Origin of the sequence: Pseudomonas sp. MWU13-2517 (assembly GCF_023242545.1) — a bacterium.
Classification (GTDB): domain Bacteria; phylum Pseudomonadota; class Gammaproteobacteria; order Pseudomonadales; family Pseudomonadaceae; genus Aquipseudomonas.
This window is the reverse complement of record NZ_JALMFA010000014.1, coordinates 1-57,671: the sequence shown is the minus strand read 5'-3', so window position 1 is coordinate 57,671 and position 57,671 is coordinate 1. Positions and strand designations below refer to the sequence as shown.

At 59.9% G+C, this 57,671-nt stretch carries 48 protein-coding genes (1 of these 48 running past the window's edge); 26 read left to right on the top strand and 22 right to left on the bottom strand.

What is annotated here, in order from left to right; translation table 11 throughout:
* Positions 1 to 889: the 5' portion of a zinc-dependent alcohol dehydrogenase gene (locus M5B97_RS20345; protein WP_248732479.1), read on the bottom strand. The gene continues 335 nt to the left of window position 1, outside the view; the window shows 889 of its 1,224 coding nt (coding positions 1-889); the start codon lies at positions 887 to 889; its stop codon lies off the left edge, out of view.
* A gap of 387 nt (positions 890 to 1,276) precedes the next feature.
* On the opposite strand from M5B97_RS20345, the gene M5B97_RS20340 reads away from it, so the two are divergent.
* Positions 1,277 to 2,158: a manganese catalase family protein gene (locus M5B97_RS20340; protein WP_123718233.1), complete on the top strand. Its 882-nt coding sequence runs from the start codon at positions 1,277 to 1,279 to the stop codon at positions 2,156 to 2,158.
* Positions 2,159 to 2,484: 326 nt separating this feature from the next.
* Complete coding sequence (locus M5B97_RS20335; RefSeq protein ID WP_248732478.1) at positions 2,485 to 3,801, top strand: APC family permease; 1,317 nt, start codon at positions 2,485 to 2,487, stop codon at positions 3,799 to 3,801.
* On the opposite strand, the gene M5B97_RS20330 is transcribed toward M5B97_RS20335, so the two are convergent.
* Positions 3,798 to 4,472 carry an HAD family hydrolase gene (locus tag M5B97_RS20330; RefSeq protein WP_248732477.1) on the bottom strand — a complete coding sequence of 225 codons (675 nt, stop codon included), beginning with the start codon at positions 4,470 to 4,472 and terminating at the stop codon, positions 3,798 to 3,800. The genes M5B97_RS20335 and M5B97_RS20330 overlap by 4 nt on opposite strands.
* 22 nt (positions 4,473 to 4,494) lie before the next feature.
* Positions 4,495 to 5,253, bottom strand: a complete 759-nt coding sequence (locus M5B97_RS20325; RefSeq protein WP_248732476.1) for an OBAP family protein — start codon at positions 5,251 to 5,253, stop codon at positions 4,495 to 4,497.
* Positions 5,254 to 5,648: 395 nt separating this feature from the next.
* Between M5B97_RS20325 and M5B97_RS20320 the strand changes: the two genes are divergently transcribed.
* Positions 5,649 to 6,572, top strand: a complete 924-nt coding sequence (locus M5B97_RS20320; protein ID WP_248732475.1) for a ZIP family metal transporter — start codon at positions 5,649 to 5,651, stop codon at positions 6,570 to 6,572.
* Positions 6,573 to 6,662: 90 nt separating this feature from the next.
* On the opposite strand, the gene cyoD is transcribed toward M5B97_RS20320, so the two are convergent.
* From cyoD to M5B97_RS20295, 5 genes are all read right to left on the bottom strand, one after another.
* Complete coding sequence (gene cyoD / locus M5B97_RS20315) at positions 6,663 to 7,001, bottom strand: cytochrome o ubiquinol oxidase subunit IV (protein ID WP_248732474.1); 339 nt, start codon at positions 6,999 to 7,001, stop codon at positions 6,663 to 6,665.
* Between the two features lies 1 nt (position 7,002).
* Entirely contained in the window at positions 7,003 to 7,617 is a 615-nt protein-coding gene (gene cyoC, locus M5B97_RS20310; protein ID WP_123718238.1) for a cytochrome o ubiquinol oxidase subunit III, read from the bottom strand.
* 2 nt (positions 7,618 to 7,619) lie between these two features.
* Complete coding sequence (gene cyoB, locus M5B97_RS20305) at positions 7,620 to 9,593, bottom strand: cytochrome o ubiquinol oxidase subunit I (RefSeq protein ID WP_248732473.1); 1,974 nt, start codon at positions 9,591 to 9,593, stop codon at positions 7,620 to 7,622.
* A gap of 1 nt (position 9,594) precedes the next feature.
* Positions 9,595 to 10,497 (bottom strand): ubiquinol oxidase subunit II, encoded by a 903-nt coding sequence (cyoA, locus tag M5B97_RS20300; protein ID WP_248732472.1) that lies wholly within the window; start codon positions 10,495 to 10,497, stop codon positions 9,595 to 9,597.
* A gap of 103 nt (positions 10,498 to 10,600) precedes the next feature.
* Complete coding sequence (locus M5B97_RS20295; protein WP_248732471.1) at positions 10,601 to 10,855, bottom strand: metallothionein; 255 nt, start codon at positions 10,853 to 10,855, stop codon at positions 10,601 to 10,603.
* Positions 10,856 to 11,153: 298 nt separating this feature from the next.
* Here M5B97_RS20295 and M5B97_RS20290 point away from each other — a divergent pair, with 298 nt between their 5' ends.
* Positions 11,154 to 11,459 carry a general stress protein gene (locus M5B97_RS20290; RefSeq protein ID WP_134657171.1) on the top strand — a complete coding sequence of 102 codons (306 nt, stop codon included), beginning with the start codon at positions 11,154 to 11,156 and terminating at the stop codon, positions 11,457 to 11,459.
* 136 nt (positions 11,460 to 11,595) lie between these two features.
* Here the strand turns inward: M5B97_RS20290 and M5B97_RS20285 are convergent, their stop codons facing one another.
* From M5B97_RS20285 to M5B97_RS20255, 7 genes are all read right to left on the bottom strand, one after another.
* Positions 11,596 to 12,105, bottom strand: a complete 510-nt coding sequence (locus M5B97_RS20285) for a ferritin-like domain-containing protein (RefSeq protein ID WP_248732470.1) — start codon at positions 12,103 to 12,105, stop codon at positions 11,596 to 11,598.
* 161 nt (positions 12,106 to 12,266) lie between these two features.
* Positions 12,267 to 12,944 carry a DUF5710 domain-containing protein gene (locus tag M5B97_RS20280; RefSeq protein WP_248732469.1) on the bottom strand — a complete coding sequence of 226 codons (678 nt, stop codon included), beginning with the start codon at positions 12,942 to 12,944 and terminating at the stop codon, positions 12,267 to 12,269.
* 46 nt (positions 12,945 to 12,990) lie between these two features.
* Positions 12,991 to 13,587: a His-Xaa-Ser repeat protein HxsA gene (hxsA, locus tag M5B97_RS20275; protein WP_248732468.1), complete on the bottom strand. Its 597-nt coding sequence runs from the start codon at positions 13,585 to 13,587 to the stop codon at positions 12,991 to 12,993.
* Positions 13,584 to 14,819 (bottom strand): His-Xaa-Ser system radical SAM maturase HxsC, encoded by a 1,236-nt coding sequence (gene hxsC, locus M5B97_RS20270; protein ID WP_248732467.1) that lies wholly within the window; start codon positions 14,817 to 14,819, stop codon positions 13,584 to 13,586. The genes hxsA and hxsC overlap by 4 nt, the downstream gene beginning before the upstream one ends.
* Complete coding sequence (gene hxsB, locus M5B97_RS20265) at positions 14,819 to 16,306, bottom strand: His-Xaa-Ser system radical SAM maturase HxsB (RefSeq protein ID WP_248732466.1); 1,488 nt, start codon at positions 16,304 to 16,306, stop codon at positions 14,819 to 14,821. The genes hxsC and hxsB overlap by 1 nt, the downstream gene beginning before the upstream one ends.
* Positions 16,303 to 16,602: a His-Xaa-Ser system protein HxsD gene (gene hxsD, locus M5B97_RS20260; protein WP_248732465.1), complete on the bottom strand. Its 300-nt coding sequence runs from the start codon at positions 16,600 to 16,602 to the stop codon at positions 16,303 to 16,305. Before hxsD ends, hxsB begins: the two co-directional genes overlap by 4 nt.
* A 349-nt stretch (positions 16,603 to 16,951) precedes the next feature.
* A complete protein-coding gene (locus M5B97_RS20255; RefSeq protein WP_123718247.1) occupies positions 16,952 to 17,866 on the bottom strand; it encodes a LysR substrate-binding domain-containing protein in 915 nt (304 codons plus the stop codon).
* A 266-nt stretch (positions 17,867 to 18,132) separates the two neighbouring features.
* On the opposite strand from M5B97_RS20255, the gene M5B97_RS20250 reads away from it, so the two are divergent.
* From M5B97_RS20250 to pgm, 4 genes are all read left to right on the top strand, one after another.
* A complete protein-coding gene (locus M5B97_RS20250; RefSeq protein WP_123718248.1) occupies positions 18,133 to 19,155 on the top strand; it encodes a zinc-dependent alcohol dehydrogenase family protein in 1,023 nt (340 codons plus the stop codon).
* A gap of 704 nt (positions 19,156 to 19,859) precedes the next feature.
* Positions 19,860 to 21,278, top strand: coding sequence for a hypothetical protein (locus tag M5B97_RS20245; protein WP_248732464.1), 1,419 nt, complete (start codon positions 19,860 to 19,862; stop codon positions 21,276 to 21,278).
* 36 nt (positions 21,279 to 21,314) lie between these two features.
* Positions 21,315 to 22,721: a PLP-dependent aminotransferase family protein gene (locus M5B97_RS20240; protein ID WP_248732463.1), complete on the top strand. Its 1,407-nt coding sequence runs from the start codon at positions 21,315 to 21,317 to the stop codon at positions 22,719 to 22,721.
* A 104-nt stretch (positions 22,722 to 22,825) separates the two neighbouring features.
* Positions 22,826 to 24,469 carry a phosphoglucomutase (alpha-D-glucose-1,6-bisphosphate-dependent) gene (gene pgm, locus M5B97_RS20235; RefSeq protein WP_248732462.1) on the top strand — a complete coding sequence of 548 codons (1,644 nt, stop codon included), beginning with the start codon at positions 22,826 to 22,828 and terminating at the stop codon, positions 24,467 to 24,469.
* Positions 24,470 to 24,535: 66 nt separating this feature from the next.
* Here pgm and M5B97_RS20230 read toward each other — a convergent pair whose 3' ends face one another.
* Positions 24,536 to 25,231 carry a pirin family protein gene (locus tag M5B97_RS20230; protein ID WP_134657177.1) on the bottom strand — a complete coding sequence of 232 codons (696 nt, stop codon included), beginning with the start codon at positions 25,229 to 25,231 and terminating at the stop codon, positions 24,536 to 24,538.
* 218 nt (positions 25,232 to 25,449) lie between these two features.
* On the opposite strand from M5B97_RS20230, the gene M5B97_RS20225 reads away from it, so the two are divergent.
* A complete protein-coding gene (locus tag M5B97_RS20225; RefSeq protein ID WP_248732461.1) occupies positions 25,450 to 27,897 on the top strand; it encodes a UvrD-helicase domain-containing protein in 2,448 nt (815 codons plus the stop codon).
* 37 nt (positions 27,898 to 27,934) lie between these two features.
* Here the strand turns inward: M5B97_RS20225 and M5B97_RS20220 are convergent, their stop codons facing one another.
* Entirely contained in the window at positions 27,935 to 28,207 is a 273-nt protein-coding gene (locus M5B97_RS20220) for a DUF1652 domain-containing protein (RefSeq protein WP_248732460.1), read from the bottom strand.
* A gap of 253 nt (positions 28,208 to 28,460) precedes the next feature.
* Between M5B97_RS20220 and M5B97_RS20215 the strand changes: the two genes are divergently transcribed.
* From M5B97_RS20215 to M5B97_RS20200, 4 genes are read left to right on the top strand one after another with little or no spacing between them, the layout of a single operon-like run.
* Complete coding sequence (locus tag M5B97_RS20215; RefSeq protein WP_248732459.1) at positions 28,461 to 29,270, top strand: helix-turn-helix domain-containing protein; 810 nt, start codon at positions 28,461 to 28,463, stop codon at positions 29,268 to 29,270.
* Between the two features lie 48 nt (positions 29,271 to 29,318).
* Positions 29,319 to 30,725, top strand: coding sequence for an FAD-dependent oxidoreductase (locus tag M5B97_RS20210; protein WP_248732458.1), 1,407 nt, complete (start codon positions 29,319 to 29,321; stop codon positions 30,723 to 30,725).
* Positions 30,726 to 30,750: 25 nt separating this feature from the next.
* Positions 30,751 to 31,092 (top strand): cupin domain-containing protein, encoded by a 342-nt coding sequence (locus M5B97_RS20205; protein ID WP_123718256.1) that lies wholly within the window; start codon positions 30,751 to 30,753, stop codon positions 31,090 to 31,092.
* 60 nt (positions 31,093 to 31,152) lie between these two features.
* Positions 31,153 to 32,232, top strand: coding sequence for a polyamine ABC transporter substrate-binding protein (locus tag M5B97_RS20200; protein WP_123718257.1), 1,080 nt, complete (start codon positions 31,153 to 31,155; stop codon positions 32,230 to 32,232).
* Positions 32,233 to 32,247: 15 nt separating this feature from the next.
* On the opposite strand, the gene M5B97_RS20195 is transcribed toward M5B97_RS20200, so the two are convergent.
* On the bottom strand, positions 32,248 to 33,033 hold the full coding sequence (locus tag M5B97_RS20195; RefSeq protein WP_123718259.1) for a helix-turn-helix transcriptional regulator: 786 nt from the start codon (positions 33,031 to 33,033) through the stop codon (positions 32,248 to 32,250).
* A 200-nt stretch (positions 33,034 to 33,233) separates the two neighbouring features.
* Here M5B97_RS20195 and M5B97_RS20190 point away from each other — a divergent pair, with 200 nt between their 5' ends.
* From M5B97_RS20190 to M5B97_RS20145, 10 genes are all read left to right on the top strand, one after another.
* Entirely contained in the window at positions 33,234 to 34,598 is a 1,365-nt protein-coding gene (locus tag M5B97_RS20190) for an APC family permease (protein ID WP_123718260.1), read from the top strand.
* 9 nt (positions 34,599 to 34,607) lie between these two features.
* A complete protein-coding gene (locus M5B97_RS20185) occupies positions 34,608 to 35,711 on the top strand; it encodes a P1 family peptidase (RefSeq protein WP_123718261.1) in 1,104 nt (367 codons plus the stop codon).
* A gap of 368 nt (positions 35,712 to 36,079) precedes the next feature.
* Positions 36,080 to 37,513, top strand: a complete 1,434-nt coding sequence (locus M5B97_RS20180) for a serralysin family metalloprotease (protein WP_134657183.1) — start codon at positions 36,080 to 36,082, stop codon at positions 37,511 to 37,513.
* 48 nt (positions 37,514 to 37,561) lie between these two features.
* Positions 37,562 to 37,930: an AprI/Inh family metalloprotease inhibitor gene (locus tag M5B97_RS20175; protein WP_248732457.1), complete on the top strand. Its 369-nt coding sequence runs from the start codon at positions 37,562 to 37,564 to the stop codon at positions 37,928 to 37,930.
* A gap of 102 nt (positions 37,931 to 38,032) precedes the next feature.
* On the top strand, positions 38,033 to 39,784 hold the full coding sequence (locus tag M5B97_RS20170; protein WP_248732456.1) for a type I secretion system permease/ATPase: 1,752 nt from the start codon (positions 38,033 to 38,035) through the stop codon (positions 39,782 to 39,784).
* The gene (locus M5B97_RS20165) at positions 39,781 to 41,094 is read left to right on the top strand and encodes an HlyD family type I secretion periplasmic adaptor subunit (RefSeq protein ID WP_248732455.1); all 1,314 of its coding nucleotides are present in this window, start codon (positions 39,781 to 39,783) and stop codon (positions 41,092 to 41,094) included. The genes M5B97_RS20170 and M5B97_RS20165 overlap by 4 nt, the downstream gene beginning before the upstream one ends.
* A 2-nt stretch (positions 41,095 to 41,096) precedes the next feature.
* The gene (locus M5B97_RS20160) at positions 41,097 to 42,431 is read left to right on the top strand and encodes a TolC family outer membrane protein (RefSeq protein ID WP_134657185.1); all 1,335 of its coding nucleotides are present in this window, start codon (positions 41,097 to 41,099) and stop codon (positions 42,429 to 42,431) included.
* Positions 42,432 to 42,461: 30 nt separating this feature from the next.
* Entirely contained in the window at positions 42,462 to 45,419 is a 2,958-nt protein-coding gene (locus M5B97_RS20155) for an autotransporter serine protease (protein WP_248732454.1), read from the top strand.
* Between the two features lie 150 nt (positions 45,420 to 45,569).
* Positions 45,570 to 48,602 (top strand): autotransporter serine protease, encoded by a 3,033-nt coding sequence (locus M5B97_RS20150; protein WP_248732557.1) that lies wholly within the window; start codon positions 45,570 to 45,572, stop codon positions 48,600 to 48,602.
* Positions 48,603 to 48,713: 111 nt separating this feature from the next.
* Positions 48,714 to 50,144: a lipase gene (locus M5B97_RS20145; RefSeq protein WP_248732453.1), complete on the top strand. Its 1,431-nt coding sequence runs from the start codon at positions 48,714 to 48,716 to the stop codon at positions 50,142 to 50,144.
* Here the strand turns inward: M5B97_RS20145 and M5B97_RS20140 are convergent, their stop codons facing one another.
* Positions 50,145 to 50,411, bottom strand: a complete 267-nt coding sequence (locus M5B97_RS20140) for a hypothetical protein (protein ID WP_248732452.1) — start codon at positions 50,409 to 50,411, stop codon at positions 50,145 to 50,147. It lies immediately after the preceding gene.
* Positions 50,412 to 50,591: 180 nt separating this feature from the next.
* Between M5B97_RS20140 and M5B97_RS20135 the strand changes: the two genes are divergently transcribed.
* Entirely contained in the window at positions 50,592 to 50,756 is a 165-nt protein-coding gene (locus M5B97_RS20135) for a hypothetical protein (RefSeq protein WP_167659694.1), read from the top strand.
* A gap of 205 nt (positions 50,757 to 50,961) precedes the next feature.
* Here M5B97_RS20135 and M5B97_RS20130 read toward each other — a convergent pair whose 3' ends face one another.
* Positions 50,962 to 51,186: a YgdI/YgdR family lipoprotein gene (locus tag M5B97_RS20130; protein WP_123718269.1), complete on the bottom strand. Its 225-nt coding sequence runs from the start codon at positions 51,184 to 51,186 to the stop codon at positions 50,962 to 50,964.
* Positions 51,187 to 51,374: 188 nt separating this feature from the next.
* Here M5B97_RS20130 and M5B97_RS20125 point away from each other — a divergent pair, with 188 nt between their 5' ends.
* Positions 51,375 to 53,021, top strand: a complete 1,647-nt coding sequence (locus M5B97_RS20125; protein ID WP_248732451.1) for a VRR-NUC domain-containing protein — start codon at positions 51,375 to 51,377, stop codon at positions 53,019 to 53,021.
* Positions 53,018 to 55,273 carry an ATP-dependent DNA helicase gene (locus M5B97_RS20120; protein ID WP_248732450.1) on the top strand — a complete coding sequence of 752 codons (2,256 nt, stop codon included), beginning with the start codon at positions 53,018 to 53,020 and terminating at the stop codon, positions 55,271 to 55,273. Before M5B97_RS20125 ends, M5B97_RS20120 begins: the two co-directional genes overlap by 4 nt.
* A gap of 26 nt (positions 55,274 to 55,299) precedes the next feature.
* On the opposite strand, the gene M5B97_RS20115 is transcribed toward M5B97_RS20120, so the two are convergent.
* Together M5B97_RS20115 and M5B97_RS20110 are read right to left on the bottom strand one after the other, a co-directional pair.
* The gene (locus M5B97_RS20115; protein ID WP_248732449.1) at positions 55,300 to 56,766 is read right to left on the bottom strand and encodes a HAMP domain-containing sensor histidine kinase; all 1,467 of its coding nucleotides are present in this window, start codon (positions 56,764 to 56,766) and stop codon (positions 55,300 to 55,302) included.
* Positions 56,763 to 57,473: a response regulator transcription factor gene (locus tag M5B97_RS20110; RefSeq protein ID WP_248732448.1), complete on the bottom strand. Its 711-nt coding sequence runs from the start codon at positions 57,471 to 57,473 to the stop codon at positions 56,763 to 56,765. The genes M5B97_RS20115 and M5B97_RS20110 overlap by 4 nt, the downstream gene beginning before the upstream one ends.
* Positions 57,474 to 57,671 lie beyond the last annotated feature (198 nt).

Sequence of the window (57,671 nt, the reverse complement as noted above, 5' to 3'; positions counted from 1 at the left end):
CGGCGATGCACTGACGTAACGCCTTACCGCTGCTGCCTTCCAGTTTGAGCGTCGCGAGGATGGTTTCGGTGGTGCTCCCTTTGGCCTCAAAGCCTACCGCGTCTACGACGCCGTCAACACCACGCATGCCCTTGGTCTGACGAATGATAGTGTCCGCCGGGTCGTCGTCCTCATCAAAATTGATTGGGATCACACCGTAGGTTTTTTGCGCGTAAGCCAGTCGATAGGGGTGGTGGTCGACCATAAAGATCTGCTCGGCACCGAGCATTCGGGCGCAGGCGGCACTCAATAAGCCGACAGGGCCGGCGCCGTAGATGGCAATGCTCGAGCCGTTGCCGATACCCGCGTTCGTCACCGCTTGAAAAGCGGTGGGCAATATGTCCGAAAGAAATAACACCTTGTCATCCGAGAGTGCCCCCGGCACTTTGAAAGGGCCCGTATTCGCTTTTGGCACGCGCACATACTCTGCCTGGCCTCCTGGGATACCGCCATATAAATGGCTGAAACCAAACAGCGCCGCGCCGGGTGGGATGGCCTTTTTATTCATTATCGCACCGCGGCCGGTGTTCGTCGTTTCACAGGCGGCGAACAAATCCATATCACAAAAGAAGCAGTGGCCACAGGCAATGACAAAAGGGATGACGACGCGGTCGCCGGGCCGAACTGCAGTGACATCTGACCCTGCTTCTTCGACGATACCCATAAATTCATAGCCAAAAATATCACCATGCTCCACTGCGGGAATTTTACCGCGGTACAAATGCAGATCAGATCCGCAAATCGCCGTCGCGGTAACTCGGAGAATGATGTCATCACTCTCTTCAATTATTGGATCGGGCACAGTGTCGACTTTAACGCTATGCGCGCCGTGATAAGTGAGCGCTCTCATATTTTTTTCCTCTGATTAATTGCTGGTAAGCGGGAGAGCAGCAGCGCAAGGCGGAAGTTCATAGTTATACGGCGTCATGTGACTGACGGTCGCTATCACATGGAGAAAGAATTCAGTTATCGGGTGGGGCAATAACCGCTGCCAAGGTTCAATTTAAATCTAAATTATCGAAATGGTTTTTGTGATTAAAGTGATTTCTGCATAAATTCAACTGCTTAGGGCTAAAAGCGCATGAATGCTAAATATAATTGAACTACCTCAATGCAACCGTCGGTCACGTCGCGGGTGAATAAAAGAAATTAATAGCCGCGACACGTTTCACAATTCATACGTGCGGCAACAGACATTTACGGTTGGCGTATTCGAGCCTGTTTAGAGGAAGCTATTATGTTTTTACATAACAAACGACTGCAGTACACAGTGCGCGTTGCTCAACCCAATCCTGGGCTGGCGAATTTATTGCTGGAGCAATTTGGTGGTGCGAACGGCGAGTTGGCGGCTGCAGCGCGATATTTCACCCAGGCATTAGCGGAAGAGGACCCAGGGCGCAAAGATCTGCTTATGGACATTGCCACTGAAGAGTTGAGCCACCTTGAAATCGTGGGGTCCATCATCGTAATGCTCAACCGCGGTGCGAAAGGTCAGTTGGCGGAAGGCGTCCAGGAAGAAGGCGAGCTTTACCGCGCTATAAATGGCGCCGGCAATGACTCGCATATTACCAGCTTGTTGTATGGCGCCGGCGCTCCGCTGGTGAACTCTGCTGGTGTACCTTGGACCGCAGCCTATGTTGACTCGATCACCGAGCCCACAGCGGACTTCCGTTCAAATATCGCAGCGGAAGCACGTGCAAAGATCCTTTACGAGCGCTTAATCAACGTCACTGACGACCCTGGCGTCAAGGAAGCCCTCGGGTTTTTAATGACGCGTGAGATTGCGCACCAAAAGTCATTTGAAAAAGCCCTGCATGCCATTCAGCCGAATTTCCCCCAAGGCAAACTTCCCGGCATGCCGGAGTTCACCAGTAAGTATTTCAACATGTCAGGCGAGCCAAATGTTCGTGGCCCGTGGAACGAGGGCGGGGACTGGGAGTATGTTGAAAGTCCGGCACCGGCCGTCGACGGTGGGGATGGGTCGGCCACTGTCGATTTGTCGCCTGAAGATGCGAGCGTATTGGAAGACATGAAAATCAGGACTGCTTCTGATCCGCTCAGCGAGCCTTTAACAGGCGCTGAATTGGGCTCAGGTTTGGTACAGGGTAAAAATGCATAGTCGTTCAGGCGGCCCTTGGCGGGGCCGCCTTTTTGATCTCGAATATAAGCAGTACGGATTGAGCTGCATTGAACATTCATTAATACCACTTATGCCTATAAATATTTTATAGCCAAACGCTTTGTGATGATGGGAACTTATGCCAATCTTTTGGAGCTGCTACCAGTTCGCCTGATTCAATCTCGTGCGTTTGTAAAGTCCGCGCTCCTCCTTAGTCCGCAGACTTTTTCTGAACTTCACTGTTTTGTCCTTCTCATACATTTAAGCAGCCGGCGGTTGTTCGCACGTCTGGGCTATTTGTATTACAGATAAAACGAGTACTGACCATGTCAACTGCCAAACCCAAGACCGCGTTACGCCGAGCCGTGACGGCGCCTATGCTTTATTTGTTTATCCTCGGCGATGTATTGGGGGCGGGCGTATACGCATTGGTCGGGTCTATCGCAGGCGAGGTCGGCGGCGCGATCTGGCTCCCACTGCTGGTTGCGCTATTTTTCGCCATGCTCACTGCGGGCTCTTACGCAGAACTGGTGACCAAATACCCTCACGCGGGCGCTGCGTCTGTATTCGCGGAGAAAGCCTTCCATTCACCGGTGATCTCTTTTTTAGTCGGGTTCTGCATGTTGGCCGCTGCCATTACCAGCGCGGCTGGGCTGGCACTCGCGTTCGCCGGCGACTATCTCGCAGCGTTCGTTGATGTGCCTGCGCACATCGCTGCGCTGGTTTTTCTGGTAGCCGTCGCGCTGCTCAACGCTCGCGGCATCAAGGAATCCCTCAGCGCGAATTTGGTTATGACGGTCATCGAGCTCTCAGGGCTCATTCTCGTGATCGTAGCGGCTGCTTGGTACTTCAGGACAGGGCAGGGTGATCTTGCCCGGACGATTGAGTTCAAGTCTGGAGTCAGTCCCATGCTTGCGGTTCTTGGGGCCGCATTACTCGCATTTTATTCATTTGTAGGGTTTGAGACCTCAGCCAACCTTGCTGAAGAGATTCGAGACGTGCGCACCGTTTACCCGCGTGCCTTGTTTGCCGCCTTAATCACAGCCGGGGTTGCCTATATGGCTGTAGGGGTCGCCGCCGCTTCGGTGCTGCCTATCGAAAGGTTGGTGGCAACTTCGGCACCACTTCTGGAAGTAGTGCGAGCCTCTGGATTGAGCATACCACCGCACGTGTTTGCCTTTATCGCACTGGTGGCGGTAGCCAATGGGGCACTTCTAACAATGATAATGGCTAGCCGTCTGACCTACGGCATGGCCAACCTGGGCTTGCTGCCCGGCGTATTCGGCAGCGTGCTGTCCGAAAGGCGTACGCCATGGGTCGCGATTGTTGCGACCACGGCAGTAGCCATTGCATTAACACTGACGGGAACCCTTACGACCCTGGCCGAAACCGTCGTGCTACTGCTGTTGTTCGTCTTCCTCAGCACCAACGTAGCAGTACTGGTACTGCGTCCCGACCCTGTTGCAGAAGCACACTTTCGCGTGCCCACCTGGGTGCCCGTGCTGGCGGTGGTTTCTTGCCTGATCCTGCTCAGCCAGCAAGGCCTGGGCACTTGGCTCCGCGCCGGTGCCCTGGTACTGGTGGGCGTGTTGCTGTACGGCTGTACGCGCTTGGCCACGCGGCAAACCGTAGCCTCCGTCTAGGGGCGCGACGCGATCTCGTCCAAGTGATGCAATAAGTCCGACGGGTCTTCGTAAACTCTGAGTGCGCCGGCCCGTTCGAGCTCGCCGATGTCGTAGCCTCCCGACAGCAGACCCACCCCGGTTGCCTTGCAACGCCTGGCGGCGAGCATGTCCCAGATGGCATCGCCGACCACCAGGCAGTCTTCGATGGGGACCTCGAGTTTCTGCGCGGCGGCCAGGAACAGATCCGGGTCGGGCTTGCCGTACGTTACGTCATCACGGGTGATGAGGTTGATGTCCTCGGCCGCCAGGCCCAAAGCCTTGAGGTTGATCCGTGCAGTATCAACCCCGCCGCTGGTGGCTATGCACCACTTGATGCCGTCGCGGTCCAGCGTCTGCAGCAACTCCACCGCGCCAGGCAGCGCGAGGATCTGACCCCGCAGGGCTTCATAGGCTGAGGCGTGTTTGCCGCTCAACCGTTTGGCCTGCTCTTCGCTGATCGACACGCCGGTTTCGCGCGAGAGTGTCTTGAGCATCAGCCCGCCGCTCATGCCTATCTTTCGGTGGATCCGCCACATGGCCAGTGGGATACCTTCCGAATCCAGGGCGGATTTCCAGGCGGCTACGTTCTGGTAGACGCTGTCGGTGAGCGTGCCGTCCAGATCGAAGATGAAAGCTGTTTGAGGTCGCATGTCTGCTCCAAAGGTTGGGTGTTCAAGGATGATGTGAGGTGGCCGTCGGATCGGTGATCTGGATGATGTTGCCGTGTTTCCACGCATCCGCGCCCTGCGCTACGGGCGGCGCGACGATGTCGGCGCGCGCCTGTTTTTTCTTGGCGCTGTCGATGCCGAATCGGTGGTCTCGCTCGGCGACCATGTTCTGGTCGACTTGCCCATCGGCGGTGAACCCCATCATCAATTGAGGCACCCCCAGCGGCAGGTCTTTGTTGAGGTCGGTATGCCAGGTGTGCCAGGTCTTGCCATAGGTGTGCACGAGTTTTTGCATCAGCGCGTGCTCGGCCACCTGTGGAATGCCAGGGGCGATGAGCTGACCCGATTTCACCTCATGCACGTGGCTGTGCCACAGCGCCTTTTCGGGCTCGGGCAAGCGGGCGAACAGTGGCTCACTGATGATGTATTCCACACCCATCAGCTTGGCGTCCTTGCGGTTGCCGTCGTAGATCACGCACTGGATGACGTCCTCATTGAGGATTGAACAATAGTGGTGGGCTTCCATTTGTACGTCGGGGTGGCCGTTGTAAAAGTGGAAACCGTCGAGGTAGGCATTCAAGGCCTCCACCGGAGGGCGTGACTGCAGGAGCGCAGCGCCTGCGTCGAGCGAGCGGGTGGCAGGCGTTTTATCGCCGCCGGGCGCGACCACATTCGACGCTGAATTGTTGCCCGCGCACGCCGTGGTCAGGGTGATGAACGCCAGGAGGGAGATTGATCGGGTGGTATTGAACGTGCTGTTCATTTCCGCTTCCTTTTTGATGAACTGCTTCCAAGCCTCGTTGAAGCTGACTACTGGTAGAAGTCACCAAGCGCTACGCGTTCACTTATTTTCAGCCCGGGCCGGTGCGAGCCTCGCGTTGAACCGTCGGTCGCGTGTCGGCCTTTTTTATTAAATCTTTTGCCCGGCACGCGCTTCAGATGGCTATGCGCGCCGCTTCGGTTGTGCCTCATAACCATCAACCCTATGAGAGGTGAAAACATGGCTACCCCTGCATCCAGGTCACGTCCCCGTCCGCGACGCAGCCAGTTCGACAACAGCATCCAGTCGTTCGAACGTGAGGCCGCTGCGCTTGAACGGCAGTTGTTCAACGCAAGCACCAAAACCATTGAGCAGGCTTCACGGCAGCGGAAGGCCTGATGTCCGAGTCGAAAGTCAGCGCCCCATTACGTAGCTGGATGAAACACGCGTCGAACCATGGATGGACAGGCACATTCTTCTGGTCGGTGTTGCTGGCCGTGACGGTTCTGCTGTTTGCCAGCGGCTACAGCGCTATCGTCGGTGCGGACAAGGCCAACTTGCGCCTCGCCCTGCTGGGCGGCTTGAGCGGGTTTGCAGCCACGGCCCTCGGTGCGGTCCTCGCGGTTGCCCTGCGCGAGATATCGACCCGCACCCAGGACGTCATGTTGGGTTTTGCAGCCGGGATGATGCTGGCCGCCAGCTCTTTTTCATTGATCCTCCCCGGGATCGCGGCTGCGCAAGAGATCAGTGGCAACCAGTTCATGGCGGCAAGCGTCGTGGTGGCGGGGCTGGCCCTGGGCGTGGCGCTGATGGTCGGGCTCGAGCGCTTTGTCCCGCACGAGCATGCCAGCACCGGCCGCAAGGGGCCCGATACCGAGCGCTTCAATCGGGTATGGCTGTTCGTGCTGGCCATCACGTTGCATAACTTGCCCGAAGGCATGGCGATTGGCGTCAGCTTCGCTCATGGCGATCTGAATGTGGGCATGCCGCTGACCACGGCCATCGCCATTCAGGATATCCCCGAAGGCCTCGCGGTGGCCTTGGCCCTGCGTGTCACCGGTGTGTCCGCGTTCAAAGCGGCACTCATCGCGATAGGTTCGGGGCTGATGGAGCCCATCGGCGCGGTAGTAGGCTTGGGCATTTCCAGCGGGTTTGCCCTGGGTTACCCGATTGCGCTTGGCCTGGCGGCGGGGGCGATGATCTTTGTAGTGTCCCATGAGGTGATTCCCGAGACCCATCGCAACGGTCATGAAACTTCTGCAACACTTGGCCTGATGCTGGGTTTCGCGGTGATGATGTTTCTAGATACAGCCTTGGGTTAAACCCGTTGAATGCAAAACCCAATACGATCCCATGACGATGCCGGGCGTTGCCCGTTCCAGCCATGCGTGCATGGGGGGATGCCATGCGTTTCAGTGCGCCAGCATCTTCAGGTGAATGCTGCTCATGATCCATAGCGATAACCCCACCAGCAGCAAAATGATAACCGCCGTAAACACCAGCGCGACCAGGTTCCAGCGTTGCTCGGCGGCGGTATCCAGGTGCAGGAAATACTTGAAGTGGACGAACACCTGGACCACGCCGCTGACCACCACCAGCCAGGAGGTGGTGCTACGGGGCAGGGTGGGGAAGATCACCATTCCGAACGGGATCAGTGTCAGCACCAGTGACAACACGAACCCGACCAGGTAGATCCGGCTGTTGCCATGGCTGGAGCCGGCGGTACTCTTAACGTCACTCTGGTTATACATCTCAGATCACTCCCAACAAATAAACCACGGTGAACACGCAAATCCACACCACATCAAGGAAATGCCAGAACAGGCTGAGGCAACTCAGTCGCGTCGCCTGTGTGGTGGTGATACCTTGGCGACTGACCTGCCACATCAACACGGCCATCCACACGAGCCCCGTGGCGACGTGCGCGCCGTGGGTGCCGACCAGAGTGAAAAACGCCGTGAGGAAAGCGCTGCGGCTCGGGCCATGACCTTCAGCGATCAAGTGGTGGAACTCGTAGACCTCCATGCCAATGAATGCCAGACCCAGCCCGAACGTGATGCCCAGCCAGCGAATCAGCGCTTTTCGGTCATTGCGGTTCATCGCCAGCATCGCGTAGCCATAGGTGATGCTGCTGAACAACAGCAGCAGGGTCTCCATCAGCACATAGGGCACCTCGAAGATGTCGGCTGAGGAAGGCCCGCCAGCCACGCTGTCGCGCAGCACCGCATAGGTCGCGAACAATGTCGCGAACAGAATGCAGTCGGTCATCAGGTACACCCAGAAGCCGAAAATTCGCATGGAACCGGCGTCTTCGTGACCCTGTTCGTGGCTGTGGGCGATGTCTTTGTCCAATACGATGTCTGACATGATCACTCCTGCATCAGGTCGTTGAGCCTGGCGTGTTCGATCCGGGCCACTTCCTGCGCGGGGATGAAATAGTCGGTGTCTGCGTCATTGCTGCGAATGACCAGGGTCACGACCGTCGCCACCAAGCCCAAGATCGCCATCCACCAGATATGCCAGACCAGCGCGAAGCCGCAGACCAAGGTGAACCCGCTCATGATCAGGCCGGCGCTGGTATTGCGCGGCATATGGATTTGCCGGTAGTCGGTCAGGCGCGTGACGCGGGTGCCGCGTTCTTTCATGGCCCAATACGCGTCCAGGTCATCGACCGTGGGTTGCTCGGCAAAGTTGTACAGGGGTGGCGGCGATGAGGTGGCCCATTCGAGCGTGCGGCCGTCCCAGGGGTCGCCGGTCTTGTCGCGATTCTTCGCGCGGTGCCTGATGCTCACATACAACTGCAATGCCTGGCTGGCGACGCCGCACAGAATGATCCCCACACCGACCAACTCCAGCATCAGCCATGGGCGCCATTCCGGATTGTTGAAGTGGTTGAGGCGCCGGGTCATGCCCATGAAACCGAGCATGTAGGAGGGCATGAACGCGAAGTAAAAGCCGATGATCCAGCACCAGAACGAGATCTTGCCAAGCCGGTCGTTGAGGGTGAAACCGAAGGCCTTGGGAAACCAGTACGTCAGCCCGGCCATGTAGCCGAATACTGCGCCGCCGATAATCACGTTATGGAAGTGCGCGATCAGAAACAGGCTGTTATGCAGCAGGAAGTCCGCGCCCGGCACCGCCAGCAGCACGCCGGTCATGCCGCCGATGCTGAACGTCACGATAAAGCCGAGCGTCCACAGCATCGGTGTTTCAAAGCGGATGCGGCCTTTATACATCGTGAACAGCCAGGTGAAGATCTTCACCCCGGTCGGCACCGCGATGATCATCGTCATAATGCCGAAGAACGCATTGACGTTGCCGCCGGCGCCCATGGTGAAAAAGTGGTGCAGCCACACAATGAACGACAGCACGGTAATCGCGATGGTCGCCCACACCAGTGAGGCATAGCCGAACAGGCGCTTGCGGCTGAAGGTCGCGGCGATTTCCGAGAAAATCCCGAACGCCGGCAGGATCAGGATGTACACCTCGGGGTGTCCCCACGCCCAGATGAGGTTGACGTACATCATCGGGTTGCCGCCTGCCTCATTTGTGAAAAAGTGCATGTCCAGGTAGCGGTCCAGCGACAGCATGAACAGCGTGGCGGTGAGGATCGGAAACGCCCCCAGTATCAGGATCGAGGTGCACAACGCCGTCCAGGTGAAAATCGGCATCTTGAACAGAGTCATGCCCTTGGTACGCATTTTCAGGATGGTCACGAAGAAGTTCAGCCCCGTCAGCAACGTGCCTATCCCGGATATCTGCAGTGACCAGATGTAGTAGTCCACGCCCACGCCGGGGCTGTAGCCGATGCCGGATAAAGGCGGGTAGGCCACCCAGCCGGTCCGCGCGAATTCGCCCACGCCCAGGGAAATGTTTACCAACACCGCACCGACCACGAACAGCCAGAAACTCAACGCGTTAAGAAAGGGAAAGGCCACGTCCCGTGCGCCAATCTGCAACGGCACCACCACGTTCATCAGGCCGACCACAAACGGCATCGCCATGAAGAAAATCATGATCACACCGTGCGCAGTGAAAATCTGATCGTAGTGCTCCGGCGGTAAATAGCCCGGCCCGCCGCTGGAGGCCATGGCTTGCTGGGTGCGCATCATGATTGCGTCGGAAAACCCGCGCAGTAGCATGACCAGCGCGGCAATGATGTACATGCAGCCGATTTTCTTGTGGTCCACCGAGGTAAACCACTCGCGCCACAAGTAGCCCCAATAGCCTTTCCAGGTCACCCAGGCAAATATACCGGCGCCGATCAAGGCGACCACCGCCAGCGTGTACATGATGATGGGTTGTTCGGTCGGGACGGCGTCCCAGCTCAGTTTTCCAAACATATCAACGCTCCTCCGCCATCCGATTTTGAGCAGGGTTGCCCGTTTCGCTTGCTGTGGTGCGCCTGGCTTTATTCATCCCTTCGTATTTGTCGACGATGGCCTGGAACAGCCCGTCGTGGACGCTTGCGTAGTACGTCACCTGATGGCCGAGGGTTGGCTTGGCCAGTTCGGCGTAGGTTTTAGCGTCGAGGGTTTGCGGCGCGCTTTTGACGGTGTTCACCCAGGCCTCGAATTCGGCGGGCGTAGTGGACAGGGTGTTGAACTGCATATCGGAGAACCCGGGCCCGTTGTAATTCGCGGCAATCCCGGGAAATTTCCCGGTTTCGTTGGCGATCAGATGCAGCTTGGTCTGCATGCCGGCCATCGCGTAGATCTGGCCACCCAGCGCGGGAATGAAAAACGAAGTCATCGCGGCGTCGGAGGTGACGGTAAAGCTGACCGGCGTATGCACCGGCAGCGCCAGCTCGTTCACCGTAGCGATGCCGAGGTCGGGGTAAATGAACACCCACTTCCAGTCCGTCGCCACCACCTGCACATTCAGCGGCGGTACATCCGAGTCGAGCGATCGGTAGGGGTCGAGTCGGTGTGTGGTTTCCCAGGTAACGACGCCAAGAATGATGATGATCACCAGCGGCACGCCCCACACCACCGCCTCGATCTTGTGGGAGCTGGCCCAGTCCGGCGCATAGTCGGCGTTCTCGTTGGAAGCGCGATAGCGGTAGGCAAACCAGAACATCATCACGATCACTGGGACGACGACGATCAGCATCAATGCCGTTGCCAGGATGATGAGGTTGCGCTCCTCGATCCCGACCTGGCCCTTCGGGTTGAACAGAATGAAGTCGCAGCCCGACAGAAGCAGGCTTGCTAAGGTGATGAATAGGCAACGCTTGAGCGTACGCATCAGTGCTCTACCTCGACCAGAAACGGAAGGCGCCAGGCTCATTCAACCAGGCGCGGCGCGTGTGGAGTACAGCCACCGGACGGTGGCGCACCAGGGGTAGAGGTCAGGGTGATATCGGATCGCTGGCGGGAAAGCTTTCTTCCAATGCCTGATCGAGTTGCGAATCGCTGACGTTGCGCTGCGAGGTGGCCACGCTTTGCTCGCAGGTGCAATCCACCGTCGGGCAGGGCTGCCCGCCGGGATGCATATCGGCACAGGCCTGGCTGCAAAAGTCTGCGCCGTCACGCGGGTAGACGCGGTCGGAATAAAGCGTGCACGTGCATGTCGAACAAGCGCATCTAAGGGAAGGTTCTGACATTTTTCGTCTCCTTGAAATTAACCGATAACGTCGCGCTGAAGCCCAAGCGCGTTTGCGGTTCACACACTCTTCGAAAGGCGTTGAAATAGTTCGTTGTAATTAAAAGCGCCTCGGGAGACGAGCGGTATAACTAGCGAAGCGGCGAGTTCCAATGATCGGAAGTTTGTGAATGCCCATGAACTATCCACGGGTGTCCGCTCGTCCAGCCTCTGCAATTTATCTCAAACTTCACGACGTGGGAGTTACTCACAACTACACGAGTCGATGGCTCGTTAACTAACTCACGAGGTGAACTGACATGGCTAACAAAGGCAACGAGAATCCAGGCAACTTTGCGAACGACCCAGAGAAAGCCTCCGAAGCAGGTCGTAAAGGTGGCCAGGCATCGGGCGGCAACTTTGCCAACGACAAGGAGCGTGCGGCCGAAGCCGGCAAGAAAGGCGGTGAAAACAGCCACGGTGGCGGGCGTCAAGCCAGCGAATCTTCGGGCTCCGGCGGGCAGGGCAGCGGCAGCGGCGGCAACTTTGCCCAGGACCGTGAGAAGGCGTCCGAGGCCGGCAAGAAGGGCGGAGAAAACAGCCACGGAGGTGGCCGTAAATCGTAATGCGGGTTGAATGGATCAGGCCTCGTGATGTTGGCGAGGCCTGATCATCTTTAATTAGCTCAGCGTTTTATTGGTTCTGCGATAAGTTTTATATATGTAACTAAGCATGCAGCCGGTTAAGACTGCGCACTTGAGTTTATTTTTTCGCTTCCAGCTCGGGGTCTTCGGATCGGGCGAGAAACGCCTCAGTAATTTCAGGCAGATGATCGAGAATCCATTTAGCCATTGCCTTTTCCTGCGGCAGTATCTTCTCGCAGGCCGCTTGAGTCTGCTTATCGCCTGCGGCTTTCGCGGCGGCAATCAGCACCGTATAAGTTGCGATCTCGACGTTTTCAAACACGTAGCCGGCCATTGCGCCCTTGACCACTTCGTCGCTCATCAGCGAGCCACCTACGGCTTGGCCGAATGCCATTAGCTTGCCAGTCATGTCCTTGATGGTCGACGCACTGCCACCCAAGCGTTCCAGGCAGCCATCGATCAATTGTTGCTGGCCCAGCGTCTCCTCAACGTGTTGATCAATGCGTGCTTTGAGTTTTGGGTAATGCTCCAAGCGAGCGGATTGAGCCTTCAGCATCTTCTCGGCTTGTTGCTCCATCGCATGGGCATCGCGCAGCCAATCGAGTAGATTTTCCTGTGGGGTAGCCATAGTGATTTCCTCATTGTGGGTATGAGGTGGATGCAGGTGGTGACGAGGTAGTTCAGAGTATTTAATGATCAGGGATAGGAAGTGAGAATTTTTGGGGCGATTCACCAAAGGTGGGCTTGACTCCCCGAGGTCCTCGGGCAGTCCGGGATTGGGTAGGGTAATCAGGGCTGCTCGCGAACTTTCATCCAGTCGAAAAAATCTTCGGATGCAAAGCCGACGCTGCAGTTGGCGTCGAACCGCTCATTGATTCTGATGAGAGTCATCCGCCTGGCTTCTTGTGGTGAGGTCGGGAAGAAAGCTCCGCCAGGTTCGCTGTGCATGAAGAAATCGCCGAGCTTTGCTCCGCAGTTTTCGCAGTGATTCATCAGGTAACGGCGGCCTACCGTTTTGCTGTAGGCCTGCTTGAACTGGTTGGTGAAGCGATGGATCTGCTTCGTGACCGAGGGAGAGAGGCTGGCGACATTTGAGACCGTTCCGCGATATCCACGGCACTTCCATTCGCCGAGGTTGCTTGTGAGCGCGAAATCTTCGTCCTCATCCTCGTAGTAATCGAACTCTTCGTGCTGCTCGGGCAGCTTGAACGAAAACACGCGGGTCAAATTAGAGCAGCCCCAGCAGTCGGATACTGACTCTATGATGAAGTAATACTGAGCTCTGACACTAAATTCAGGTCCGTGCTCCAGGTCCGCGTGCTCTGTTACGGGCAGCCATCGAGCCAAGGGGCCGATGTCGACCCCCTCGGGGATGTACCAAGTCTTCAGGCCCGGGTCCCACCTGGCACCGAGTGATTTCGCTTCATCTTTTTCTGAGAAGGGGACTTTCAGATCAATCCTTGCCATTCCGTATCCGTACGTATTGCTGAGTAAGCGCCAGATCCCATGCGACTTATGGAATCTTGATCCCCAATGCATTCAGCGATGGCGTATCCATTCGACCATTCACGGTCAGCCCACTGTCCATCTGAAAGGCCATCAACGCACCCCGTGTCGCCTTGCCCATTACCCCATCAATGGTGCCTTGGTAATACTGGCGCACCATCAGCGCGGTCTGCACACGGGTGACCAGGTTGCTTTTCTGCTCATTGGTCGCGCGGCCCTTTGAAGTGCTCGAACTTGTCCCGCTGGTAGTGCCAGATGACTGATAAAGGCTGTTGCTGCTTGAAGCGCTCGGCGTGCTGTAGCTTCGGGTGCTGGTAGCGGGTGGGCTGTAGTAGCGAGGTGCGCTATAGCCACCCGAGCCGCTGTAGTGAGAGCTGTGCGAACTGTGGGACCGGTGGGAACTGTGCGAGCGATGTGCGGCATAGATGTTGACGGTGTTTGGCGCATTAAGCGTATCGGCAAATACTGGAGGCTGTAGTTTGTCGTTGGGTTGCCAGTTCGCATCGGCGAGCGATAGATGGCCACCCTGTGCCAGGGTGGTACCTGCCATTGGCAGCAAGCTGATCCCACTGATCAGGACTTTCCAGCGGTCGAGCATTTTCACTGTGCACTCCTTGCATAGGCGCTAAAGGCCTCGGTCGATAGTCGTTGTACACCGCGGCTCTGCCAGCGGTCGGTGTGGGATTTGAAGAAGCCAGAGCAATGTTTAACGGCAGCGCATTGCTGGCAGGTATCGATGAAGAGGTTCTTCCAGTCCGAGATGCTCTGGCGGGCGAAACGTGAAAGGTGGGCCGGGATCAGGCAGAGGGGCAAGTTGTAGATCGAAACCGGCACTCCGCGGTTGAACAGGAAATACGTGGCCTGGCTCAGCGACTCTTGGTAGTCCAGCGGGTCGATCCAAAGCTCTTCGTAGTGCTTCCTGGCCAGGCCGGTACTTTCGATACCCATCAGCGCAACATGTCGCACGAAGGGCAGGTTCCTGAATACGTAGTGGGCGAGCTCGGGCAAGCGTGGCGTGGTCAGGCGATTGAGCACCACGCGTATTTCGATGATCTGGTTGGCGCGCGCCAGGTTGTAAAGACCTTGCAGGGTTTCGCTGAACGCGCCTGGAGCTTGCACCACATGGTCATGGTCTTCGGCATTGTCGGCATACAACGGGATGCCCCAGCTCAACTGAGGGTGGCCGATGGCAGAGAGCGCTGCGATCCAGCTCGGGTCTTGGAACAGACGCCCGTTGCTGAGCACATGAATGGATTTCTGCGGCAAAACGGCTTTGCACTTGGCCAGGATTTCGAGCAAACCGTCGCGATAAAGCGTTGGTTCTCCGCCGCTGATTCCCAGATTTTCCTCGCCTGGGTCCATCAGGTCGATCAGCCGTAGGTTCTCCTCGATGTGCCAGCGATCATCGATATCTTTGGGCGGTTGCGAGCACATCAGACAGAGGCTGTTGCAACGATCAGTCATGAACAACAAGTTGCTGTCTGAACCTCGTCTATAGAGCACTCGCACCAACGCGTTGCCTGGTGTGACAGCAATGACATCGCCGGGCTGCACGACATCCGCATCTTTGGGGGTATGCAGGTGTGGCCGCGCGCTATCGAAGTCGCCGATCAATGGCTCCGGGGTCAGGAATCCACCCACTGGCAATGAGAGCAGGTGCGGGCTCCGTAGCCGTTCTTCGTTTGGCAGCCAAAGCAGCAGGTCACCAAAGTCAGCGCTTCCGGCACAAACAGCCAGGCCTTGCTCGATGAACTCATCCAGAGTGATGACCTTGAGCAGTTTCGGCTCATTGAGGTGATGGATTTCGAAGTGGGTGTCTTTGCGCAGCATCGCCATCAGCCCCTGTAACCCGGGAACCGGACATCGTTGTAAGAGCGCCTGTTCAACCAGGACAGCAGCACCCTCTGAACGTTGTCATCGCCATCGCGAAGCAGACCGAAAAGATGCCTAAGCAGCCCCATGTTCTTCTTGCAGAAGCTGCTGAACACTCGATGTCCGATCGGGTCAGCTTGGCGTGCATAGTGTTCGACGGGGTCTGCACCACAGTACGGGACGAGTGCGCAGTCGGAGCAGCCCGGCAGCGCCTCTGCTACACCACTGGCGAGCAGCACATCCATAACGGGCGATGCAAGTAATTCAGACAAGGGTTGCTGCACAGTGCCGAGCCTCAAGCCATCTTCCCCCATCTCCAGCAACATCCGGGCTTCGTCCGAGGGATAGACGTAACCGTCATAGTTGTAAACCAGCGCCGCAGTACCTGCGCCAGCAGGGGAGCGCAGGTCTACATAACCGGAGGAGAAGGGGGTCAGGATATTCTTCAGCAACAGGCTCGTATAACTCTCTGAGAGGTATACGCCCTGTTGGTTGATGTGCAGCAAGTAGGCCAGTGCTTTTTTGTAGAAGGCCAGGTATCGCTCAATAGGATAATCAAGTCGGTTGGCACTCTTGGTGGCAAACCCATAAGGGCTCAGAGGCCGAAGCGAGATGCTGGAGAAACCCAGGCTTACATATTCATCGATGATTGCTTCAGGTTGTTCGAGGCTTCTTGAGGTCAGCGTGGTCAGCGCGGAAACTGCATCATGGCCAAGGCGTTCACGGACCCACTGGATGCCTTTTACAGTGCGTTCGTAGGAGTCTCGTGACGGGGTAGGGCGGTTCGCATTGTGCAAGGTCGCCGGTCCATCGAGCGAGGTCGAAAACTGGATGCCATGTTGTTCTGCGAAATCGAGTATTTCCTCCGTCAGGTGGTGCAACGTGGTGGTGGTGACGAACTGGATATTCCGTTGTTCGACCACGTTCCGTTCAACGACCCATTCGACAATCTGGCGGACGCGCTCGAAGGCCAGAAGCGGCTCGCCACCCTGAAACTCCACAGTCAGGGCGGGAGCGTTCGATTCGAACAGGCGATCGACCGCCGCCTGTGCATCCGCTTCCGACAGGTCGTGGCCGGTTCCTCCCAGAGGGGCCCGCGACACCTGGCAGTACTGGCAGGTGTGGTTGCAGCGCAATGTAACGACGAACAAGTGCAGTGCTGGGCCCTGGAAGAGGAAGTCCTTGCGGCTGCGATACTGCGCGGCCATTTCCGGGAGCGGGTCGTGGCGACTTGGTTCGTAGATGAAGTGGCGGGCCAGCAGGTCCTTGTAAAAAGGTGTGCCTGCTTGAACGTCGTAGTAACTGAGAGCTTTTAGTTGCGCGTCATTCACGTGCATGTACTCACCAGTATCAGAGGTGAGCAGGATGTCACGGTCATGTCCCGTGTTCATGCGCATGAATCGAAAAGGCAGCAAGCGGTAGTGCTTGGCGTCTGTCGCAATCAGGGTCACTGGGAAAGCCCACATCCAGCGAGCGCGGCTCGGGCCAGGATTTCGCGCAACCCCACTGCTTCGTGGTTGATATGGTCGCGTAGGGCGAAGTCGTTCAGATGCTGAAGGATCAGCGAGTGAGCCTGCTCCGGAGAAAGCGTTAGCCTTGCTTCAGCAGGGTTGGCTGTGAGGCTTATCTGATTGGCTTCAATGCCGACCTGGATCGTGACAGTGTCGGCCAGGGAATAAGCGGTGCGTTGCACCACGCCAAGCGGGTAGGCTGCGCTGTCGAGTTTCAGCGTGACTGGCCATGTCATCGGAACCGATCCTTCAAATCCGTTGGGAACGTGTGGATTTTGCCGGTTACCAAGGCATTATGCCATCACCTTTTTTACATTAGTGCGCATTTGATGAGCGTGATGGGGACGCTCACTACGGCTCGGTCATTGATATGGGGTAGGGTCGAGGATTCATTGTTTCCTCAGTGCACCCATCCCATTCTCATCAATAGTCTGCTTGGCCTCGGGCTCGGAGCATCCTTTTCAAACCATCCAAAGCATGCCGTCAAATATGCCACCAAGTGTGGCAATACTCTGGAAGTGGATGGAGCTCCATGGTTTGTGGAAAGGCAGAAATGATCAGATTGAACAGCCCGCCCGACGACACTTATAGACTGTCCGGATCCCCGAAAAACATCTGAATCCGCGACCGCAACCACCGTTCCCCCGGATCGTTATCCTGTGAGCCACGCCATGCCATGTGCAGCTCGAAGCTGCGCACCGGCAGCGGCGGGTCTTCGGCGCGCAGGCCGCCGGCGGAGGTCAGGGCCTCGGCTGCGTAGTCCGGCACGGTGGCGAGGATGTCGGTGCCTGCCAGCAGTGTGCCCAGCCCGTTGAACTGCGGCACGGCCAGTACGACGTGGCGCTTGCGATCGAGTTTTTCCAACTCTTCGTCGATAAAGCCGCTGAGGTCGCCCGCGAACGACACCAGTGCGTGGGGGCGGGCGCAGAAGTCGTCCAGGCTCAGGGAGCCGGGTACGCTGTCGGCGCGTAACAGTTTCGGCAGGCTGCGGCGCAGTACTTTGCGCTTGGCGTTGGCCGGCAAGTCGGCGGTGTAGCTGACGCCGATGGAGATTTCGCCGGAGGTCAGCAGGCCCGGCATCAGGATGTAGTTGACTCGGCGCACCACCAGCACAATGCCCGGAGCTTCGGCGCGCAGGCGCTTGAGCAGTTGGGGCAGCAGGGCGAACTCGACGTCATCGGACAGTCCGATACGGAAGACCGCGGTGCTGGTGGCCGGGTCGAACTCGGCGGCACGGCTGACGGCGGTCGAGATCGAGTCCAGGGCCGGGGAGAGCAGTGCGAAGATTTCCACGGCGCGGGCCGATGGTTCCATGCTGCGCCCGGTACGCACGAACAGCGGGTCATCGAACAACCCACGCAGGCGTGACAAGGCTGCGCTGATGGCCGGCTGGCCAAGGAACAATTTCTCGGCGGCGCGGGTCACACTGCGCTCATGCATCAAGGTTTCGAATACGATCAAGAGGTTAAGGTCGACACGACGCAGGTCGTTACGGTTCATCTTGTGTCCTGGAAGAGTCAGCAAACTTGACGAGAGCGGCCATATTCAGAACCTTGGATTCCATTCAAAAGCATGACCGGCATGAATCTTACGGGTAAAGACTGGTACTCTGCACCGGCTAATTGAGTTTCTTACGATCGTTGGGGTCTATTCCTCAGATGCGGAATCAATGGCAGGCATGTTGACTATTAATGGCGACCGGTGGCCTTGCCTGGAAAGCCCAGATAGAGTTCATGGCATTAGAGGTTACTTTGACGAGGTTTGCGATGTCCCGCACGATTCGTTTTCACAAGTTTGGTCCGGCCGAGGTGCTCAAGTGCGAAGAGCATGCAGCCGCACAGCCCGCACCGGGCGAAGTGCAGGTGCGCGTCGATGCGATCGGCATCAGTTGGTACGACATTCTTTGGCGTCAGAACCTGGCGTCTTCCCACGCTCGTCTACCGTCGGGCCTTGGCCATGAGATGGCCGGGGTGGTTGTCGCCCTGGGTGACGGCGTTGACGACCTGGCAGTGGGTGACAAGGTGGCCAGTTTTCCGGCCGAGAGCCCCAACGACTACCCGGTGTATGGCGAACAGATCGTTCTGCCTCGCTCGGCCTTGACCCGCTACCCGGACGTCTTGAGCCCCATTGAAGCCAGCGTGCACTACACGCCGCTGTTGATTGCCTACTTTGCTTATGTGGACCTTGCACGGGTCAAGCCCGGCCAGTTTGCCCTGGTGACTGACGCCAGCCACTGCGCGGGGCCTTCGTTCGTGCAACTGGGTAAAGCCCTGGGTGTGCGAGTGATTGCCGCGACCAAGGACAGCGCGGAACGCGAGTATCTGCTCTCCCTGGGCGCAGAGAAGGTGATCGTGACTGAAGAGCAGGACCTGCTCATGCAGATCAACAAATATACCGATAACCGCGGTGTGGATGTGGTGTTCGATGGCCTCGGTGGCCCACAGATGTCGCTGCTCGGCGATGTACTGGCACCGCGTGGCAGCCTGGTGCTGTATGGCCTGCAGGGTGGCAACCAGACGCCTTTCCCGGCCTGTGCCGCGTTCCAGAAGAACATTCAGTTTTTCGTCCACTGCATCGGTAACTTCACCGGTAAGCCAGAGCTGGGGATCATCCAGGACCAGGTGGCGCTGCAACGTGCGTTGCGTGATATCAACCAACTGACCGCCGACCGCGTGCTGGTGCCGTTGAAAACCACGGTGTTTCCGTTCAGCCAGTTCGTCGAAGCGCACCGCTACATGGACGAATGCCCGTGCCGCGAGCGGGTTGCCTTGCAAGTTGAGGCTGTTTGAGCTGTAGGAGTATTCGCAAATGAGCGCGCCTGGGTCCGAGCGGATGAGGCAAATACGCCATTTGTCAGGGCTTAACCTGCACCTGGGTTAAGCCTCCCCCGGGCTCTTGCGCCCTGCAAACAATACCTTTGCCCCTTGCGCCGCCCTGAATTCCAGCGCGGCGTTGTTGTGTGGTCGCCATTAAAGTCTGGCCGGTTGATCATCTGAACGGGTTTCTGGCGCTCTTCTGTATCTGTTAATCATTATTTGAGTGCCGATAATTGTGCCTTCACTGTCATCTCAAGGACTGAGCAATGATTGACTATCTGAAACTCCCACGTCGCCTCGTCAAAACTAATGTTGGCCTGCCTGTCTGTATAAAAAGTTTATCCGGGATGCCTGGGTGTTTATTCAGGAGTCGGGTGAGAGGGCAAATTAATATTGGTCGGATATTTCCCTAATCTATTAGTTAAAGCGGTGTAGGACGCTATCGGATTATTCCTAGGGCTAGTCCTGTTTCCGTTGTGGGGTGCGCAGGATCGCGGCCTTGCAGGGGGCTGGGCTCTAAAGTACCGCCAGGGAAGCTCCGGTGGGTTTGTTGCAGGGTGCTAATGTTGATTCATCCTCATGCCCTGTAATGAGCAATAAACCTACAGATGTAATAGGTCAGGCAGTTGCTCTTGGCAGTTGCTTGAAACTGATATTTCAACTCGGGTAGTAAAGCAATGAGCGCAATTCACGAGCAAGCCATGAACTATGTTTATCATCAAGTTCTGCAACGGTTGGTCGGACACTTTACGCGTGCCGAACGTACCGCACTTCAATTATTGATTCAGCGAATTGTGGTGGCCGCCGGCGGCATGGAGCAAGTAGGTGACTACAAGGTACTTGTCGCCCATGGCGGCGGTGCTGTCAGCAGTTACACCCTGGCGCTGCTTCGGGCGGCTCAATTGACCATCGCCGGGCGCGCGCCCAAGACATTTCATCTGCGCGTGGCAACCTTGCGGCATGCGGGCATGACCCAGGCAACCCTGGATACCCTGCAGCAAGGCTACAGCGCGTTGTTCTTCCACGACGACCCTCGCGTAGACCTGCTGCTGGTGGAGAATCAGGAGGTGTTGCCTTTCAATCATCAGCGCCCGGCGTCGAGTGCGGGGCGTGAGGTCAGCCGGCGCAACATGCTGATGATAGGGCACGTGACCACCGGCGATATCAGGGCGACATTGTGTAGCGACACCTACTTGCGCCTGGGGGATTTCTACCAGCGGGCCTCTACGTGGGGCGGCGGAGTGCATGCGGTGGTCAGTGGCGATTCTGCGCGCAAGCAAAGCCAGTACCTTGCCTGGCTCAAAAAGACCGCCATCGCGGCGGGTATCACCGTGGCGCCCGGCAGGCCGTTATCGCTCAATGCGTTGTATGCACGTATGGAAGAGTGGAGTACCGGTTGTTACCGCGAACTCTACGGCGAACAGTATGTGGAGAGCGACAGTGCGGGGCGGAGTGGGCACCGTCATCTGGCGTATATCGGCATCGACGATCTGCTGGAGGGCGTGGACGTTACCTCGGCACCGCTGCTCACGCAGTTCCTGGCCCGTAAACCGGACCCCTTCGCGTTTCATTTCAGCCATCCGGGATTCCCCAATCCGTTGCTGATGGCGCATATGCATGGGCTGCAGGCGCAATGCCTGCGAGAGCTTTCCTACGAGGAAGGGGTGGATAGTTTTATCAGACAAGCAATGGACTACATGTACCGTCGACAGATTCCACACCACCTGATTGAGGAGGCAAGCGGTGACGACGGACGTATTCTGTCAGCCACCTATGCCCAGGAGTTTTTTGGCCTGGATGAAGGGCAATTGACTTGCCTGCTGTTCTCGCCATTCATTCACCACGGCGAGCGACTCGAAGGCTACCTGCGCCAATGCCACCCAGGCATGCTGGTGGCGCTCCCCGAACTGCACAACGTGTTGCAAGGCAAGCCTGCCGGCGATGTGTTGCAGCAATGGGCGGTCGACACCAGCGGGTTGTCGCTGCCGTTATTGCAACTCCTCTATCGCAAGCGGCCGATGCAGATCGGGCGGACTGCCCAACTGTGCGACCGGCATCTGGTCCAGGCGCAGGCTGCACAGTTGTCAGGGCGTTAGCCGCGTGCATCGGTTTGTCAGTTCAGGTAAGCGGCAATGACCCTGCGCGGTGAGCGACAGGCGGATTTCGCTTACCAGGCGGTGTACCGCTACATGATCAACCTGATCAACGAAGTCAGCCTGGAAATACCGGTCAAACTGCCGTCCCTGCGGCAGTTGTCGGCACGGTTGAACGTGTCGATCTCGACGATTCAGTACGCTTACTCATTGTTGGAAAAGGAGGGACGGGTCTACTCGGTGGCCAAATCCGGTTATTTTGCCTGGCCTGCGACGGTCAAGCCGCAAGTGATGACCGGCGCCGATCTGCTTGAGCGGTTGTATGCGGCGGCGCGGCGTCCGGCGATGGTCGTACTCAGTGGTGACGAGCCGGCGCTGTTGGGCTCGCTCGATGGAGCACTGCTGATGCTGGAGCGCCAACTGGTGCGGCGACATCCGCATCACCTGCAACCCTGGTTGCAACCCTGCGGCGTTTGGGAGCTGCGCACGGCGTTGGCGGCGCGCTACACCTCGTCGCCCACACGGTGCTGGCAAGCCGATGACGTGTACATCGGCGCAGACTTGCAGGGTGTATTGGAGATCCTGATTGACGCTCTGGGGCTCAAGGGCAGCGTGGTGGTGGTTGAGTCCCCCTGTGATTATCTGATTTTGCGCCTGTTGCAGGCGGCCGGTGTGCGGGTCGTCGAGTTGCCTTGGCAGGCCGGCGGCAGCCTCAACCTGGACACGCTCGAACACTTGCTGCGTCACGAGCCGGTGCACCTGGTGCTGTTGTCATCGGTGGTCAGCATGCCGTCGGGCATTGCCCTGTCGGCCGAGGAGCGGCTGGGCGTGGCCCATCTGCTGGACCACTATGGCTGCTGGTTGCTGGAGAACGATACATTCGGTGAACTGAGCTTCGCGTCGTCCCCGGTCCCCTTGCGAAACCTGGTCAACCCGGAGCGGCTGATCGTCTTCTCTTCATTCGAAAAGGTACTCGGTCCGGAAGCCCCTTTCGGTTATGCCTTGTCACGGCACCTGAGCAGCGAGCTGCAGCGCCAATTCCTGTTGCGCTCATTCAGGCTGTCGTCTATCCGTCAGCGCGCCATTGCCCAGCTTTACCAGGATGGCCGGTTCGACCTGCACCTGCAGACGCTGCGTGAGCATTTGCGCGAGCAGGCACAGGCCATGAGTCAGCGCCTGGATGCGCGCATGGACGGGCGCGTGACCTATCGAATGCCCATCGCCGGCGCCAGCTTCTGGTTACAGTCGGTGGCGGCGGTGGATATGCGCCAGGTGTTCCAGCGCATGGTTGCTCAACAGGTCGTGATTGGCCCGGGTGAACTGTTCAGTCTCAGTGGCTTGCACCATCAGCATATGCGGCTGAGCCACACGTTCAATGGGCACCTCAACCTGGATATCACCCTGGATTCCCTGGCGCAGGCACTGCGCGAGGCGCAGACCGACTAGCGTATGAAAATTCTCCAATGATTGTCGGATCGATATCGTCGCGAAGTAGTCCAACTCTCAGTAAACTGTCATTTTTTCCGAATCCTTCTTTTCGAGGTTTATGCATGACTATCAGTCCTTTTGCGGGCAAGCCGGCACCAGCCCAGTTGCTGGTGGATATCCCGCGACTGGTCACGGCCTATTACACCGGCCAGCCTGATGCAGCAATCTCCACCCAGCGTGTGGCTTTCGGCACCTCGGGGCATCGTGGCAGCTCGTTCGAGCTGAGTTTCAACGAATGGCATGTGCTCGCTATCAGCCAGGCCATCTGCCTTTACCGTGAAGCCCAAGGTATCAATGGCCCGCTGTTTGTGGGCTTGGATACCCATGCCCTGTCGACGCCGGCCGGCGCCAGCGCGCTGGAAGTCCTGGCCGCCAACGGCGTGCACGTAATGCTGGCCGAAGGGGATGAATACACCCCGACACCGGCGATTTCCCACGCCATTATTTGCTACAACCGTGGCCGCACCAGCGGCCTGGCGGACGGCATTGTGATCACGCCGTCCCACAACCCGCCGCAAAGCGGTGGCTACAAGTACAACCCACCCAATGGTGGCCCGGCCGATACCCACGTCACCAAGTGGATCGAAGCCAAAGCCAACGAGCTGCTGGCCAACAAGCTGGCCGGGGTCAAGCGCATCACCCACGCGCAAGCGCTCAAGGCTGACACCACCCATCGCCATGATTACCTCAACAGCTACGTGGCCGACCTGGTCAATGTGATCGACATGGACGCCATCCGCAGCGCGGACCTGCGCCTGGGCGTTGACCCATTGGGCGGAGCAGGGGTGCGCTACTGGTCGGCGATTGCTGAACACTACCGCTTGAACCTGGACGTGGTGAACACCGAAGTCGACTCCACTTTCCGTTTCATGAGCGTGGACTGGGACGGCCAGATCCGCATGGACCCGTCGTCGAGCTACGCCATGCAAGGCCTGATCGGCCTCAAGGAGCGCTTCGACGTCGCCTTCGCCTGCGACCCGGATCACGACCGCCACGGCATCGTCACCCCGTCCGGCGGCCTGCTGGCACCGAACAACTACTTGGCAGTGTCGATTGACTACCTGTTCCAGAACCGCCCTGATTGGCGTGCCGACGCTGCCGTGGGCAAGACCGTGGTCAGCAGCGGCTTGATTGATCGCGTTGCGACACGCATCGGCCGTCGCCTGTACGAAGTACCGGTGGGCTTCAAGTGGTTCGCCGATGGGCTGTTCGAAGGCTCGCTGGGCTTTGGCGGCGAAGAAAGCGCCGGCGCTTCGTTCCTGCGTAAAGACGGCAGCGTGTGGAGCACCGATAAGGATGGCCTGATCCCGGCCTTGCTGGCGGCGGAAATGACCTCGCGCAAAGGCCAGGACCCAAGCCAGATCTACCGTGGCCTGACTGACGCGCTGGGCGAACCGTTCGCCATCCGTGTCGACGCCAAGGCCACCCCGGCGCAGAAAGCGCTGCTGGGCAAGCTGTCACCAGAGCAGGTCACGTCCACGCAGTTGGCCGGGGAGAGCATCCAGCAGATCCTCAGTCATGCGCCGGGCAACAACCAGGCGATCGGTGGCTTGAAGGTAATGACCGAAAATGGCTGGTTCGCGGCGCGCCCATCGGGTACCGAGGACATCTACAAGATCTACGCCGAGAGCTTTATTGGTGAAGATCACCTCAAGCAATTGGTGGAAGAGGCGCAGGTGCTGGTAGACGGCGCCATTTCACAGTAATCGCAATAGCAGTGTGGGAGGGGGCTTGCCCGCTCCCACATTGATGATGACGTGCAGGGATGAGGATCAGGCCAGATCGACCAGGACAATCTCGCTGTCCTCAATCGCCGTCACCCGCAACACCTGCTCATCCTCCACCGCAACGCCGTCTCGAGCGTGTGCGCGCAAGCCGTTGACTTCAATCACACCGGTAGCCGGCACCAGATAAGCACGGCGTCCGCTGTCCAGCCGGTATTCGGCAGTCTCCCCAGCTTTCAGGTTCGCTGCCACCAGGCGTGCATCCGCACGAATGCGCAGGCTCTCGCTGTCGCCGGCCTTGCCGCTGGCCAGGGTCACAAAGCCCTCGCGATCCCCTTTGGGAAACGGTTTGGCTCCCCAGGACGGCGCCAGCCCGGTTTGGTTTGGAATGATCCAGATCTGGAAGATCTTGGTCGGCGTGGCTTCCAGGTTGTATTCGCTGTGGGCGATACCGGTGCCGGCGCTCATCACCTGTACGTCGCCGGCCTCGGTGCGGCCCTTGTTGCCCAGGTTATCGGCGTGGCTGATCGCGCCTTCACGCACATAGGTGATGATTTCCATGTCACGGTGTGAGTGCTGTGGGAATCCGGTGCCTGGCGCGATGATGTCGTCGTTCCACACCCGCAGGTTGCCCCAGTGCATGCGTTCGGGGTCGTGGTACTCGGCGAATGAAAAGTGGTGATGAGCGTCCAGCCAGCCGTGATGGGCGCCGCCCAGGGTGTTGAATGGTCGAAGTTCAAGCATGATCGTCTCCTGTGTATGGCCCCATTTTCCGGGAGTGGATGATCGATAAAAAGCGTAAAAAGTGCCTGATTCCTATCAGCCGATTAGATGGGTTGCGCGCGTTTTGACTTTCACTTCATCGCCTAACTGCATGACGACAAAGCAATTGGCTGGAACTGAGCGCCGATTCCGGCGACCATGGCGCACTTGTCAAAGCCAAGCACATCGCAGGAGTCCGCGTGCCGCAACAAAAGCCCGATCTACCGCCCGAGCTGCGCCCAATAGCTGAAATGCCCCTGCTCAAGCGCCTGGCGGCGCGCCTGTTCGGGCATGGCCTGACCCGTTTGCGCGCTCAGCATCGGTTCTCCTGGCTGCATGGACAGGCTGATGGCTTTCGCAGCGGGCACGAGGCGGGCGTGGAATATGGCTATCGCGAGGGTAAGGCCGATGGCATCGAAGAGGGCCGGCAAGTCCTGCTGATCCGCGACTTTCGCCCGGACGAGCATCGCGCACCGAGGATAGACGACAGCCTGTTCGACGATTGGCGCCTGCCCCTGACCGCGGATGTGAAAAAGCGCATGAAGGCCGACGTGGCGCGACTGCTGCCGGAGCATGCCCAGCCCAGCGCGGCGCAATGGAAGATGATCTTCAGCGATACGCCCTCGACCTCGGTCATCGCCGGCGCGGGTGCCGGTAAATCCACCTCCCTGGTGCTGCGTATCCTGCTGCTGACCCATTATCTGGGCTTCGAGCTCAGTTCGATGACCGTGGTGACCTTCACCCGTGAATCACGCAAAGACTTCATCAGCAAGCTCATGGAGATTCTCAGCCTGTGGGGCCAACCCCTTGGCATCAAAGAGGCCCAAGCCGTAGTGCGCACCTTCCACTCGCGCATTCTGCCCATGGTGCGCAGCTTGCCGGGCTTTGAACGGCTGCAGGCTTTCGAAAACCTCGGCAGCGATGTCGAGGAGGCCGAAGGCAACCCGTTCGACCTGCGTATCAGCGATGCGCAGCGCCAACAGATGAATGCCTGCTACCACCGCCTGCATGGCCGCCATGAGCGCTTTCGTGAACTGATCGTGCCGTTGGCGCGCCAGGGCCTGCAACTCAAGGAGCTGGAACGCGATCACCCGGATGTGCAAAAGCGCATGGCGGTGACCGAACTGGCGGCCAAGCGCGATGAAGAACTCTGCGATGTCATCGAAGACCTGTGGTTTCGCGCAGGCGCCTGGCCGATAAAGGGTATCGAACCCAGCCGGCAGACCTTTGAGATCAATGGCGCGCAGTTTCATTGCCATGGCTACATCCCTGAGTTGGATGCCTGGGTGGTGTTGGGCTTCGATTCGCGGGAAAACCCGCAGATAACCCGCCCCAACGCCAAACTGGCAGTGCGCGCGGAATGGGCGGTGAAGCGAACCTTATTTCAAGCTTTCTGCCGTAAGCCTTTGATTTGGCTTGATAGCTATGAGTCGTCTAAACGGCTTTTGGGCACCCTGGCGGGTGAAGCTACGGCGGGTCCCGGTTTCGACTACAAGGTCAAGGGGGAATTGGTCTCGGCGCCGTTGCTGGACAGCTTTGTCACGGCTGCCGGCTTTATCGAGAACCTTGGCCTGGACGTGCCCACCGCCGTGGGCCGGATGAGCTTCGCCAAGGACGACCCCGACCGGTTCTTCTTCGAAGCCTTGAGCATTTTCTGGAAAGCCCTGGAAGATCACCTGCTCGACCAGTCGCCGCCGATTATGACTTACAACCGGATGTTCTCGCTGTTCGGCGAAAATACCCCCGAAAACCTCAAGTTGCTCAGCGACCCGCTGCTGCGCCCGATGTCGCACCTGATGATCGATGAGTTCCAGGACATCTCGCCGCAGATCGTGTCTTGGGTCCGTGCCAGCCTGCGCGAAATCCGCAGCCGCGGCCCGGCGATGCACGTGGGGCGTGGGGCGCAACGTTCTTCGTTATTGTGCGTGGGTGATGATTGGCAGTCGATCTATGGTTGGCGTGGCAGTTCGCCCCAATACTTCATGGCCTTCAACAAGGAATTCCCGTCGCCCACGACCACCCGTGTGATGCTCGGCGAGAACTACCGCAGCCATCAGCACATCATCGACGCCGCCGAGCATGTCGTGCGCAGCGCCCCGGCGATCCCCGGCAAAAGGGCCAAGGCCAGTGGCATCCCCAAGCCCTTGGTGCCGGTAGTGGTGCTGGAACGCGACGACGCGGCGCTGGGGCGTACGCTGCTGGAGCATTACCAAAGGGGCGAGTCGGTGTTAATGCTGTATAGAAAAAGCAGCGATAAGCTATTGATTCAAGAGCATATTCAGTCGGTAGTTAATGTGGATTCCAGCTTGCCGCCGGCGGCACGCAGATTGAAACAGCTGACGTATCACAGCGCCAAGGGCCTGCAGGCGGATGCGGTCTTCCTGTTGGGCGATTGCCAGCACGTCACCAGTTCGCCCTACAAGAACCAGGTCTACCGCATGGCCGGGCTGGGTAATGAGGGTGACAGCGAGCCTTATGACACGGCGCAAAAAGATGAAGTATTGCGCCTGGCCTACGTCGGCATCACCCGGGCCGTCAGCCACTGCTATTGGTACGTAGAGAAACCGGAAGGCCTGGGTGTGAATGTACCCAGGGCCTCGGAACGGGTGGACGGCAAGAAAGCGTTCTTCGACGATCGGCGTGGATGAGCCAGGCAGTGCCGCCCAGGTGCTTCGGCTGATTGACTCAGGCGCGTAAAGACAGCGGTGGTACAAAGGACTCCAACTCATCCTCCACCGCCTCGATAATTCGCTCCACATCGGAAGCATTCATCACGGTGGCGCAGGGGATGCCGGCGATGGCGATCAACGTCTCGCCACTGACCCGGTTGAACAGGCGCACGATCATGCTGCCAGGCGCATCCATGCTGCCTTCGAAGCCTATCGGATGAAAATGCCAGCGCATCAGCTGGCACGCGTTGGGGAACGTCACTTTATTCATGTTGCCCACCTTGTTCATTGAGCGCTTCCTTTAGCTCGCGGCAGGGCCAGGACCGTCTCTGGTCATGGTTGTAGAACTTCAAAATAGCATTCGTTCGCAACTGGCATGTGACTTTTTTCCTTCCATTCGGCGGTTGTTTTCCGACTCTTTGACATAGATCAAGCCCGGCCTCAAATTAGGCAAAAGGCCACTAGTGATCAGCGCTGATCAACCCTTGAAGGGGTTGCTGAAATTCGGCAATCTCAACCGTTTACCCGCCGCAGAGTCCTAAATGCCCGACATCGCTGCAGCCGATGATTGCCAAAACACCCAGGCCACCGGTGACTTGGTGCTGCGTCACCACTTGTGCTGGCGCCATCGGGACCTGGACGGGGTCATGTCCTACTACCATCCGGACATCCAGTACCACGATTTCTTCCAGAACCGCGTAGTGCGCTACCCCGAACTGCGTGAGTACCTGCAGGCCAGCATGCCCCGTGGGCCGGACGAGGCCATAGAGCACACTGACCGCATTCGCGCCGACGGTGACACCGCCTTCATCCAGTACCGCATCACCTTGCGGGGTGGCCAGGGGTTGGTGTCCTTCCGCACCAGCGAAGCGATCACTGTACGTGACGGCTTGATCTGGCAGGTCAATGAGTACGCGTCGCTGGTGCATGAGCAACCGACCCAGGCCGTACGCCCGACCGTCAGTCGCCTGGGCTTGTCGCCCCAGCAACTGGGGCATATGGCCAACGACCTGCAGCACTATTTTGAGCAGCAGCAACCTTATCTGGACCCGGCGCTGGATCTGCAACGGGTGGCCAAGGAATGTGGCTACAGCCGCAATCAGATTTCCTACCTATTAAACCAAGTGCTGGGGCAGAGCTTCTACCGCTACGTCAACCATGCGCGGCTGCAACACTTACTGGCCAGCCTGGACAAGGCCGTACCGCCGATAAAAGTCGATGACCTGGCGTTCGCCGCCGGTTTCAACTCGTTATCGGCGTTCTACAGCGCGTTTCGCCAGCACACCGGGCAGTCGCCCAAGGCGTACGTCAAACAAATTTCTCTGCGTGCACGCGCGCAAGACAGCCCATAACGTCACGCTCTAGGATCCCCCTATCGAAACGAGGCAGGGGAGCCTGGCATGCCGGCATGGCGAAATATCAGTTTATGGATGGACCAGTTGGGCGACCCGCTGGCGGCGCGGCCGGCCCTGGCCCATGACCTGGACGTCAACGTGGCCATTATCGGCGCCGGTTATACCGGGCTGTGGACCGCTTATTACCTGAAACGCCAGGCGCCCGAGCTGAAAATCGCGATTATCGAGGCACAAACGGCAGGTTTTGGCGCATCCGGCCGTAACGGCGGTTGGCTGATGGGCAATCTGTTGGGTGAAGACCGTTTGTTGGCGGGCCTTGACCCGCAACAACGCCGGGCTTCATTCGATTTGTTGCACGGCATTCCCGATGAAGTGGCCCAGGTACTGGCCCGCGAAGGGATCGATTGCGACTACCGCAAAGGCGGTGCGCTGTATTGCGCCGCGCGCTACCCCGAACAGGAAGTCAGCCTGCGCCGTTACTTGGACAAGCTTCACGCCCAGGGCCTCACTGAACACGATTACCGCTGGTTGAGCCCGCAACAGTTGGCCGAACAAATCCGTATCGCCAAGCCCTATGGCGGTATCTATGCACCTCATGTTGCGACGATCAACCCCGCCAAGCTGGTGCGCGGCCTGGCGCGGGTCGTGGAGAGCATGGGCGTGACGATCTACGAAAACAGCCCGGTGAGCCACTGGCAGTCCGGCAGCCTGCGTACCGCCCAAGCCAGTGTGCGCGCCGCCTGGGTAGTGCCGGCGGTGGAGGGCTACGCCAACACCTTGCCCGTGCTGGGGCGCTATCAACTGCCGGTGCAGAGTCTGATTGTCGCCACAGAACCGCTGTCCGCCGCCACCTGGGATGAAATCGGCTTGAACCATGGCCAGGCGTTCGGCGAAAGCAGCCGCCAGGTCACCTACGGCCAGCGCTCCGCGGACAATCGCCTGGTATTCGGTGCGCGCGGCGGCTATCAATTCGCCGGAAAGTTACGGCACGACTTCGATTTGACCGACAGCGAAGTCGAGCTGCGTCGTTACCTGTTCGGCGAACTCTTCCCACAGCTGAAGAACGTGCGGATTACCCACTCCTGGGGTGGCAACCTCGGCATGTCACGCAGGTTCCGGCCACACATGTTGTGTGATCACAAGACCGGTATCGCGCTTTCCGGCGGTTATGGCGGGGAGGGCGTCGGCGCCACCAACCTGGGCGGCCGCACCTTGGCTGACCTGATCCTGGGCCTCGACACGCCATTGACCCACCAGCCCTGGGTGATCCGCGAGCGTGGCCTGGACGCGCTCAAGCCCTGGGAGCCCGAGCCATGCCGCTGGCTGGGTTACAACGCGATTATTCGTAGTTTTGTCCATGAAGACCAAGTGTTGGCCAACCCCAAGACCGCGCCTTGGCGACGCAAATGCGCGACCGCTGTAGCCGGTTTCATGGAAGGTTTCATGCACTGATCGTTTCACTCACACGGGGAGTTACATGAGCATCACTCATTTCAAAGACACGCTGAACGCTCACCTGCCGGACGCTTCACCCGTGGCAGTGCCACTGGGCGAGCCCATCGCCGTAGCCTCGACCTTGCACGTGGAGCGCGACGACGGCGTCGAAACCGGCATCTGGGAGTGCACCCCGGGGCGCTGGCGCCGACAAATCAAATCCCAGGAGTTTTGCCACTTTATCCAGGGCCGCTGCACCTTCACCCCCGACAGTGGGGAAGTGGTTCACATACAAGCCGGCGATGCATTGATGTTGCCGGCCAACAGCACCGGGGTCTGGGACATCCAGGAGACCGTGCGCAAGACCTATGTATTGATTCTGTAACGCTTTGATCCTTGATCGCCTGCCATAAAAACAGCCCTAAAACCGCCAGGAAATCGAACCATGAAAGCCATTGCCCTGTTGCCCCTGATGTGGGTGGTCTCTATCAGCCAGGCCGCCGAAACGGTGAAAATCTACAACTGGTCGGATTACATCGCGCCGGACACCACCAAAAATTTCCAGAAAGAAACCGGCATCGGTTTCACTTATGACGTCTATGACAGCAACGAAACCCTCGACGGCAAGCTGATGACCGGTAAATCCGGTTACGACGTGGTGTTTCCGTCCAACCACTTCATGGCCCGGCAGATTCAGGGCGGCGCGCTGAAAAAGCTCGACAGGAGCCAACTGCCCAACTGGAAAAACCTCAACCCGGTACTGCTCAAGGCCCTGGAAAACAACGACCCGGGCAATGCCCACGGGTTTCCGTACCTGTGGGGAAGTACCGGCATCGGCTACAACATCGACAAGGTCAAGGCCGTACTGGGCGACAACGCACCGGTGGACTCCTGGGACTTGATCTTCAAACCGGAAAACATGGCCAAGCTGCAGAAGTGTGGGGTGGCAATCCTCGACAACGGACCGGAACTGCTGCCGGCCGCGCTGAACTACCTGGGTTTGCCGCACCACAGCAAGAAACCCGAAGACTACAAAAAAGCTGAAAACCTGCTGATGAAAGTGCGGCCGTACGTGGCGTACTTCCATTCCTCGAAATACACCGCAGACCTTGCCAATGGCGACATTTGCGTGGCCGTCGGTTTCTCCGGCGACATTCTGCAAGCCGAAAGCCGTGCCAAGGAAGCCAGGAACGGCGTGAATATCGGCTACAACATTCCCAAGGAAGGCGCTGCGATCTGGTTCGACATGGTCGCCATGCCGGCCGACGCGCCCGACGAAAAAGCCGGCTACGCGTTCATGAACTACCTGCTGCGCCCGGACGTAATGGCCAGCATCACCAACTACGTGCACTACGCCAATGGCAACAGCGCGGCCGACAGCCTGGTGGACCCGGCAATCAAGGCCGACACCAAGGTGTACCCGAGCCCGGACATGATGGGCAAGCTGTTTGCGCTGGAGGCGATGCCGTTGAATATTGACCGGGTGCGCACGCGGGTGTGGAACACCGTTCGTACCGGTCGATGATCTCTCTTTTTGGGCTCAGGGGTTCTCCAGGTCATGCCCCAGCGACTGGATAAACAACGAAAACAGTTCCGGCTGTGACGAGATATCCAGCTTCGCGTAGAGATGTCGCCGGTGCACCTTCACGGTGTCCGGCGAGATATTCAGGCGCTCGGCCATGGCCTTGGACGAGAACCCGCGCAACACCAGCCGAGCGACTTCCAGCTCACGTTCCGACAGCACGCCGCAACCGAACTGGCTCAGTGCATCCCTGATCTGGCTGTCCATCGCCGGCGCGCGTTGAGTGCTTTGCTGCCAATGCTGCTGCATCAACGGCAGCACCCACGCCGCCAGCAGGGTCATCAGCCCGCTTTCTTCAGAGCTGAACCGCCGCTGCATGCCCAGGGATAGCGACAAAGTACCTGCACCCGGCAGTTGCAGGATGAATTGCACCTCGTCTTCCAATACGTTGTCGTGGAAGTAGTTGAGGAAGTATTCACTCTGGCGAAAATGGTCCGGCGCCACTTCCTCCAGGCGGTACACACCGCTGGCATAGCCTTCGCGGCACGCCTGGAAAAACGGGTCGAGCAAATACAAGCCATTGAGGTAAACCAGCATCGACGCCGGTTTGCTGCTGGGCTGGGCGTCGTATTCCTCCAGCGCCTGGGGTGGGCCTTCCAGTGGGTAGAAGATCGCCAGGGCGTTATCGAAGGGCAGGCACTCATGCAGCAACAGCACCAGCTGTTTCCAGAACCGCTCGGTGCCGATCTGTGACAGGGTGCGCCCCAGCCCCGCATGCATGCCGATTTCCCTGAACACGTTCATGTAACAGGCTCCCGGCCTCGAATAGTTGGGCCAAGGGTTCGGCTTTTGTCGGGTATCGTCAAGGGGAGTACGCCAATAGGGGAATTGGCTGACACGACCCCAGCCGATACCTTCGGGATCATTCAGCGGGAAACATATCCTGCAAAAGCCCGACTTTTCGTTTCTGCCTCCTACAAAAAACAACGACAGAGGATAACGATATGAGTGCTTCTCCCGCGCCAGACGGCGTGCTCAAGCCCACCTTGAGCGTCTTCGATGTGGTGGCCATCACCGTTTCGGCGGTCACGCCGGCCAGTTCCGTGTTTGTCATCGCGCCCTTTGCCATCCAACAAGCCGGCAGTGGTGTGTTTCTGGCCTTTGTAATGGCGGCTTTGCTCGCGCTGATGTTCGCCTTCTGTTACGCCGAACTGGGTCGTGCCCACAACAGTGCAGGCGGTGAGTATGTGTACGCCAAGCGCGTCTTCGGCGGTATGGCCGGTTATGCGACGTTTTTGACCGTGCTGGTGATGTTGCTGTTTATCCCGCCAGTACTGGCAACCGGTGCAGCCACCTACCTGAATAACGCCCTGGGCACACAATTCGACTCGCAAACCGTGGCCTTGGCCATCGTGGTGTGCAGTTATGCCCTGGGCATTCTCAACATCAAGCTCAATGCCTGGATCACTGGCACCTGCCTGCTGCTGGAAGTGGCGGCACTGCTGGTGATCGTGTTTATCGGCTTCGGCAACCCGGTACAGCCGGCCAGTGTGCTGTTCCAGCCGCAGATCGTCGAAAACGGCCTGCTGCATCTGGCCCCCTGGGGCCTGGTCATCGGCGCGGTCGGCATCGGCCTGTTTTCGTTCAATGGTTATGGCCCGGCCGTGCTGTTGGCCGAAGACATGAAGTGTGGCGGCAAGGGGGTGCACAAGGCGGTGTTGTGGTCCCTCGGGCTGGTGGTGGTGATCGAGCTGGTGCCGATTACCGCGCTGCTGATTGGCGCGCCATCCTTGAGTGCGATGATCAGCAGCCCCGACCCGATCGGCTACCTGTTGACCAGCCACGGTAATGAAACCCTGTCACGGCTGGTCAGCGCGGGGATCTTCCTGTCAGTGTTCAATGCCATCGTCGCCATCGTCATCCAGATTGGCCGCGTGGTGTTCAGCAGTGGCCGCGATGCGCTGTGGACGCCCACCATCAACACATTGTTTACCCGTATCCACCCGCGCTGGGATTCGCCCTGGTTGGCTACGCTGTTCCTGGCCATTCCCTCGGCGTTGCTGAGTTTCAGCTCCAACCTGGCAGACCTGACGTCGTTCAGCGTGTTGCTGATCATGCTGGTGTACCTGGTGGTGGCGTTGAGTGCGTTGATGAGCCGGGTGCTGCTGCGTGATCGCGAGCATCCTTACCGCATGCCGTTGTGGCCGCTGCCGGCTTTACTGGCGGTGCTGGGTGCGGGCTATTTGTTGATGACCTTGATCGCGGCTGCGTCGATCCGGGACATCATGATCATCATCGGCTTGCTGGCCACGTCGGTGATTTTTTATTGCATCAGTGGCCGGTCGAGTCCGGCGTATCAGAAATTGTAAGGAGTGGTTATGCGTGCACGTCAATGGGGTATCACGCTGGGGCTGGGCACGCCCGGCGAATTGAATGCCATCACCGATGTTCCAGGCGTCCGGGTGGGCCATGCCACGCTCAAGACCTGTATCGACGGCAAGCAGGTGCGCACCGGCGTCAGTGTCATCCAGCCGCGGGCCGGGGAGGCACGCCATCAACCGTGCTTTGCCGGCTACCACGTGCTCAATGGCAACGGCGATGCCACCGGCCTTGAGTGGATCAGCGAAGCGGGGCTGTTGACCACGCCGCTGGCCATCACCAACACCCACAGCATCGGCATTGTGCGCGACACCTTGATCGCCCTGGAGCGCGAGCGTCTGGCGGACCCGGCCATGTATTGGTGCATGCCGGTGGTGATGGAAACCTATGATGGCCTGCTTAACGATATCTGGGGTCAGCACGTCAAGCCTGAGCATGTGCGCGATGCCTTGAATAATGCGGAGTCCGGCCCGGTCCAGGAAGGCGCGGTGGGCGGCGGTACCGGGATGATCTGCCACGAGTTCAAGGGTGGCATCGGCACCGCATCGCGGCGCTTGCCGGCGGAGCAGGGGGGCTGGACCGTCGGTGTGCTGGTGCAGGCCAACCATGGCAAACGCCAGGAGCTGCGTGTGGATGGCTACCCGGTGGGGCGCCACCTGATGGAGATCCCTTCACCGTTCGCCGAGCGCGGTACGCCCGGCATGGGCTCGATTGTGGTGATCCTTGCCACCGACGCGCCGTTATTGCCGCACCAGTGCCGGCGCCTGGCGCAGCGCGCGTCGATCGGTATCGCCCGCACCGGTGGCGGCACCGAAGACTCCAGCGGCGACCTGTTCCTGGCGTTCGCCACCGGCAATCAGGCTATTCCACCGGCCGATTACGGGCGCAAGGATTTGCCGCTGAGCACGCCGTTGCACATGGTGAATAACGACCATATCTCGCCACTGTTCAGTGCCGCGGCGGAGGCCGTGGAGGAGGCGATCATCAACGCCATGCTGGCCGGTGAGGACATGACCACGCAAGCGGGCATCACCGTGCCGGGACTTTCCGGCGAGACACTTATCAGTGCGTTGAACAAGTCTGGCTGGAGTGTGGCCCGGTAATAGGGGACAAGGCACTTTAATAGTGCGGATAGTGGCTCTTTAATGTTGTAGATGACACCGTGACAATATATTGGATCCATTTAACCAAGTGTGCCGCTCAACTTGAGCGGCTTTACCCCTATTTAATATTTAAATAGCAGAGGGCGACAATTGGTCGCGCAACAGCAATAGCCCCCAATAAATGCTGGAGAGCACTTCCTCGAGTTGAATCTACGTCACATTTTCAGTGCGGAAATATTTGTAGACGAAAGATTTCAAGTTGTGTCAGTTTCGATACGCCTTCAAGAGAGGCGAGTGATAGGACGATCTCGCCCGCGAGGTTCCTATCGAACAAAGACTGATGCACTTGCAAACAAGGAAGTACGTTTATGTCAAAAGTAAAAGACAAAGCTATTGTTTCTGCAGCGCAAACCAGCACAGCGTATTCGCAGATCGATAGCTTCAGCCATCTGTACGACCGTGGCGGCAACCTCACGGTCAATGGCAAGCCGTCCTACTCCGTGGACCAGGCAGCTACCCAGCTGCTGCGGGATGGTGCCGCGTACCGGGACTTTGATGGCAACGGCAAGATCGATCTGACCTACACCTTCCTCACCTCGGCGTCTTCGGCCACCATGAGCAAACATGGTATTACCGGGTTCAGCCAATTCAACACCCAGCAGAAAGCACAGGCCGCACTGGCCATGCAATCCTGGTCGGATGTCGCCAACGTGACCTTTACCGAAAAGGCTTCCGGTGGTGATGCACACATGACCTTCGGCAACTACAGCGGTGGCCAGGACGGCGCAGCCGCCTTCGCTTACCTGCCCGGCACCGGTGCAGGCTACGACGGCACTTCGTGGTACCTGACCAACAACAGCTACACGCCGAACAAGACGCCGGACCTGAACAACTATGGCCGGCAGACCCTGACCCACGAAATCGGCCACACCCTGGGCCTGGCTCACCCTGGCGACTACAACGCCGGGAATGGCAACCCGACCTATAACGACGCGACCTATGGACAGGACACGCGTGGCTACAGCGTCATGAGTTACTGGAGCGAGAGCAACACCAACCAGAACTTCAGTAAAGGCGGTGTCGAAGCTTATTCCTCGGGCCCGCTGATCGACGACATCGCCGCGATCCAGAAGCTCTACGGCGCCAACTACAACACCCGTGCCGGCGACACTACCTACGGGTTCAACTCCAACACCGGGCGTGATTTCTACAGCGCCACTTCCAATGCCGACAAGCTGGTGTTCTCGGTATGGGACGGTGGCGGCAACGACACCCTGGACTTCTCCGGTTTCACCCAGAACCAGAAGATCAACCTCAATGAAGCCTCGTTCTCGGACGTTGGCGGCCTGGTGGGCAACGTGTCCATCGCCAAGGGCGTCACGGTCGAAAACGCCTTCGGCGGTTCGGGCAACGACCTGATCATTGGTAACAGTGCAGCCAACCTCATCAAGGGCGGTGCCGGCAACGACATCATCTACGGCGGTGGCGGTGCGGACCAACTGTGGGGCGGCGCCGGCAGCGACACCTTCGTGTACGGTGCCAGTTCCGACTCCAAGCCGGGTGCTGCGGACAAGATCTTTGACTTCACTTCCGGTTCCGACAAGATCGACCTCACCGGCATCACCAAAGGTGCAGGCTTGAGCTTCGTCAATGCGTTCACCGGGCATGCCGGCGATGCTGTACTGACCTACGCCTCGGGTACTAACCTGGGTACGCTGGCAGTGGACTTCTCCGGGCACGGCGTGGCGGATTTCCTCGTCACCACCGTTGGCCAGGCCGCTGTCACTGACATCGTGGCGTGATGTAAAGCGCGCGGCGCTTCGGCGCCGCGCTCTATGAGGGAGCAGCAGATGCCGCGTTTTTCCCATTTGATCGCCTGTGCTTCGCAGGTGGTGATCGTATTGGCAGGAGCCCAAGCAATGGCGAGCAGTCTCGTGTTACCCACTACCGCCCAATTGGCCGGGCATTGGGAGCTGAAACAACAGGATCAGGTCTGCGCGCTGGACCTGCTGGAACAGGCCAATGCCCTGGCGGGCGATGTCGCCTGTGTCGAGCAGTGGCTGGGCGATAAACCCCTGACCTGGTCACCGACCCCGGACGGTATCTGGCTGATGAATGCCGAAGGCACTGGCATTACTCATTTGAATCGCCAGAGAGAAGGTGAATATAAAGGGCGAACACCGTCAGGTTCGGAAGTTGTATTGCAACGAGCACTTTAGTTAACAGTTATAAGCCTATAACTCGATTTCATAGTTGGCCATCCCTTATCCAGGGCGTGGGCAACTATTGCGCGTCATTCGCTTCAGGGAAGATCAAAAGATATGGCGAAGTCCCATGCGGTTGCGCCCTTATTCAGGGCCTTGGGTGAATACAAAAGTATTTTGATCAGCATCGGCTGTTTCACCGCATTGATTAACCTGCTGATGCTGGTGCCGTCGATTTACATGCTGCAAGTGTATGACCGCGTGCTGTCCTCCCAGAATGAAACCACGCTGGTGATGTTGACGCTGATGGTCGTGGGGTTCTTTGCCTTTATCGGCACCCTGGAAGTGGTGCGCAGTTTTATCGTGATCCGTATCGGCAGCCAGTTGGAACAGCGTTTCAACCTGCGCGTGTACAAAGCCGCGTTCGAACGCAACCTGCAGCGCGGCCAAGGGCATGCCGGGCAGTCACTGGGCGATTTGACGGTTATCCGCCAATTCATCACCGGGCCTGCGCTGTTCGCATTTTTTGATGCGCCGTGGTTTCCCATCTACCTGTTCGTGATTTTCCTGTTCAACGTGTGGCTGGGCGTGTTGGCTACGGCAGGCGCGGTGATATTGATCGCGCTGGCCTGCCTGAACGAATACCTGACCAAAAAGCCGTTGGGCGAGGCGGGCGCGTTTTCCCAGCAGTCGACCCAGTTGGCCACCAGCCATTTGCACAACGCCGAGACGATCCAGGCCATGGGCATGCTCGGTGCGTTGCGCAAGCGTTGGTTCGCCGTGCATGAGCAATTTCTTGGTTACCAGAACAAGGCCAGCGACACCGGTTCGGTGATCACCTCCCTGAGCAAGTCCCTGCGCCTGTGCCTGCAATCCCTGGTGCTGGGCCTTGGGGCATTCCTGGTGATCAAGGGTGATATGACCGCCGGGATGATGATTGCAGGCTCCATCCTGATGGGCCGCGTACTCAGCCCGATCGACCAGTTGATCGCGGTGTGGAAGCAGTGGAGTTCGGCCAAATTGGCCTACCAGCGCCTCGACGGACTGCTGCGTGAATTTCCACCGGAAGTCGAGCAGATGGCATTGCCCGCGCCCAAGGGCCAGGTGAATTTCGAGCAGGTCAGCGCGGGTCCGCCGGGGCGGCGTCTGCCGACCCTGCATCAAGTCAGCTTCAGTCTCGAGGCCGGCGAAGTACTGGGCGTGCTCGGTGCGTCGGGCTCAGGTAAATCCACCCTGGCCCGTGTGCTGGTGGGTGTGTGGCCGACCCTGGCCGGTACTGTGCGCCTGGACGGCGCGGATATTCACCGCTGGGACCGCGATGATCTGGGCCCGCATATCGGCTATCTGCCCCAGGACATCGAATTGTTCAGCGGCAGCATCGCCGACAACATCGCGCGTTTTCGCGATGCCGATCCGGAGCAGGTGGTGAAGGCGGCGCAACAGGCCGGGGTGCATGAACTGATCCTGCGCTTGCCCCAAGGCTACGACACGGTATTGGGCGACAACGGCGGCGGCCTCTCGGGCGGCCAGAAACAACGGGTGGCCCTGGCACGTGCCCTTTACGGCGGGCCACGGTTGATCGTGCTGGATGAGCCCAACTCCAACCTCGACACCGTCGGTGAAGCCGCATTGGCCAGCGCCATCGTGCAGATGAAAGCCCAGGGCTCAAGCGTGGTGCTGGTGACGCACCGTTCTTCAGCGCTGGCCCAGGCTGACAAATTGGCAGTCCTCAATGAAGGCCGGTTGCAGGCATTCGGACCGAGCCAGGAAGTGCTGCGCGCCTTGTCGGGCCAGCAGGAAGCACCACGGGAAAAGGCCGGTGTGAGCCTTAGCCGTCAGTATCAAGCCGCAAGGAACCCAGGCGCATGAGCAGCACGACTTTCGAATCACGTTTCAAGCAGCGAGACGCCGGTTTTTTCGTCAAGATGGGCTGGTTGCTGACGGTCGTCGGCGCCGGCGGTTTTTTCCTTTGGGCCAGCCTGGCCCCATTGGACCAGGGGATTCCGGTACAAGGCACGGTGGTGGTGTCGGGCAAGCGCAAGGCTGTGCAAACCCTGAGCCCAGGTGTGGTCAGCCGGATTCTGGTGAAGGAGGGCGAGGCGGTAAAACAAGGCCAGCCGCTGTTTTTGCTCGACCAGACCCAGCATCAAGCCGACGTGCAGTCGCTGCAGGCCCAATACCGCCTGGCCTGGGCCAGCGTTGCCCGCTGGCAGAGCGAGCGCGATAACCAACCCAGCGTTAGTTTCCCTGCTGAATTGAGCGCGAACCCCGACCCGGCGCTGGCGTTGGTACTGGAAGGCCAGCGCCAACTCTTCAGCAGCCGCCGCGAAGCCTTTGCCCGTGAACAGGCAGGCATTCGCGCCAATATCGAAGGCGCCACCGCTCAGTTGGATGGCATGCGCCGTGCCCGCAGCGACCTCACGGCCCAGGCGCAGTCCCTGCGCGAGCAACTGAGCAACCTGCAACCCCTGGCCGACAACGGCTATATCCCGCGCAACCGTCTGATGGACTATCAGCGTCAGTTGTCCCAGGTCCAGCAAAGCCTGGCGCAAAACACTGGGGAAAGCGGTCGCGTCGCGCAGGGCATCCTCGAATCGCGCCTCAAGTTGCAGCAGCACCAGGAGGAATATCAAAAGGAAGTGCGCAGCCAACTGGCCGACGCGCAACTGCGCAGTTTGACCCTGGAGCAGCAACTGACCTCGGCGGGGTTCGACCTGCAGCACAGTGAAATCAACGCTCCGGCCGATGGCATTGCGGTCAACCTTGGCGTGCACACCGAAGGCGCCGTGGTACGCGCCGGTGAAACCTTGCTGGAAATCGTGCCGCAGGGGACGCGCCTGGAAGTGGAAGGGCATTTGCCGGTGCACCTGGTGGACAAGGTGGGCACCCATCTGCCGGTCGACATCCTCTTTACCGCCTTCAACCAGAGCCGCACCCCGCGTGTGCCAGGCGAAGTCAGCCTGATCTCCGCCGACCAGATGCTCGATGAAAAAACCGGCGCCCCGTACTACGTGCTGCGTACCAGCGTCAGCGACGCCGCGCTGGAAAAACTCCACGGCCTTGTGATCAAGCCAGGCATGCCCGCCGAGATGTTCGTGCGGACCGGCGAACGTTCATTGCTCAATTACCTGTTCAAGCCGCTGCTCGACCGCGCCGGCTCCGCGTTGACCGAGGAATGAGCATGAAGTCAGTGTTCATCGCCTTGCTGTTGGCCTGCGGCAGTGCCCAAGCGGCCATGGGGCCGTTCGATGTGTACGAACAGGCCCTGCGCAACGACCCGGTATTCCTCGGCGCGATCAAGGAGCGCGACGCCGGCCTGGAAAACCGCACCATCGGCCGCGCCGGGCTGCTGCCGAGGCTGTCGTACAACTACAACAAGGGCCGTAACAACTCCGAGGCGCACCTGCCGGACGGGCGCGGCGGGTCTTATCGGGACGACCGCAACTACAACAGCTACGGCTCTACCTTCAGCCTGCAGCAACCGTTGTTCGACTATGAAGCCTATGCCAACTACCGCAAGGGCGTGGCCCAGGCGCTGTTTGCCGACGAGAGTTTTCGCGACAAGAGCCAGGCGCTGTTGGTGCGGGTGTTGAGTTACTACACCCAGGCGCTGTTCGCCCAGGACCAGATCGACATTGCCCGCGCCAAGAAGAAGGCGTACGAACAACAGTTCCAGCAGAACCAGCACCTGTTCCAGCAAGGCGAGGGCACGCGCACCGACATCCTGGAAGCCGAATCGCGTTATGAACTGGCCACCGCCGAGGAGATTCAGGCACTCGACGAACAGGACGCATCCCTGCGAGAGCTGGGGGCATTGATCGGTGTGCAGAGCGTCGACATCCACGACCTGGCGCCGCTGAACCAGAGCTTCGCCGCCTTCACCTTGACCCCGGCCAACTACGACACCTGGCACGAACTGGCGATCAGCAATAACCCCACGCTCGCGTCCCAGCGCCAGGCCGTCGAGGTCGCGCACTATGAAGTGGAGCGCAACCGCGCCGGGCATTTGCCGAAGATCACCGCGTATGCCAGTTCACGCCGACAGGAGTCCGACAGCGGCAACACCTACAACCAGCGCTACGACACCAACACCATCGGCGTGGAATTCAGCTTGCCGCTGTATGCCGGTGGCGCCGTCTCCGCATCTACCCGCCAGGCCAATCGCGCCATGGAACAGGCCGAGTACGAACTGGAAGGCAAGACCCGCGAAACCCTGATCGAGCTGCGCCGCCAGTTCAGCGCCTGCCTGTCGGGGGTGAGCAAGTTGCGCGCCTATCAGAAGGCCCTGGTTTCGGCTGAAGCGCTGGTGGTGTCGACCAAGCAGAGCATCCTCGGCGGTGAACGGGTCAACCTCGATGCACTGAACGCCGAGCAGCAGTTGTATAGCACCCGTCGCGACCTGGCTCAGGCACGTTACGACTACCTGATGGCCTGGACCAAATTGCACTACTACGCCGGCAATTTGCGTGACACCGACCTGGCGAAAGTCGATGAGGCTTTCGGTCCGGTGAAATGAGCGTCTATAAAAACAATAAGGATGGTTTAGATGATCACCGATTCACCGCGTTTCAAACCCTTTACCGCAGGCTCTTTGCTGCTGTTGTCCGTTGCGGCACAGGCGGCCTACACCGAGACCGGCCAACCGGGTAACCCAGCCAGTTGGCGTACGGCCGAGTTCCAGAGTGACTGGGGGCTGGGGCGCATGAAGGCAGATGAAGCCTACGCCGCGGGTATCACCGGCAATGGGGTAAAAATCGGCGCCCTCGACTCAGGCTTCGATCCCAACCACCCGGAAGCCGCCAAAGACCGCTTCCACCCGGTCACGGCCACCGGCACCTACGTCGATGGCAGCCCGTTCAGCACTACCGGTGCGCTCAACCCCAACAACGACTCCCACGGCACCCACGTCACCGGCACCATGGGCGCGGCCCGCGACGGCGTGGGCATGCACGGTGTGGCCTACAACGCGCAAATCTACGTGGGCAACACCAACGCCAACGACAGCTTCCTGTTCGGCCCCAGCCCCGACCCCAAGTATTTCAAGACGGTGTACAGCGCCCTGGTCGATTCCGGCGTGCGGGCCATCAACAACAGTTGGGGCAGCCAGCCCAAGGATGTCAGCTACCAGACCCTCGGCGATCTGCACGCCGCGTACGCCCAGCATTACAACCAGGGTACCTGGCTGGATGCGGCGGCGGACGTGGCCAAGGCGGGCGTCATCAACGTGTTCAGTGCCGGTAACAGTGGTTATGCGAATGCCAGCGTGCGCTCGGCGCTGCCGTATTTCCAGCCGGAGCTGGAAGGGCATTGGCTTGCGGTGTCGGGGCTGGACAAGGCGAATAACCAGAAATACAACAAGTGCGGCATCGCCAAGTACTGGTGCATTTCCACCCCCGGCGCGCTGATCAACAGCACCATCCCCGACGGTGGCTACGGCGTGAAGTCCGGCACCTCGATGTCGGCGCCCCATGCCACGGGCGCGCTGGCACTGGTGATGGAGCGTTATCCCTACCTGAACAACGAGCAGGCGTTGCAGGTGCTGTTGACCACCGCCACGCAGCTCGATGGCTCGATCACCCAGGCGCCCAACACCACAGTGGGCTGGGGCGTGCCGGACCTGGGCCGGGCCATGCACGGGCCGGGGCAACTGCTGGGCGCGATGAACGTAAGCCTGGCGGCCGGGCAGGGTGATGTGTGGAGCAATGGCATCACCGACCAGGCGCTGATCCAGCGCCAGGCCGAAGACCGTGCCGAGCACGCAGCCTGGCAACAAACGCTGCTCGACAGGGGCTGGCAAAACGGCGTGGCCGCCAATGCCAGCCAACAGGACAAGACGGACTACGCCATCGGCAACGCGCGCGACCAGGCCGCCGCTAACCGGGTGTACGAGGGCAGCCTGATCAAATCCGGTGCCGGGCGGCTGCTGCTCAGCGGCGACAGCACCTATCGCGGCGCGACCACGGTCAACGGTGGCTTGCTGACGGTCAATGGTTCGCTGGCGTCGGCGGTGACCGTCAACGACAGCGCTACCCTCGGCGGCTCCGGGCGGATTGCCGCGTTGTCCGTCAACAACGGCGGCAGCGTGGCACCGGGCAACTCGGTGGGTACCTTGCAGGTGGCGGGGGATGTGAACCTGGGGGCCGGCTCTACGTACGCCGTGGAGCTGACACCTGCCAGCAGCGACCGCATTGTCGCGGGTGGCAAAGCCGTACTGGGCGGTGGCAACGTGACCCTGGCCCTGGAAAACAGTCCCACGTTGCTGAGCCAGAGCCAGGTACAAAGCCTGATCGGTCGCCAGTATTCCATCCTCCAGGCGGCGGGCGGTATCCAGGGGCAGTTCGGCCAGGTGCTGCCCAATTACCTGTTCCTGGGCGGCACACTCGACTACGCGGCCAACGGCGTGCAGTTGGATGTAGGCCGCAACAACGCCACGTTCGCCAGCGTGGCCGCCACCCGTAACCAGCGCAATGTCGCCGCTGCTGCCGAGCAACTGGGCGCAGGAAATCCGGTGTACGAAAGCGTGTTGCTGGCGGATTCGGTGGCCACGGCCCGGCAGGGCTTGCAGCAACTGTCCGGCGAGGTCTACCCGGCCATCGGCGCGATGTTGATCAACGACAGCCTGCAACTGCGCGACGCCGTGGGCGAGCGCCTGCGGCATGTGCCGGTCACCGGTGAACGCAACCTGTGGGTCAAGGCGCTGGGGGCTTGGGGCAAGACCGACAGCCGCAGCGAAATGGCAGGCTCGACCCGCTCCATCGGCGGCCTGCTGGCCGGTGCGGACGGTGCGCTGGATGAGCAGACCCGTATCGGCGTGGTCGCCGGTTACAGCGACAGTGGGTTGAACCTGGGCAACGGCACGCATTCATCGGCGTCCATCGACAGCTATCACTTGGGCGCATATGCCGGTCGGGAGCTGGGCGACTGGCGGGTCAGCGTCGGCGGCGCCTACAGCTGGCACCGTGGCGATGTGAAGCGGGACCTGCAATACGGTGCCGTCAGCGGCAAGCAAAAGACCAAGCTGGAGGCACGCACGGCGCAGTTGTTCACCGAGGCGGCCTACCGCGTTCAGCTGCAACCCCTGGCACTGGAGCCGTTCGCCAACCTGGCCTATGTGCATCTGGACAGTGACGCCTTCCACGAAAAAGGCGATGCCGCCGCACTGGAGCGCGGCAGCGATCGGCGTGACGCGGTGCTTGGCACCCTGGGTATGCGCGCGCTGAAAACCCTGCCCCTGAACGATCACCAGCAACTTGAACTCTCTGGCTCTCTGGGCTGGCAGCACAGCCTCACCGCTGTGCAATCCGAAGAACACCTGGCGTTTGTCGCCGGCGGGCCGTCATTCGCCGTGGGCAGTTCGCCGCTGCTGCGGGACGCGGCGCTGGTCGGCGTGCAGGCCAGCCTGGCGTTGAGCCCGTCGACGCGGGTCAACCTGGATTACACCGGCCAACTGGGGGGGAGGGAGAAAACCCAGGGCGTGGGTTTGAGCCTCAATTGGCAGTTCTAAGCCCACCACAGATCAAACAATGTGCGAGGCAACAGGCAACGATCTGATTTCCAGAAAAGTGCACTAAGAAAACTAAGGAAGGTCACCGTGAACAAACGAATCATCGCCATTCACACAGCCCCGGGCTACCCGCTCAAGGCGTTGAGCCGCGTGCCATACGGCGCGTTGCTGTGCTGCCTGGCAAGCCTGGGAACCGCCCAGGCCGCACCCTATGTGGAAACCGGCAAGTTGGGCGACGCCGCCAGTTGGCGCAGCAACGAGTTCAAGGCCGACTGGGGCCTGGGCGCCATACAGGCCGACAGCGCCTATGCCGCCGGTTACACCGGCAAGGGCGTCAAGCTGGGGATTTTCGATCAGCCGGTGTATGCCCAGCACCCGGAATTCGCCAGCCCCGGCAAAGTGGTGACGATTGTCACCGAGGGCATCCGCCAGTACACCGACCCGTACATTCCGGTGAAGGCGGGCGACGCGTTCCGCTATGACGGCACGCCGTCCCAGGACTCCAACGGCAAGCTGGGTAACCACGGCACCCATGTCGGCGGCATTGCCGCAGGTAACCGCGATGGCGGGCCGATGCACGGCGTGGCGTTCAACGCGCAGATCCTCAGCGCCGAAAACGGTGACCCGGGCCCTGAGGACGGCATTATCCTCGGCAACGATGGCGCGGTGTACAAGGCCGGTTGGGATGGGCTGGTGGCCAGCGGTGCGCGGATCATCAACAACAGTTGGGGGATCGGCATCGGTGCGCAATACGCCAAGGGTGGCCGTGATCCGGCGTTCCCGAATTTCACCGTCAACGAAGCCCAGGCGCAGTTCGACACTATCCGGCCGATTCTCGGCACACTGGCCGGGGGGGCTTATCAAGGGGCAATCGATGCGGCTCGCAGCGGTGTGCTGACCATCTTCGCCGCCGGTAACGACTACAACCGCAACAACCCGGATGCGATGTCGGGCCTGGCGTACTTTGTACCGGAAATCGCGCCGAACTGGCTGTCGGTGGCGGCGTTGCAGCAAAACCCGGATACCACGAGTTCCACGCCCTATGTGATCAGTACGTTCTCGTCACGCTGTGGCTATGCGGCAAGTTTTTGCGTATCGGCGCCGGGTACCAAGATCTTCAGTTCGATCATCAACGGCACCAACCTGGACAACCTCACCACCGATTGGGCCAACAAGAATGGCACCTCCATGGCCGCGCCCCATGTTGCCGGTGCGGCGGCGGTGCTGATGGAGCGTTTCCCGTACATGAGCGGCGAGCAGGTTTCCACCGTACTGAAAACCACCGCCACCGACCTCGGCGCGCCGGGCATCGATTCGCTGTATGGCTGGGGCATGATCAACCTGGGCAAGGCGGTCAACGGGCCGGGCATGTTCATCACGGCCGAGGATATCCCCGCCGAGTTCCGTATCAATGGGGCCTATGGCAATGGGCAGTTTGTAGCCGACCTGCCGGGTGTCGGTGCGGTGGTGGATGCCGGTAAACCCACCCAGCGCTTGTGCACCGACATACATTGCGGGCGAGATGTGTGGAGCAATGACATCTCCGGCCATGGCGGCCTGACCAAGCAGGGCATTGGTACGCTGGTGCTGACCGGCACCAATACGTACAGCGGCCCGACCCTGGTCAATCAAGGCTTGCTGGCGATCAACGGCTCGCTGACTTCCGACGTCAGCGTCAGCCAGGGCGGCGTTGTCGGCGGTTCGGGGCGTATCGGCTCGCTGGCCGTGAAAAACGGCGGTACCGTGGCGCCGGGCAACTCCATTGGCACCCTGAATGTGGCGGGCAACGTCACCTTCGACGCCGGCTCGACGTACGCGGTGGAGTTGTCGCCAACCAGCAGTGACCGCATTGTCGCCGGTGGCACGGCCACGCTCAATGGCGCCACCGTGACCCTGGCCCTGGAAAACAGCCCGACCTTGTTGAGTGCGGCGCAGGCCGACAGCCTGATCGGCCGCCAGTACAACATCCTGCAAGCCGCCGGTGGTGTGACCGGTGCCTTCGGTGCGGTACTGCCCAACTACCTGTTTATCGGCGGTACCTTGAACTACGCCGCCACCGGTGTGCAGCTGGACGTGGCACGCACCAACAGCTTCGCCAGCGTCGCCACCACCCCCAACCAACGTGCGGTGGCTGTGGCTGCCGAGCAATTGGGGGCGGGCAATGCGGTGTATGAAAGCCTGCTGTTGGCACCCAACGCCGCCTCGGCACAAGGTGCCTTCCAGCAATTGAGCGGCGAGATCTACCCGGCCCTGCAAAGTGCGCTGATCAACGACAGCCGCTACGTGCGTGAAGCCGTGGGCGAGCGCCTGCGTAACGGCGAGATGGGCGCCAGCAGCAATACCCTCGACAGCCGTGGCAACGTGTGGGTCAAGGCGCTGGGTGCGTGGGGCAAGACCGACAGCCGCAGCGACACGGCGGGCTACACCACCTCTATCGGCGGCATGCTCGCCGGGGTGGATGGCGCACTGGACGAGTCAACCCGTATCGGTGTGGTCGCCGGCTACAGCGACACCTCGCTGAACATGGGCAACGACACCCACAGCCGCGCCTCGGTCGACAGCTACCACTTGGGCGCTTATGCCGGGCATGAAATCGGCGCCCTGCGCCTGAGCGGCGGCGCGGCGTACAGCTGGCATCGCGCCGATGTGAAGCGTGACCTGCAATACGGCGACGTTTCCGGCAAGCAGAAAGCCAAGGTCGACGCCCGCAGTACCCAGGTGTTCGGCGAAGCGGCGTACCGCGTCAACCTGCAACCGCTGGCCCTGGAGCCGTTCGCCAACCTGGCCTACGTGCACCTGGACACCGATGGCTTTACCGAAAAGGGTGATGCCGCCGCGCTGAAAGGCCGCGACGACAGCCGTGACGTGGTGTTGAGCACCTTGGGCGCGCGTGCCTTGAAGACCCTCAACCTGAATGATCACCAGCAACTGGAACTGTCCGGTACCCTGGGCTGGCAGCACAACCTGAGCCGCGTGGGTTCCGAGCAGCACCTGGCATTTGCCTCGGGTGGCCCGTCGTTTGCGGTGCAAAGCGCGCCGATGGTGCGTGATGCAGCGCTGGTGGGGGCACGCGCCAGCCTGGCGTTGAGCAAGGACGCACGGTTGAACTTTGACTACAACGGCCTGCTGGCCAGCAAGGAGAAAGTCCACGGTGTCGGCTTGAGCCTCGACTGGGCGTTCTAAAGGTTTCACCCCTCGCGGGGCGGTGGTGGGCCTGCGTGCTCGCCACCGCCCCGCGAGGGGTTACAGGTGTATTGGCTTTCTCTACAAATCCAACAACAGAGAGGCATTACCATGGGTATCTTTGACTATAAAAACCTCGGTACCGAGGGCTCCAAAGCGCTGTTTGCCGACGCCTTGGCGATCACGCTGTATTCCTATCACAACCTGGATCACGGCTTTGCCGTGGGCTACCAGAACCACGGCTTTGGCCTCGGCCTGCCGGCCACACTGGTCACTGCAGTGCTGGGCAGTACGGATTCGCAAGGCGTGATTCCCGGCATCCCCTGGAACCCTGACTCGGAAAAAGCCGCCCTTGAAGCCGTGCAAAAAGCCGGCTGGACGCCTATCAGCGCCAGCACCCTGGGCTACGGCGGCAAAGTCGATGCCCGCGGCACGTTCTTCGGCGAAAAGGCCGGCTACACCACGGCCCAGGTCGAGGTGCTGGGCAAGCACGATGACACCGGTAAGTTGCTGGAAATCGGCATCAGTTTTCGCGGCACATCGGGGCCACGGGAGCACTTGATCAGTGACTCCATCGGCGACCTGATCAGCGATCTGCTCGCTGCCCTGGGACCCAAGGATTATGCAAAAAACTACGCCGGCGAAGCATTCGGCAGTTTGCTCAAGAATGTCGCCGACTATGCCGGCGCCCATGGCCTGACGGGCCAGGACGTGTTGGTCAGCGGCCACAGCCTCGGCGGGTTGGCGGTCAACAGCATGGCGGACCTGAGCAAAAGCCGATGGGCGGGCTTCTACAAGGACGCCAACTACGTGGCGTATGCCTCGCCGACCCAGAGCGCCGGGGACAAGGTGCTCAATATCGGCTATGAGAACGACCCGGTGTTCCGTGCCCTGGACGGCTCATCCTTCAACCTGTCCTCCTTGGGCGTGCACGACAAGCCCCATGAGTCGACCACCGACAATATCGTCAACTTCAACGACCATTACGCCTCGACGTTGTGGAACGTGCTGCCGTTCTCCATCGTCAACCTGCCGACCTGGCTCTCCCATTTGCCCTTCGGCTATGGCGATGGCATGACCCGCATCCTCGAATCCGGCTTCTATGAACAGATGACCCGCGACTCTACGGTGATCGTCGCCAATCTGTCCGACCCGGCACGGGCCAACACCTGGGTACAGGACCTCAACCGCCATGCCGAGGCCCACAAGGGCAACACGTTCATCATCGGCAGTGACGGCAACGACCTGATCCAGGGTGGCAAGGGCGCGGACTTCATCGAAGGCGGCAAGGGCAATGACACCCTCCGTGACAACAGTGGGCATAACACCTTTCTGTTCAGCGGCCACTTCGGCAATGACCGGGTGATCGGCTATCAGCCCACGGACAAGCTGGTGTTCAAGGACGTGGAAGGCAGCACCGACCTGCGTGACCATGCCAAAGTGGTCGGCGCGGACACGGTGCTCAGCTTTGGCGCCGACTCGGTGACCCTGGTCGGCGTCGGGCATGGCGGCCTATGGACGGACGGCGTCAGTATCGGCTGATCAACGCCAATGGTGCCTCCGCCAGCCGCCGTCCCAGTGCGGCCGGTGGGGGTAGCCATAACCGTAGTAGGGGTGCGGATAGTAATAGGGCCGCGGGCCGTAGCCCCAATGTCCGTAATAGATCGGTGGCGGTGGAGGCGGCACTACGATCACCCGTGGTGCCTGACGGATGATGATGGTGTCGGCAAATGCTGGCGCACTCGCCAGGGCCGCCAGGGTCAAGGGAATAAGTAAAAGCGCGCGTACCGCTCGGGACATGCGTGCCATGGCCGTGGTTCTCCGTGCTGCTGCCCTCGAAGGTGAAGGCGGCTTATCGGTTAAACGCAGCGGCGTGGAAAATCCTTCGCTGAATAAATCTTTAACTTCCCGTCGCGACGGATCGGCCGGTGCGCGCGCGTTTAACGGTCAAGCGAGCCGTTTCGCGTGCTGACGTGGGAGGAATCGAACATGTCCCGTTTGCGATTGTTGCTGTGTGCCCTGGTACTGTCGGGGTTGGGCGGGTGTGCGGTGTACCCGGCGTATCCCGCCCCGTGCTGTTATCGCCCGTACTACCACTCGTACTATTACCATCCCTACTATCACCCGTATTACCACCCGTACTACCGGTATTGAGCGGGTAGTACCAGTCAGTTAAGGGTGAGCGCTGTATGTGTGGCGAGGGAGCTTGCTCCCGTTGGGCCGCGAAGCGGCCCTGCTCTTTGTTTACAGCATGGGACTGCTACGCAGTCCAACGGGAGCAAGCTCCCTCGCCACAGGTTACTTTTTAGCCTTTCTCCTTCTTAACTGACTGGCAGTACGCATGGGAGAGCTTTTGTTGTCACTTCTCTTTGATGACCGTGGCCACATCGGCCGCTTTCACACGGATATGCTTGCCGGCGATGTCGGTGAACTCGTAGAAGCCGTCGGCTGTTTTGGCATTGGGGACGTCCTTGGTCAAATATTGCGTGCCATTTTGCAATGTCACTACGGTTTGCGTCGCGCAACCGGTCAATAGCAGAAAAGTGAGTGCAACCAGCGGCAGACCCAAATTTTTCATGTTCATAACCCTTACCCTTAACCCTGAAAAATCCCGCAGCCATGGGCTGCGGGCCATAAATGTTACGTCATCAACTGAGCTATCTGATCACTTTTATTCAAAAAGTTGCGTGCGCCATTTATCTATTACCGATTGCAACAGCCGTTGGCTGACGGCACTCTGTATGCATAACCAGTACTTGATCAGCGCGTGACATGGCCAACCCCCTCGACGATCCCTTGTATTACCTGCATAACTTCCGCCAAGTACTGCTGTGGCTGGGGCAGCGCTATGCCGATTTGCTCGACGCGGACGAAGTGCATTTTATTCAGCGATTTGACAGCTTGCCCCAAGCATCCCAGGCGCTGCTGGTGCGCATGGTGATGCGCAAGGGCGTGCATTTTCGCGCGAGCAAACTCAATTACCTGGAAATTGGCTGCACCCACACGGCCGCGTTGGCCCTGGTGCAGCAGGGCTGGGTCGACAATCAGCACCCGCTTGGCGTTGAAGCGCTGTTTGGCGTACTGCAAAAAGGCGAAATCCTCGCGGCCTTCAAACCGTGGATCGAGCAACCCAAGGGCAAGAAGACCGACTGGCTGGACGGGCTGGCTGCGCGGTTTACCGAGCCACGCCATTTTGCCCAATGGTGCCCGGACCTGGACGACACCCTCTACAGCCTCACCGTGATGGAACTGTGCGACCGCCTGCGGCTGATGTTCTTCGGTAATCTGCACCAGGACTGGTCGGAGTTCGTGCTGGCGGACCTGGGCATCTATACCTACGAAAAGGTCGAGTTCTGTGCGCAGTCCCGCGGCTTGCGCCACCGTGATGACGTGCACGGCTTTCTGTTCCTGCACCAGTGCCAGCAGGCGTTTGAAGGGGGGGAGGCGCTGGACGCTGTACTGGCGCAAATCGCCACGTTTGCCACCGACAACCCCTGGCTGGAAAAGCGCCGCGCCAAACTGTTGTTCCAGATCGGCCAATATTGCGAACGCAGCGCCGAGCTGGACATGGCACAACGGATCTACCGTCAGTGCGCGCATCCCGGCGCGCGTTCACGGCTGATTCGCGTGCTGGAGCGTCAGGCCGATTATGCCCAGGCCATGGCTCTGGCGTGTGCGGCGCAACAGGCCCCGGAAAGTGCCGCCGAACAGCAACACTTGCTACGGGTGCTGCCGCGTCTGCGTCGCAAACTGGGGGAGCCGCCCCTGCCCAAGAGCAAGCCCCGGGCCATCACCCGCCTGGACCTGGCATTGGTACTCCCCGAACCGCTGATGGCCGTGGAGTATTGCGTCCAGGCCCATCTCAGCGAGCCGGATGCGCCGGTGCATTACGTCGAGAACGGGCTGATCAATTCGCTGTTTGGCCTGTTGTGCTGGGATGCGATTTTTGCGCCGTTGCCGGGTTCATTCTTCCACCCGTTCCAGCGCGGGCCGGCGGACCTGCACAGTGAAGATTTCCACCAGCGCCGCGCAGCGCTGTTCGCCGCATGTTTCGAGCAGTTGCGGGATGAGCGCTACAAAACCAGCATCCGCCGGCGTTACGTGGACAAATGGGGGGTTCAGTCACCTTTCGTGTTCTGGAACCTGCTCAGTGAAGAACTGTTGGAGCAGGCACTGGCGTGTCTGCCTGCCGAACACCTGCGCTACTGGTTTGAACGGTTGCTGCTGGACATCCGTGCCAACCGTACAGGCATGCCGGATCTGATCCAGTTCTGGCCCGCCCGCAAGACCTACCGCATGATCGAGGTCAAGGGCCCAGGTGATCGCCTGCAAGACAACCAGCTGCGCTGGCTGGAGTTCTGCGGCGAGTACCAGATGCCGGTCACGGTGTGCTACGTGCGCTGGGCAGAGTCGGCTTGAGCTATAGCGTCGCCGTACGGGCGTTGTGTGAGTTCACGGCCAAGGTCGGTGACCTCGACCTGCGCTTCACGCCGTCACCCAGCGCCCAGGAAGGCATTGCCGGGCATCGCACGGTGGCTTCCCGGCGCAGCGCGCACTACCAGAACGAAGTCGCCCTGGAAGGCGAGTACGCGCAACTGAAGGTGCGGGGCAGGGCGGATGGCTACGACCCGGACACCAATCGCCTGGAGGAAGTGAAAACCTATCGCGGCGACCTCGAAGCCCAGCCCGCCAACCACCGGCAACTGCATTGGGCCCAGGTCAAGGTCTACGGTTGGCTGATGTGCCAGAAGCTCGGCCTGCACGAGATCGACCTCGCGCTGGTCTACTTCGATATCGTCGGCGAAGGCGAAACACTGCTCAACCAGCGTTTCCCGGCGACGGACCTGGAGCAGTTCTTCAACCGCCAATGTGCGCTGTTCCTCGGTTGGGCGCAGCGCGAGATGCAGCACCGCGACGCCCGTAACAGCGCCGCGCAACGCCTGGCATTTCCGCATGCTGCGTTTCGCCCCGGCCAGCGTCCGTTGGCCGAGTCGGTGTACAAGGCCGTCAGCACCGGCCGTTGCCTGATGGCGCAGGCACCGACCGGCATCGGCAAGACTGTCGGCACGATTTTTCCGGTGCTCAAGTCCCTGGCACCCCAGCAGTTGGACAAGGTGTTCTTCCTCACCGCCAAGACCCCCGGGCGCAAACTCGCCCTGGACGCGGCCCAGGTGCTCTACGACAGCAGCCCCGATCTGCCGCTGCGCGTGCTGGAGCTGGTGGCTCGGGACAAGGCCTGCGAACACCCGGACAAAGCCTGTCATGGCGATGCCTGCCCATTGGCCAAGGGCTTTTACGACCGCCTGCCGGCCGCACGGATGGCCGCGTCCCAGGTGCGCCTGCTCGATCAGCGCAACCTGCGCGAGGTGGCGCTGGCCCACGATGTCTGCCCGTATTACCTGAGCCAGGAAATGGCGCGCTGGAGCGATCTGGTGGTTGCCGACTACAACTACTATTTCGACTTCGGCGCCATGCTGTTCGGCCTGGCCCAGCTCAACCAATGGCGCGCCGCCGTGCTGGTGGACGAAGCCCATAACCTGGTCGAGCGGGCCCGTTCGATGTACAGCGCCAGTCTTGACGCCTATGCACTCAAGACGTTACGCGATATCGCCCCCGAGCCCCTGAAAAAGCCGTTGCAGCGCCTCAACCGTGAGTGGAATGCGCTGCACAAGGACCAGCTCGCGCCCTATCAGGCGTATGCGAGCAAACCCGACAAACTGCTGCAGGCCCTGAGCCTGAGTACCAGCGCCATGGGCGAGTACTTCAACGACCACCCCGAAGCCCTTTCCGGTGACCTGCAAACCTTCTACTTCGAAGCGCTGCAATTTGCCAGGGTGGCCGAGCTGTTCAACGAACACTTTCTCTTCGATATCAGCAAGCGTCAGTACAGCGGTAAACGCAGCACTTCAACCCTATGCCTGCGCAACGTGGTGCCCGCCGAATTTATCCGCCCCCGGCTGACCGCCGCCCGTAGCAGCGTGCTGTTTTCGGCGACCCTGAGCCCACGCCACTATTACGCCGACCTGCTTGGCTTGCCGGCGGATACCGCATGGATAGACGTGGAGTCCCCCTTCAAGGCCGAGCAATTGCGTGTACGCATCGTTGACCGGATCTCCACACGCTTCGTGCATCGCCAAGCATCCCTGGAACCGATCGTTGAGTTGATTGCGCAGCAGTTTGCTGCGCAACCGGGCAACTACCTGGCGTTTTTCTCAAGCTTCGATTACCTGCAACAGGTGGCGCAGTTGATGGCCGAACGGCACCCGCAGGTTGCGTTGTGGTTGCAGTCACGGGGCATGGCCGAGGCCGAGCGGCAGGCGTTTCTCGACCAATTCACCCAGCACAGTCAAGGGATCGGCTTTGCCGTGCTGGGCGGTGCGTTTGGCGAAGGCATTGATCTGCCCGGCGCACGCTTGATCGGCGCGTTTGTCGCCACCTTGGGGCTGCCGCAACTGAACCCGATCAATGAGCAGATGAAAGCGCGCATGGGCGCGATCTTCGGTTCGGGCTACGACTACACCTATTTGTACCCCGGCCTGCAAAAAGTGGTGCAGGCGGCGGGCAGGGTGATCCGCAGTCGGCAGGACCGGGGTGTGGTGATGTTGATCGATGACCGCTTTGGCGAGGCCCGCGTGCGCCAGTTGTTGCCGCGGTGGTGGGTGGTTGAGTGAGTCCCGTCAACCGCATGCCCGGCCGGTCAACGCATTGATGTCCGGGCTTGCAGGGAGAAGGTAAAGGTTGCGCCATGGCCTGGGCGCTCCACCAGTTGGATGCTGCGCCCGTGCAATTGCAGGATGCGGTGCACGATACGCAGGCCCAGGCCACCATCGCGTCGTGCGCCGCCGATGGTGAAGGCGCGCAGGAACAAGCCCTCACGCAATGGCGCGTCGATACCCGGGCCACTGTCGCTGACGGTAACGGTCACGCAATCGGCCTGGGTCGCCAGGATCACTTCGACTTCACCATTCTCCGGCGTGTGGCGCAGTGCATTGTCCAGCAGGTTGGTCAGCACCCGTTCGATCAGGCCCAGGTCGGCCAGCACCGTCGGCACGTGGCGCGGCAAGGTCGCGGTAAGGGTAATGGTGCGGGCTTCGGCGGTGAGTTCGAACTTCTGGAAGATGTCCTGTACCAGATCCGGCAGTGAGAACCCTTCGATCACCGGTTGTACGAGGCCATGTTCCAGGCGCACCAATTCCAGCAGTGACTGGGCCAGGCCGCCGACCTTGCGGCTCTGGTCCAGCGCGATGCCCAGGTAACGCCGGCGTTCTTCGGGGCTGAGGCTGCTGTCCTTGAGGGACAGGGTTTCCAGGTAGCCATGCAGGGAGGCCAACGGCGTGCGCAGGTCGTGGGAGATATTCGCGACCATTTCCCGGCGTTCCTGATCCTGGTGGGTAATGGCGCGCCATTGTTCGCCCAGGCGGTTCTCCATCTGCGCGAAAGCCTGGTCGAGCACGGCGATTTCATCGCTGCTGTCCAGCGCGGGCGCAGGCGTCTGCACCGGTTCAGGCGTGGCGTTGATGTCGAAACAGCCGACTCTATCGGTTAACTGGCGCAGGGGCCTTGTGATCCAGGCGAAGGCAATCAGGCCAGCCATCAGGCACAGCAGCGCCACCAGGCCGATGGACCACAGGGCGATTTTCAGTGCCATACCCGTGGCGTCCTTGGCGTCATACACATCGTGGGCTTCACCCAGCAGCACCACGTACAGGAAGCCGATTTGCTGCCCATTGGCCTGCAGCGGCGCCGCGCTGAAGACCTTGCGTGCGTCGACACTGCGCGGGTCGTCGCCGAGAATCGGCAACATCGCGCCGCTCAGGAAGCGCCGTATCGGTGCGAGGTCGACGTGATCACGCAGCAGATGCCCGGCGGGTGCGGCATTGCCGACCACGCGGCCGTCGATATCGAGTAAGTACACCTCTACGCTGGGGTTGACCAGCATCAGTTGGCTGAACAAGTTGCGCACGGCATCCGACTTGAGGCCGTCGGCGTCCATCAGTTGCGTATCGCGGGCGATATGCGTCGCCAGGTCGCGGGACAAGCCCTGCACCACTTCCAGTTCGTGCATGCGGTTGGAGCGTACTTGCAGCCAGGCCGAGGTGCCGCTGCAGATCACCAGCAAGACGGCGAACACCAGTGACAAACGCTGGGTCAGGGTCAGCTTCATGGTGGGCTCTCGGCAAATTTGTAGCCGCGGCCCCATACCGTGAGGATGCGTGCCGGGTTGGCCGGATCGGCCTCGACCTTGGCGCGCAGACGGTTGATGTGGGTGTTCACCGTATGTTCGTAGCCCTCGTGGCTGTAGCCCCATACGGCGTTGAGCAGGTCCATGCGCGAAAACACCTTGCCCGGCTGGCGGGCGAAGAAGTACAGCAGGTCGAACTCACGGGGCGTGAGCTCCAGGCGTTGGCCGCTCAAGGTGGCGTCGCGGGTCAGCGGGTTGATGAACAACTGGCCGAGGTCGAGGCTGCCGGCCTCCATCTTCAAGTTGCGTGCCATGGCATCGACACGGCGCAGCAGGGCCTTGAGGCGCGCCACCAGTTCCGGCATCGAAAACGGCTTGGCCAGGTAATCGTCCGCCCCCAGCTCCAGGCCGAGGATGCGGTGCATTTCGCTGGACCGCGCGCTGGTGATGATGATCGGCGTATAGCGTGCCATGGCGCGGGCGTGGCGGCAGATTTCCAGGCCGTCGACGCCGGGCAGCATCAGGTCCAGGATCAGCGCGTCCCAGCCGCCTTGCTCCAGCAGGCGCAGCCCCTGGTTACCGTCGGCGCTGTGGACGACGTCGAAGTGCTCGTCGCGCAGGTGCAGGCAGATCAAGTCGGCGATATGCGCATCGTCCTCGACCACCAGCACACGTTTTGGCTGTTCCATGTAGAAAAACCCTAGGAGAAATCTTCACTGTCAGTTCGTGCATTGTGCGGGTTTTGCACGTTTGTAGTTATCACGAATTGTTTAACTCTGCGTGAGGATTTCGCGACCGTCCGCCGCCCAGAATAAGTTCATCGCCATGGCGAAAAGCATGTTGTGAAGGAGCTGTTGTAAAGGGTGAACGCTGTATGTGTGGCGAGG

What these genes read in the sequence shown, in the direction of transcription:
- M5B97_RS20230 (WP_134657177.1), bottom strand. Translation starts at nt 25,231, where the DNA reads ATGCTTGAACTTCGACCATTCAACACCCTGGGCGGCGCCCATCACGGC.
- M5B97_RS20140 (WP_248732452.1), bottom strand. Translation starts at nt 50,411, where the DNA reads ATGGCACGCATGTCCCGAGCGGTACGCGCGCTTTTACTTATTCCCTTG.
- M5B97_RS20255 (WP_123718247.1), bottom strand. Translation starts at nt 17,866, where the DNA reads ATGAACCGTAACGACCTGCGTCGTGTCGACCTTAACCTCTTGATCGTA.
- M5B97_RS20330 (WP_248732477.1), bottom strand. Translation starts at nt 4,472, where the DNA reads ATGCGACCTCAAACAGCTTTCATCTTCGATCTGGACGGCACGCTCACC.
- M5B97_RS20210 (WP_248732458.1), top strand. Translation starts at nt 29,319, where the DNA reads ATGCCGGCATGGCGAAATATCAGTTTATGGATGGACCAGTTGGGCGAC.
- M5B97_RS20245 (WP_248732464.1), top strand. Translation starts at nt 19,860, where the DNA reads ATGAGCGCAATTCACGAGCAAGCCATGAACTATGTTTATCATCAAGTT.
- M5B97_RS20165 (WP_248732455.1), top strand. Translation starts at nt 39,781, where the DNA reads ATGAGCAGCACGACTTTCGAATCACGTTTCAAGCAGCGAGACGCCGGT.
- M5B97_RS20220 (WP_248732460.1), bottom strand. Translation starts at nt 28,207, where the DNA reads ATGAACAAGGTGGGCAACATGAATAAAGTGACGTTCCCCAACGCGTGC.
- M5B97_RS20125 (WP_248732451.1), top strand. Translation starts at nt 51,375, where the DNA reads ATGGCCAACCCCCTCGACGATCCCTTGTATTACCTGCATAACTTCCGC.
- M5B97_RS20180 (WP_134657183.1), top strand. Translation starts at nt 36,080, where the DNA reads ATGTCAAAAGTAAAAGACAAAGCTATTGTTTCTGCAGCGCAAACCAGC.
- M5B97_RS20340 (WP_123718233.1), top strand. Translation starts at nt 1,277, where the DNA reads ATGTTTTTACATAACAAACGACTGCAGTACACAGTGCGCGTTGCTCAA.
- M5B97_RS20115 (WP_248732449.1), bottom strand. Translation starts at nt 56,766, where the DNA reads ATGAAGCTGACCCTGACCCAGCGTTTGTCACTGGTGTTCGCCGTCTTG.
- M5B97_RS20155 (WP_248732454.1), top strand. Translation starts at nt 42,462, where the DNA reads ATGATCACCGATTCACCGCGTTTCAAACCCTTTACCGCAGGCTCTTTG.
- hxsD (WP_248732465.1), bottom strand. Translation starts at nt 16,602, where the DNA reads ATGACATGGCCAGTCACGCTGAAACTCGACAGCGCAGCCTACCCGCTT.
- M5B97_RS20325 (WP_248732476.1), bottom strand. Translation starts at nt 5,253, where the DNA reads ATGAACAGCACGTTCAATACCACCCGATCAATCTCCCTCCTGGCGTTC.
- M5B97_RS20130 (WP_123718269.1), bottom strand. Translation starts at nt 51,186, where the DNA reads ATGAACATGAAAAATTTGGGTCTGCCGCTGGTTGCACTCACTTTTCTG.
- hxsC (WP_248732467.1), bottom strand. Translation starts at nt 14,819, where the DNA reads ATGGCGATGCTGCGCAAAGACACCCACTTCGAAATCCATCACCTCAAT.
- M5B97_RS20320 (WP_248732475.1), top strand. Translation starts at nt 5,649, where the DNA reads ATGTCCGAGTCGAAAGTCAGCGCCCCATTACGTAGCTGGATGAAACAC.
- M5B97_RS20335 (WP_248732478.1), top strand. Translation starts at nt 2,485, where the DNA reads ATGTCAACTGCCAAACCCAAGACCGCGTTACGCCGAGCCGTGACGGCG.
- M5B97_RS20175 (WP_248732457.1), top strand. Translation starts at nt 37,562, where the DNA reads ATGCCGCGTTTTTCCCATTTGATCGCCTGTGCTTCGCAGGTGGTGATC.
- M5B97_RS20200 (WP_123718257.1), top strand. Translation starts at nt 31,153, where the DNA reads ATGAAAGCCATTGCCCTGTTGCCCCTGATGTGGGTGGTCTCTATCAGC.
- cyoA (WP_248732472.1), bottom strand. Translation starts at nt 10,497, where the DNA reads ATGCGTACGCTCAAGCGTTGCCTATTCATCACCTTAGCAAGCCTGCTT.
- pgm (WP_248732462.1), top strand. Translation starts at nt 22,826, where the DNA reads ATGACTATCAGTCCTTTTGCGGGCAAGCCGGCACCAGCCCAGTTGCTG.
- M5B97_RS20185 (WP_123718261.1), top strand. Translation starts at nt 34,608, where the DNA reads ATGCGTGCACGTCAATGGGGTATCACGCTGGGGCTGGGCACGCCCGGC.
- M5B97_RS20240 (WP_248732463.1), top strand. Translation starts at nt 21,315, where the DNA reads ATGACCCTGCGCGGTGAGCGACAGGCGGATTTCGCTTACCAGGCGGTG.
- M5B97_RS20160 (WP_134657185.1), top strand. Translation starts at nt 41,097, where the DNA reads ATGAAGTCAGTGTTCATCGCCTTGCTGTTGGCCTGCGGCAGTGCCCAA.
- cyoC (WP_123718238.1), bottom strand. Translation starts at nt 7,617, where the DNA reads ATGTCAGACATCGTATTGGACAAAGACATCGCCCACAGCCACGAACAG.
- M5B97_RS20295 (WP_248732471.1), bottom strand. Translation starts at nt 10,855, where the DNA reads ATGTCAGAACCTTCCCTTAGATGCGCTTGTTCGACATGCACGTGCACG.
- M5B97_RS20205 (WP_123718256.1), top strand. Translation starts at nt 30,751, where the DNA reads ATGAGCATCACTCATTTCAAAGACACGCTGAACGCTCACCTGCCGGAC.
- M5B97_RS20215 (WP_248732459.1), top strand. Translation starts at nt 28,461, where the DNA reads ATGCCCGACATCGCTGCAGCCGATGATTGCCAAAACACCCAGGCCACC.
- M5B97_RS20145 (WP_248732453.1), top strand. Translation starts at nt 48,714, where the DNA reads ATGGGTATCTTTGACTATAAAAACCTCGGTACCGAGGGCTCCAAAGCG.
- M5B97_RS20135 (WP_167659694.1), top strand. Translation starts at nt 50,592, where the DNA reads ATGTCCCGTTTGCGATTGTTGCTGTGTGCCCTGGTACTGTCGGGGTTG.
- cyoB (WP_248732473.1), bottom strand. Translation starts at nt 9,593, where the DNA reads ATGTTTGGAAAACTGAGCTGGGACGCCGTCCCGACCGAACAACCCATC.
- M5B97_RS20280 (WP_248732469.1), bottom strand. Translation starts at nt 12,944, where the DNA reads ATGGCAAGGATTGATCTGAAAGTCCCCTTCTCAGAAAAAGATGAAGCG.
- M5B97_RS20190 (WP_123718260.1), top strand. Translation starts at nt 33,234, where the DNA reads ATGAGTGCTTCTCCCGCGCCAGACGGCGTGCTCAAGCCCACCTTGAGC.
- M5B97_RS20170 (WP_248732456.1), top strand. Translation starts at nt 38,033, where the DNA reads ATGGCGAAGTCCCATGCGGTTGCGCCCTTATTCAGGGCCTTGGGTGAA.
- M5B97_RS20110 (WP_248732448.1), bottom strand. Translation starts at nt 57,473, where the DNA reads ATGGAACAGCCAAAACGTGTGCTGGTGGTCGAGGACGATGCGCATATC.
- M5B97_RS20290 (WP_134657171.1), top strand. Translation starts at nt 11,154, where the DNA reads ATGGCTAACAAAGGCAACGAGAATCCAGGCAACTTTGCGAACGACCCA.
- cyoD (WP_248732474.1), bottom strand. Translation starts at nt 7,001, where the DNA reads ATGTATAACCAGAGTGACGTTAAGAGTACCGCCGGCTCCAGCCATGGC.
- M5B97_RS20250 (WP_123718248.1), top strand. Translation starts at nt 18,133, where the DNA reads ATGTCCCGCACGATTCGTTTTCACAAGTTTGGTCCGGCCGAGGTGCTC.
- M5B97_RS20285 (WP_248732470.1), bottom strand. Translation starts at nt 12,105, where the DNA reads ATGGCTACCCCACAGGAAAATCTACTCGATTGGCTGCGCGATGCCCAT.
- M5B97_RS20195 (WP_123718259.1), bottom strand. Translation starts at nt 33,033, where the DNA reads ATGAACGTGTTCAGGGAAATCGGCATGCATGCGGGGCTGGGGCGCACC.